General features: G+C 43.2%; 19 protein-coding genes and 3 pseudogenes. 14 read left to right on the plus strand and 8 right to left on the minus strand.

Features of this window, described 5'->3' with window-relative positions; translation table 11 throughout:
- Positions 1-565: 565 nt before the first annotated feature.
- The 3 genes from LC605_RS09960 to LC605_RS09970 all read right to left on the minus strand — a co-directional run bounded on the left by LC605_RS09960 (position 566) and on the right by LC605_RS09970 (position 4,309).
- On the minus strand, positions 566-1,213 hold the full coding sequence (locus tag LC605_RS09960; RefSeq protein ID WP_229547394.1) for a hypothetical protein: 648 nt from the start codon (positions 1,211-1,213) through the stop codon (positions 566-568).
- Positions 1,188-2,702: a hypothetical protein gene (locus tag LC605_RS09965; protein WP_229547395.1), complete on the minus strand. Its 1,515-nt coding sequence runs from the start codon at positions 2,700-2,702 to the stop codon at positions 1,188-1,190. The genes LC605_RS09960 and LC605_RS09965 overlap by 26 nt, the downstream gene beginning before the upstream one ends.
- A gap of 1,379 nt (positions 2,703-4,081) precedes the next feature.
- Complete coding sequence (locus LC605_RS09970) at positions 4,082-4,309, minus strand: helix-turn-helix transcriptional regulator (RefSeq protein WP_229474436.1); 228 nt, start codon at positions 4,307-4,309, stop codon at positions 4,082-4,084.
- A 353-nt stretch (positions 4,310-4,662) separates the two neighbouring features.
- On the opposite strand from LC605_RS09970, the gene LC605_RS09975 reads away from it, so the two are divergent.
- The 11 genes from LC605_RS09975 to LC605_RS10020 all read left to right on the plus strand — a co-directional run bounded on the left by LC605_RS09975 (position 4,663) and on the right by LC605_RS10020 (position 11,662).
- Positions 4,663-5,595, plus strand: a complete 933-nt coding sequence (locus tag LC605_RS09975) for a ParM/StbA family protein (RefSeq protein WP_229547397.1) — start codon at positions 4,663-4,665, stop codon at positions 5,593-5,595.
- A gap of 1 nt (position 5,596) precedes the next feature.
- Complete coding sequence (locus LC605_RS09980) at positions 5,597-6,007, plus strand: hypothetical protein (protein WP_229547398.1); 411 nt, start codon at positions 5,597-5,599, stop codon at positions 6,005-6,007.
- Positions 6,004-6,165: a hypothetical protein gene (locus tag LC605_RS09985; RefSeq protein WP_229547399.1), complete on the plus strand. Its 162-nt coding sequence runs from the start codon at positions 6,004-6,006 to the stop codon at positions 6,163-6,165. The genes LC605_RS09980 and LC605_RS09985 overlap by 4 nt, the downstream gene beginning before the upstream one ends.
- On the plus strand, positions 6,165-6,431 hold the full coding sequence (locus LC605_RS09990) for a hypothetical protein (RefSeq protein ID WP_229547400.1): 267 nt from the start codon (positions 6,165-6,167) through the stop codon (positions 6,429-6,431). Before LC605_RS09985 ends, LC605_RS09990 begins: the two co-directional genes overlap by 1 nt.
- A 7-nt stretch (positions 6,432-6,438) precedes the next feature.
- A complete protein-coding gene (locus LC605_RS09995) occupies positions 6,439-6,618 on the plus strand; it encodes a hypothetical protein (RefSeq protein ID WP_229547401.1) in 180 nt (59 codons plus the stop codon).
- A 65-nt stretch (positions 6,619-6,683) separates the two neighbouring features.
- Positions 6,684-7,115 carry a hypothetical protein gene (locus tag LC605_RS10000; RefSeq protein ID WP_229547402.1) on the plus strand — a complete coding sequence of 144 codons (432 nt, stop codon included), beginning with the start codon at positions 6,684-6,686 and terminating at the stop codon, positions 7,113-7,115.
- On the plus strand, positions 7,112-7,237 hold the full coding sequence (locus LC605_RS32900; protein ID WP_267868490.1) for a hypothetical protein: 126 nt from the start codon (positions 7,112-7,114) through the stop codon (positions 7,235-7,237). The genes LC605_RS10000 and LC605_RS32900 overlap by 4 nt, the downstream gene beginning before the upstream one ends.
- Positions 7,234-7,839, plus strand: a complete 606-nt coding sequence (locus LC605_RS10005; RefSeq protein ID WP_229547403.1) for a hypothetical protein — start codon at positions 7,234-7,236, stop codon at positions 7,837-7,839. The genes LC605_RS32900 and LC605_RS10005 overlap by 4 nt, the downstream gene beginning before the upstream one ends.
- 197 nt (positions 7,840-8,036) lie before the next feature.
- Positions 8,037-8,603, plus strand: coding sequence for a hypothetical protein (locus tag LC605_RS10010; RefSeq protein ID WP_229547404.1), 567 nt, complete (start codon positions 8,037-8,039; stop codon positions 8,601-8,603).
- Positions 8,603-10,504, plus strand: coding sequence for an ATP-binding protein (locus LC605_RS10015; RefSeq protein ID WP_229547405.1), 1,902 nt, complete (start codon positions 8,603-8,605; stop codon positions 10,502-10,504). Before LC605_RS10010 ends, LC605_RS10015 begins: the two co-directional genes overlap by 1 nt.
- Before the next feature lie 267 nt (positions 10,505-10,771).
- On the plus strand, positions 10,772-11,662 hold the full coding sequence (locus LC605_RS10020) for a hypothetical protein (protein ID WP_229547406.1): 891 nt from the start codon (positions 10,772-10,774) through the stop codon (positions 11,660-11,662).
- 55 nt (positions 11,663-11,717) lie between these two features.
- Here the strand turns inward: LC605_RS10020 and LC605_RS10025 are convergent.
- A pseudogene (locus LC605_RS10025) lies at positions 11,718-12,533 on the minus strand (transposase); the annotation flags it as partial.
- A gap of 86 nt (positions 12,534-12,619) precedes the next feature.
- Between LC605_RS10025 and LC605_RS10030 the strand changes: the two are divergent.
- Positions 12,620-13,249 carry a ParA family protein gene (locus LC605_RS10030; RefSeq protein ID WP_229547407.1) on the plus strand — a complete coding sequence of 210 codons (630 nt, stop codon included), beginning with the start codon at positions 12,620-12,622 and terminating at the stop codon, positions 13,247-13,249.
- Positions 13,242-13,928, plus strand: coding sequence for a hypothetical protein (locus tag LC605_RS10035; protein ID WP_229547408.1), 687 nt, complete (start codon positions 13,242-13,244; stop codon positions 13,926-13,928). The genes LC605_RS10030 and LC605_RS10035 overlap by 8 nt, the downstream gene beginning before the upstream one ends.
- A 156-nt stretch (positions 13,929-14,084) precedes the next feature.
- On the opposite strand, the pseudogene LC605_RS10040 reads toward LC605_RS10035, so the two are convergent.
- The 3 genes and pseudogenes from LC605_RS10040 to LC605_RS34140 form a co-directional block, all read right to left on the minus strand.
- Positions 14,085-14,440 (minus strand): annotated as a pseudogene (locus tag LC605_RS10040) (Spx/MgsR family RNA polymerase-binding regulatory protein).
- 82 nt (positions 14,441-14,522) lie between these two features.
- Entirely contained in the window at positions 14,523-15,188 is a 666-nt protein-coding gene (locus LC605_RS10045) for a hypothetical protein (RefSeq protein WP_229547409.1), read from the minus strand.
- 279 nt (positions 15,189-15,467) lie between these two features.
- The gene (locus LC605_RS34140; protein WP_369010351.1) at positions 15,468-19,412 is read right to left on the minus strand and encodes a PKD domain-containing protein; all 3,945 of its coding nucleotides are present in this window, start codon (positions 19,410-19,412) and stop codon (positions 15,468-15,470) included.
- A 498-nt stretch (positions 19,413-19,910) separates the two neighbouring features.
- On the opposite strand from LC605_RS34140, the gene LC605_RS34145 reads away from it, so the two are divergent.
- The gene (locus LC605_RS34145; RefSeq protein WP_369010352.1) at positions 19,911-20,435 is read left to right on the plus strand and encodes a pentapeptide repeat-containing protein; all 525 of its coding nucleotides are present in this window, start codon (positions 19,911-19,913) and stop codon (positions 20,433-20,435) included.
- Positions 20,436-20,546: 111 nt separating this feature from the next.
- Here LC605_RS34145 and LC605_RS10050 read toward each other — a convergent pair.
- A pseudogene (locus tag LC605_RS10050) lies at positions 20,547-41,726 on the minus strand (putative Ig domain-containing protein); the annotation flags it as partial.
- Positions 41,727-42,014 lie beyond the last annotated feature (288 nt).

Consider the following 42,014-nt stretch of genomic DNA (forward strand, 5'->3'; position numbering starts at 1 on the left):
TATGAAAAACAAAAAAATATGTATTTCGAGACGCATAGCGCAAGAAATACGACATCCTTGCTAAATCCCCTGAATTTATTTATGGGGATTCCTCCTGCCTCCTGCCTTCTTCCTCCTGCCTCCTTAACTGCCCTTCAGTGAAATTTACTACGATTGGGGGTGATTTTGGCTGTTCAAATTTGAACTCCTTTGGTATCGATCGCGTTGCTGGTTGAGTCATGCTTTACAAACGCTAAAATGCTTGCTATATATACATTTTAGCAGCTTTTGACTCTGGTGTTTTCAGAGTTTGTGAGAAATCCGGGTTTAGCGCATGGGGGAAACCCCCATGAGCAAGTGGCATGGATTTAGGGGGATCTAAAACGTTTTGCTACCGACCAGAGGACTTTTAAAACATCCTCTTAGAGAAAAAAAACACCGCAAAAAACTTGCTTTGTATCTCCCGGCATAGTACGTTTGTTCTAAATATCCGGGTTCTGATTTCCCCACTTACTTGTGGGGTTTTTATTGAGTTTTTGCAGCTAAGTCAATCATTTTTAATCAAAAGCCTGCGCGATCGCAAATTCTATAGTCTGTAGTCATGTCTGCTTTGTTTCAAACGCTCTGCCATCTCTAGGGCAGAGGGGTTACTTGCCAACCATTCCTGCGCTTCCTGTTGTAAAATCAGCGATGGCGATTCTAGCATTAGCAGACGTGTGGCCACCTTTTCTAGTTTGATTCGCTCCTGGGGCAGGAAGGATAAGTTTTCTATAGTGCAGTATAATTTCAGCCAATGACGTGCTTGAGCAGTTGCCTGAAATCTCAGTCTGATTGCCTGACGGTAATCTTCTGGGCTAAAGGTTTGCTGTTCAGGAGGATCATCTGCTTCTACAGGAATGGGTAGTGAATCTACACCAACTACATTCGGGTATGTAGTAGTTGGTATAGAAACTGGTACAGAGGGTTCGGGTTCTGAGGTATATTCACCCTGTAAAGTGTTCGATAAGGTGCTATCAACATCACTATGAGCAGTGGTTGCTACGTCTGAAATACCTAAGCCAGTAATTGTTGACTCATTTGATAAGTTTTGCTTATTGTCATCAAACGATTCGCTTCGGAAAGGCTGGTATAGGTTTTGCTTATGATTGCTAAAATTTGAAATTTCTGAAGAATTAGAACTGGGAGAAGATTCAAGAATTTGATTAAGTTCAGCTTCTTGCGTTGCTGGTGGCAACGCAAGAAGCTGAACTCAAGTACAAAACCTTCATATGTGGGGGGGGTGTGTAAATTTCTGCTGTTTGTGACTGTATTCCTTGTTTTGTCTGGGTTTCAGACTGCAATTCTTCTAACCACGGGTCTGGTATTTGGGGGTATTTTTCAGGGGATAAAATCGCTGTGTTGCTGTCTATAAGCTCATTTACAGGCTGTTTTGATGCGTTTTTTTCTTGGTGGTCGGGATGCCATAGGGGTAGATATATTGGTTTGTGCAGGGTTGTCTGACTTACTCCTTTGCCATACTGGGCAATGGAAGCTGCGATTATTGCTAGAGCGCGATCGCTTGTCCTTAGAGGAAATGTTCGAGTTTGTTCTAACTGTGCGACAATCGAGCGTATGCGCTCTATTGTCTCTTGCTGACGTTGTTCGTTAGGGTGTAGGTTGATGATTTTATTTTCATCTACTCTGCCAAATTGTTCTTTATAACTGTTTACCCGTTGCGGTGTGCCTGGGTACGGGGTGTAAAATCCTTCACAGCACCTTGCCCATTCTTTGGCTCGTTGTTCGATTTCGTGTTGGTGGCGACACCAGTTTACGTACCCAGGAGACTGGCAGGCTGTGATCACTATATAATCTACTAGTGTCTGTCCGCTTAATTGGCGAAAGACTATGCCGTAACACGCTATGTCTTTGAGCAGTTCGTTGGTCTGTCCGTATTTTGTCCATCCTTCAGAGATGCGTTGTTCTAGGTCTTGCTTCCATTGCTCGGCTGCACTGCGCTGACGGTAGGGGAATTTTATAACTTTTTTGCTGTTGGCTCGGACTAGTGCTTGGGCTAATGCTTCGTAGTCTTGCCCTTTTGCTGACCAGTCGGCGGCGTTGAGGAAGTCTTCGATGTCGTCTGACCACGGTTCTAGGCAATCATCGAGTACATAGGAGCCTGTCTGTAAGGGTAAGCGATGGGCGTTAAAGTTACTGGGGCTGCCTTTGCTGTACACTTTACAGTTGGGGAATATTTCTAGTTCTCCTCCTTTGATTTTGAAGCCTGCTGCTTCTAGGGTCTGCTGGATGGCACAGGCTAGGGTGTAGGAATGTTGTTTTTCTTCTAGAAAATAATATATATGCAGTCCGCCACTATCGCTTGATTGTATAGGTATTGGTCTGCATAAGCCGATTTCTTCTAGGCTGGCTAGTAGCTGCCGGTATTTTATTTGGCTGTTTGATGGGTGTAGCTGACTACCTCTGTCTAGGTCTATTAGTAGGTAGTTGGTTTGTTTGGTAAACCGCAGTCCTATTAAGACATCGGGGTTTAAGTATTGTTGCCACAGGTTACGCGGCTGTAAGGGGTAGCGGGTTTCTGTTTGCCACTGTGGGCGTTCACCACTTTTTGGGGTGGGGGCATAGATGAATCCCCAGCCGTGATGGAAGTATTCTAGAAACCTTTGTCCTAGTGGGTCTAATGGATCTAGGGTAGGTTGTGCTGCTGTGTTTACTTTGGCTTTTGCCATTTTTCTCTCTCCGATGATGATGATTGGTTCATCGGAGCTACCCACACTTTTTAGGTTTGGGGTGTATCTTTTTTGGTCTGGGGTCTTGGGCGTGGGGTGTAGTGGAGAATCTTTCCCTACGCCAAACACTCAATACCCTAAGCCCTTCTTGCTTCTTACACCCTACCCCCTCCTGACGGGGCATTCATTAGCGGTGCTTATATCAAATGTCACCAACGGCTACAAACAAAAATTTTCCAATTTGCTCAAAAATTAATTTTCTTGTGAAAATGGCTGTAATTCTTAGTCTGAAGCTCTCATAGTTAGTTTTAGAGGGTTGATGCCACCTGATTTAAGTTGCACTAATTTTGCCTTTATGACCCAGACATTGCTACATTGAAATTGCTTTAAAATTTATTGACGGTTAGTCGTTAACCGCTAAACGTATGTCTGGCGTGTGGGCAGCTAGCCGATTTCTTTTTTTTACCTACTTGACACAACTTGACCAGCGACTGGCGTAATGCTTGGCGCTAGCTTGTGGGTAGTAAAGAAAGCGAAAATCAGCCCTCTGTATTATTTCTTCAAGAAAAAAAAGTACAGTTTTTGATTGAAAAAATCTATTATTCACGACGTTATCCTCTTCTGCGAGGCATCTAGCCGTCAAATCATCCCTCAATTATTTCTGGCTCAATAGCTTTTGCCAATACTCCGCTTGAATTCAGAGTGGGGATAAATTGTAGCGGTAGATGCTTTTTTTACTATTTGTCCAAAAAAAAGCATAAAGTGTCCCGCCTGTGTGCTAGTATTGGCAACAGACAGATACAGGTAACATAACAGCTAGGTTACGAGTGGTGAGTCCTCGTTTGTCTGGAACAATTTGGTGTTTTGACCTACCACAGTCTTTATGGCACCGAAACCGTTCTACAACGACTCACATCTATTTTGACTATTTGAATATTCTGTTTTTGTCGTTACTACCTCCCTTGTAAAGACTAATTGCAGTTTTACGTGCAGACTTACTCTCGCTAGAGTAGCATGAAAAGCGGCTTGATCGTATAAAAACAGATTTGTCTGTCTGGTCTTGTAGGCTTAAACAATTACATACAAACAAACAGCGATCGCTCCTTGGTTGGAGTGGTCGCTTTTTTCAATCGCCCTCCTGAAATGTTAAGTAATTTTAAGGATATCTCACTCATGCTGCAATCAACCCATTTCTTGTATATCCGCTTAATAGTCAGCGATCGCTTCTCACTAAGCCACATCTTTAACCCAGTTAATTCCTTCTCCACACCAATGAATTAGCAACCAACGATTAGAATCCTTGTCTAACACAGGTAAGACACGGAAATTAAACACTTCTCTACTTGGTGGTTGCCCATCATCATGGTTTGGTGTTTCGGTTACACTTTGTAATCTTCTTGTTCCCATTGAATTTCAAAAATATCAGCGATACTTTTTAGCTCAAAGTATCGACACAATTGTGTCAAGGTTTTTTCATCAATTCTACTAACCTGGTTACGATAAAGTTTTCCGATTGTGCCTGGAGCTAACCCTGTAGCTTCTGCTAGTGCTAATTGGCTAATCTGCTTGTCTTCCATTAAATTTTTAAGTTTACAAATCAACTTCATACACCTAATTCTCTTAAGTACCAATATATCAACTAGTTGATTAGTTGCATAGACTATAAGCTGACAATTATTTTACAGCTCTAATTGATAAGTAAGTTAAATAATAATTTAACTTGTCTACTAGTCAACTAGCTGCTATCGTTTAGTTAATAGACGTTTGACGAACAATTTATAACCGAACGACAATAACTAGGACTTAATAAGTATTCATGTGGTAATACACCTCTGTAGAGGTGAATAGCACTTTAACAGATTCAAAGCCACGAAAGTAAGATTTAGTATCGCAACCACATAGTAGCAAAGGTTAGCAACAGCCAAAAACGGCTGCTACTAGCTTTATTAGGAGATTGCAAGTGATCAATATTTACTGTGCAGATATCGGAAACTACAGCAGCATCACTGCCCTCAAAGGTGAAAAACCTCGCGTCATCCGTTCAGTCTTCCAAGATGTGACTTACACCAGTGCTAGAGATTTGGATACTGATAATTCCCCCTCTGTCAAACTTGATGATAAGGTTTTAGTCCTCGGAGACCGCGCTACTAAGCAGAAAAATTCACAAACCGCAGCAGAAAGGGGTAAAGACCTGCCAGAATTCTTTAAACCGTTCACCTTGGCTGGATTGCGGCAGGATTTTGATGGTATTGTCCGGTTTCTCGTCCCAGAACATTCTCAATGGCACGAAGACACAATCAGACGGACTCTAGTTGCAGAGCATCAAATTAACGTCAACGGTACAAACTACAGACACCGAATCAAAAACGTTGAATTTTTCCTTGAGACAGATGTTGCTGTAATTAATGCTTACAGAAACGGCAAGCTTGACATGGATGGCGACACACTCGCTATTGACATCGGTGGCGGCACAACAAATTATGTTGTTATCACCCCATCCTCGGAAATTCTAACCCGTCGTTCAATTCCCAAAGTGGGCGGTGTCTCTCTGGCTAACGACATAATCAATAGTGATTTGATGCAGAGTTACGCCAAGCGCGATAACGTTGCTTTTAAAGTGGCAAAGATGATGGACGCGATCGCTGATGGCTCTCTCACCTACGGACGCAAATATGACTTTAGCTCAGTCTTTCCAGGGTTGTTAGAAAACTGGTTCAACAACCTGATGGACAGCATCTCTACAGCTGCTAATGACTATCTTGCAGACGTTACCAACGTGATGCTGATTGGTGGATGTGCAAATTTAGTCCGTCAAAAGCTGAGTGCCAAGCAAGGCTTTTACATTCCTGCCAATCCACAACTGTCAAACATTCAAGCATTGTTGGCTATGTAAAATGCAAGTACGTTTAGCGGCTCAAGTCGCCAGCAAAGTTGAAGGAGTCCGTCTTTCACTCAACTATTCCAAACTGAGTGACACTGTAAATCTGCTATTGGACGCAATCAAACATCAATGGTCTCTCAAGCTTTCGTATCTGCCCCAAACTGGGACAATTAACCCCAAAGTCAGACTAGATGAACGTCATCAAGCCTGGGTGTCTCAATATGCAATCTCAAGGGGAATTAGCGTCACATCTGCCACAAATCTCTTGATTAGTGAATATCTAGCAGGCAATACGATGAATGTTTTGCCTCAGATTCAAAAAATTGAAACAGAAAATCTTGCATTAACTCCACAAATATCTCCACAAGAACAAACGACCGAAAAACTGAAAGGTCAGCTATTAGTTAGGAGTCTTAAGTTATGAATCAGACCCGTGTAGTCTTGGACGATAAGCACATACCTAAAGCCAAGGAAATCATTGAGCAAACAGGAATTAATACATATTCACAATTATTTACCATCCTGTTGGTGAACTACGGTGACATTCTTGTTCGTTCGTTAAGAGGTGGGAGCGAAAACTAATGCAAAATCTTTCTCGCATCTATGACTCAACATTTCTGACTCAATCGGGCGTTTATCAAATAGATAGAACTTTGTACCGATATCTAGAAAAAACAGGCACAGTCAAAGCACCACAGTATATCTTCCGTCCTCTTTCTGGAGAGAAGAAGAAGGCGGATATCAAGCTGAATCATAAAGCTTTAACTACTCGTTGTTATGCCGTAGAAGGCTTATCTACAAGCAGTTCTGTAGTCAATCAACAATCACAGCAATTGTCCTTATTTTGAGGTGAATATGAGTCGGCAATCATTACCCCAATTGATTGTACAAGCCCAACAATTGCTCACACAAATTGATCAACATCCACAATACAAAACTTTGCAATTTGATTGTGATGTCACTTTGGGTGATGTAAATCAGTTTTTCAATACTTTGCAATCGGAATGTCAAATTAAAGGCGATCGCACCCACTAACGCCAATCAGTAATGCGAATCGCCTGCCAACAGCATCAGGTATCAATATATAAGGATTTTACAAGATGAGCGACAACATCTTCTTTGCAGCCCTGAACGCGCTAACCCTGAATGGATGCGCCCCGGAACTGGCACACTCAGCCGCCTCCATTGTGGCTAATGATGATCCCTCGAAACCAGATTTAGGCAGAACCACTGAAGATCAGCAGATTATTCAAGAGACGCTGCCATATTTGCAGAATGAGACTTGGGACTCAACAGGAGCTTATGACAGCTATCAGACTATTGATGATACACCACATCCACTGGCTCACGGGCAGTTTTTAGCTAATTTAGGTGGGTTAGTCCCTGACAATCTGATTTTTGCACTGGCAGAAGGTGAGGATTACCCGTTTCAGGTAATGCAGGAATTGGGCATTGGCGAGGATGTGATTGAACGTGCTGAATCCATCCAATCCAGACTGGGTGAAATGAATTATTGGGGTGAAGAGGCATGAAAGCTTTGATTACATTGTTGATCCGAATCTTACCAGATGAGTTGGTAGAAGAAATCAATACTGTCAGTCTGAATGAGTTGGATAAACGAGGTTTAATTATTTGGGCAGAGGAGCAAACATGAGCAAAACAGTAAAACTCAAGCTGGATGCACCCGTCACATACGCTGCTTTACAGTCCCTAACGAACATCAGCCAAGAAACCATATTTCAAGCACTCGACGGCAACCAGACAGCCGCCGCAGAGGTGGCTGATTTCCGAATTAAACAAACTCAACGCGCCCAAAATGCCAAGGCGGTATTCGGTAACTTAAACCAAGGGTTGCAGGCAACTGAAGCTGTTATGGCAGAAGAAACCCAGTTTCTCACCGCCGCTCTTACTAGCATCAACAAAATGGCTGATGGTTGGTCAAAGGTCAGAGTCAGCGATGCCCGTTTGGGCTATGGTCTACAGGAAAAAGTTATTGCATCTGATAACCAGCTAGCCCAAGAACAGTTTCGGCATGGACGGACACTTAACCTGCTTGGTGAATCGCACCGTGCAACGCTCAGAGTCATTGAGATTGATGCAAACAAGGCACAATCTCAAGTGTGGCAGCAGGTAAAGGACAAACAGCAAGGACTTTCACCCGCAGACCGAGCCAAAGAAACACTAAAAGACATCCACAGACATGGTTCTAACGCTATGCGAGGAGTGAAAGGTTTCTTTAGACGGTTGATTGACTAACAAGTAAATTCCCAAGGGGGCACGGGGGCACGGGGGCAGAGGGGCGGACTCATTATAAGATTGCTCCTCCGCTCCCTTCCTTGCCTGGACTCCTCCGCTCCTCCGCCCCCCTGCTCCTCCGCTCCTCTGCTGCCAAGGGCGAAGAGATATCTTAACCGAATTCACCCCTGGGAATAACTCTTTACAAGGTTTGGCCAATGCTAACCAAAAATCAGAAAACGCCTATTTATTTTGATGCTGAGATTGTTGACGATTCGCCTACCTCCGTAGCTGGCGATGAATACGACAGTGAACAAGTCCAACAGGCGATCGCAGAAATTGACAGTTCTATCACTTTATTTCGTGGTATTGCCCAAGGTGCAGTTTTAGCAGGTTTTCAACTCACGTCAACGCAATCTCTGTATCTGGCTGGCAGTGTGGGACTGTTCCCCGCCGTTATTGCTGGCTTACCAGTGGGTGCTTCAGTAGCTGCTACCCTCTGCTACTTGCGCTTTGAAAATGGTCTGATTCCCAAAATTACCAACCGCCAAAAGTTGGCTATTGGTGTGACTCGCACCGCGATGCTGGCTGCTAGTTCTTGGAAGCTAACCGGGGATGCCCAACAGATGGACTTTGTAGCCCGTGGCAGTTTCCAAGTATTTACTCAGCAGGTGAGAGAGTTTGAAGGTATTCAGCAACCCAGTCAAAATCATTTTGGCTTCTTGCTGGGCTTTTCCGTATGTGCAGCTATTACATTGTACTTATTTTTCCGTAAAAAGAGATAATGAAAGATGTTAAACTAACAGAACTGTGGGAGCGCTCCTACAGCCTGCCACCGCGTTTAGGCTTGGCTGTCAAACTGTCTGTGGCAAGTGCTTTAGTTTGTGCCATTGCTGCCCATATCGGCGACGGTATTGCTAAAAAAGACATCTGTTTCTACCCAAAATCAGCCAGAATCCACGATGCGCCCATACTCGCTGGTGAGGGCAATCCAGAAGAACTATTGCTGGGTAAAAAGTATTGTAGGTACGAACAGCGATCGCAAATCCCAGAACCATATTTGAAGGCTAATCAGTACCGCACCAGCAACCCAAACTTTAATCCTTGGGCATTCCTCCAGCATGAAAGCTTGTACGTGTTCCGCGAACTCCCAGCCGACAACCCATTTAAGATTCATTTGGGTATTGCAGCGATCGCGTTCGGGGGGATAGGGTTATGGGCAACCAGTAAGGCACAGGATTATCTAGCACATATCAGACCTCATTACCGAGCTACCAAACAGTTTGAAGGTATTAGAGCATCAAAAAGTGTAAAACTTGGTGAGCAACTGTTAAACCTGTCTGGTAACGAACTGCTGAAATACTTGCGTGGCATCAAAATTGCAGAAGCCAGACAGCAGTTTATAGCCAGCATTACCCCACAACAGCAGACAGCCCTACTCATGGCTATGTCGGCTGATGATTATTACGAATTTGGTCACTTGTTAGATGGGGGGCAGAGCTTTGAGAAATTTGAGCCACAGCAACAGCCAGCCGGACAATTACCACATGGCACACCCGGAACTGTGCAAGAACAAGTACAACAGTCAACATTTGCACCTCAACCAGTGTCAACAGGCGATTATCTTCACCCATCAGAGACTGAAGCACTAACAACATTGCAAACCATAGCCCGTTCTGATGGTTCTACTGCCTTAGTTGCTGCCCCAGGCTCAGGGAAATCCGTTACCCTTGATTACCTGATTCAAAGGATTCTGGATGATGACAACAGTGCTGATATTTGGGTAATCAGTGCGAAAAATGATAGCTTTTGCGGTTTACGGGACAAAGGTCGAGTAATTGTCTTTGATCAGGAGCAACCAGAATCAGCTAAACGCACAATTGAGCGCTTTTACGACTCCTACAAACAACGTAAGCAGTTACCTGAACATAAGCGGGAATCATTACCACCGCTAATTCTGATTTTGGATGATTGGTTAGTTATCGCTGACCAACTCAGTAAAGCTTACTCCGACTGGAACTATGGAGGTAAATTACTAGATGTCTTACTGATTGGCAGAGAATTTAACACCAAATTTTTTGCTTCTCTTCAGTCTTTTAATTTGGCTGCATTGGGTATTGAAAAAATGGATTCTCAAACTCGTCTCTGCCTAAATTTACTGTTGTTAGGTAACAGGTACATCAAAAATGGTAGAGAACAAGAATCTTATGGGGTGCTGGAGTTGATTTTAAATAGAGGTGACATTATCCCTGGCAAGCAAGAAAGGGAAGAGATTAAATCTAGATACCTTCAGATCAAACCCATATCCTATAAAAATTTACGTCCCATATTGATTGCTTCTCTGGGTGGTTTTGTTGTGGCACTGATGCCTAAATTATCGAAACAGTCTAATTTTATTGCTGATGAAAAAACTTATCTGGATAGAGTTTTCGACTTGGAATTTGATTTGAGTGAGAGCAGTCAACAATCAAAACACCAACAGCAATTAAGTGAAGTAGCCAACAAGGTTTTAGAATACTTCAAAAATGTAAAAAATAAAGTCCCAAAGACATTACGTGATTTAAAGAAAGCTGACAGACTCACCAGTTACTCAGAACAAGAATTAATTGCTGGTTTAAAGGAATTAATTCAAACCGAGAAGCTCAACACTGGTGAAAACAATACTTATTTCTTACCTGATTGGTAAACTATCTGCCGTAGTGCCATAAATTTTAGAGACTGCACCCAAGTGGTTTATTGTTCTTGTACGGCACACGCTAAAATCACGGCAAGCCTCATGCTAAAAGCATCTTAGCCTACGGCATAGTTACGGCACATTGGAAACTTACGGCAGATATTCAGCATTAATTAGTTTTAGATAAAAACTCATATTCATACATATTTTTCTCTGTGGCTATTACTATATTTAATCACTAACAATGCTCAATTAACTTCATGAAATGAGGCATGAAATATGACAGGTTTTATCAAATTCCGCCAAAATAACTTTTCTGCAATTGAAAGCCTAGCTCAAAATTTAAAATCCACACTTCAAGAACTAGCAAGACTGGAAAAAGATAACAAATATTTATTTGTACAAGCTGAAGCGACAATGGTTTACAGTCTTGTCAAAAATGCTGCTAGCTCAATCAATCATTTAGTCCGGATAAATTTAGATAATGAAAAAGCTATTGCAGTAATAAAAACTGTAGCTAATTATCTACATACTGCCTATATTATAGTCTGCAAATATACTGGTTATATTGCACACAAACTAGAACAGCTATTGCATGAAGCATTTAATCTGTTACCTTCAGGTATGACATTACAGCCTGAACTTTTTGCACCCAATGAAATCAATCCTGTTAGAGAAAACAAAACTCCCATTCTTGATGTTATTGCCAAATGGTTCAAAGATAATGCTCAACGCTGGGCTTTTCAACAGCAACAAAAGTTAGATAAACAGTATTTCGATTACATCAACAACGGTAAACAAAAGCCTCCGGTTGCAGTGCAGCTATGTCTTGATTTAGAAAGTGTTACTCCTGCCCCGCCTGTTGATTCACCTGAAGTTATTGCTCAAAAACTCGCTGCTTATGGTTATGTGGAATTGGAAGTCGAGAGTGAAACTACACTCGAAATCTCTTGGAGTAGAGGAGATCGCCTAAAAAGCGGTGGGTGTTCTGGGACGATCGCCGACGTTAAGGGTAATAAAGCCAAAATAGATTGGGACAACGGATATTCAGAAGTCTATAGCTTCGAGCAAATACAACGTTACGGCTATAAAAAGCTAGAATCGCCCCGAATTATGAGTTTGACTATCGAAAATATCAAAAATTTAACTCTACAACATTTGAGCAGGTAATGTCTATCTCCTCTCATAACTTTATTTTAGAAGCTCTTTTCTATGCAGCTTCATATTAAATTGGTATTAATTGTTGCCCAAACTCAGAAATTGAGCCTGTAATACTAGCCTGTCTCAACAACTGCTTGAGCCTGTCAAGCTCATAAATTTTTTTCAGTTGCTCAATCAATTCAGGGGGAACGTTATTAAATCGAGCTTCTAGAACTTCAGCTATAGACTCCTGTAGAGTCTGCGCTCTGCCTATGCGTTCTATGCTTGTCATGTATGTCATTTGTTGTTCAGCCTCAAAACGATCCAATTCGGCTTTAAAATTTAAGTCTAACTCCGGTGGTAGAGTCATTAATCGATCTAGCAACCGGAATAGTTGAAGGATTTTGTCCCTACTATAGCCTACCTCATACATTCGTTTAATCAGGCTCAACTTCCACTGCAAACGAAGAGTTAAATCTTGAGTTGTCGCTTGTGTCCGCAGGTGCGCCATCACCAGTACAGCAAAAGGACTATCACTTTGTTCTAATTCTGACCAACGAGATTCATAGTCCAGTAGCTTGACAATGGGAAACTGAAGACTCAAACGACATCCCCAACGTCCATAACTATATTCTTGCGGTCGCCAATTGGCTTGATTATCCCCCAGAATTGCCAAGCTAACAACTTCCTGGTTATAACGGTCAAAAATTCTGTAATGGTACGAAAACATCCGTTTAGTGAAGTTGGTATCTACTTGACTTTGAATTTCCAGATGAATCAGCAACCAAGTTTCCTTTCCATCTTTTAGCCAAACTTTGATTAGCTTATCGACAAATTGCTTACCAACTTCAGATTCTCTCATTAACTGCTGAAGTTCTTGGTCAAGAAAATCATAGCCTCGCGTCCAACTCTGTAAGTTCGTAGATTTTCACTTAAAAACTTACAGAGTTACGAACAAACAAAGTTACAAAGCTACGGAGTTAGGATGTGCATATTATTGCTGTTGTGAACGGAAAGGGGGGGTCAGCTAAGACGACAACTAGCGTCAATTTAGCAGCCATCCTTGCTGAGAAATCAAAAGTATTGTTGGTGGATGCAGATCCTCAAGGTTCTGCTACTTGGTGGGCAGAGCGCAATGAGCGAGATTTTGAATTATCTAAGGAAACAGATACGAATGAGTTGTTAAAACTTAAAAAAGTAAAAGGGTTTGATTTTATTATTGTGGACACTCCTCCGGCACTCCACTTTGAGGCACTGAAAATTACTATCGATGCGGCTGATTTTGTTTTGCTGCCATCTCCCCCAGCTCCAATGGATCTTCAGGCACTGATTGAAACTGTACAGGCTACAATCATGCCAGCAAATGTTAAGTTTCGAGTTTTATTAACTCGTGTTGATCCTCGTAGTTTGGGTAAGGCACTTGATGCTCAACAAGCACTCATGCAAGGAGGTATTCCTGCATTTAACGGTTTTGTCAGGGCTTATGCTGTTCATGAACAAGCGGCTCTTGATGGCATACCAATTACTCAAGTTCGCGGAAAAATAGCTCGTGAAGCTGAAGGGGATTATCGGCGTATTGCTGATGAGCTTTTGAGAGAGGTAAATACTCATGGCTAAAGCACGTCGTCGTTTATCTGATCTTGTCCACGAAGAAACGCAAAAAATCAGAGAACCAAACTTACAGACTTGGGAAGTTCCAAAGTCTGTAGGTTTATCAGAAAATCCCAGTGAAGCAGAAGTTCAAGTTGCAGACTTACAGACTTTGGAAGCTACAAACTCTGTAACGTTATCTGAATCCGAACCTTTAAGCAAAACAGAACAACAGGCTGACAATGTTACAGACTTACAGACTTTGGAAGCTACAAACTCTGAAAGTTTACTAGAAACTCCGAGTGAAGTAGAAGACAAAGTTACAGAACAACAGGCTTACAATGTTACAGACTTACAGACTAATAAATATTCAGAGTCTGTTTCTTCTACGCAAATTGCTATTGAGCGGGAGGGTGAAGAAGTCAACAAAACTACAAAGTTACAAGATTTGCAAGATACAGACTTACAGAGTACCGAACTTCCTAAGTACTTAAAATTGGAGCGCAAGGAAGCACGATTGAGACAGGATCAGATTGACGCACTTACCGATCTCACCCGGAAATTAAACAGAACAAAACAAGTTAAAGGTGGTGAGAGACTTACAGACAATACTTTGATCCGTGTTGCAATAGATTTACTGCTGAGTAAAGCTTCGGAGCTTCAAGGTACTACAGAAGATGAGTTACGAAGCTCATTAACTCTGTAAGTTTCAAACTACGAAACTTACAGAGTTGATTATTAATTTGTCTTGCCTGATGTGTGATCATCGCTGTCGATTCTCACTCCATTTGATCAGTTTGATTTCGACAAATAAAGGTTATGTCGATCTAGGGGGGATGACTTGGGGGTGGGGGTTTGGAGATTAAAGTCCTAATTTTTCTAGAATGACTTTTTCATCTTTGAAGCCTACTAGCACAGATGTTCCATCCTTGACGAAAAGCGGACGTTTGAGGAGCATTGCATCTTTAGCGAATGCCTCGATCGACTGTTCGTCACTCCAAATCTTCTTTTCTTCACCCCTTCATCTCGGTAGGATTGGCCAGAGGTATTCCGCATGGGAGCAGAACCTAAAGATTTCACCCAGTTTTGGATCTGGTCACGGGTGGGCGGAGTTTCCTTGGTGTTGATGAATTCATAGTCAATGCTGTGGTTTTGCAGCCAGTTAAAAGCTTTTTTACAAGTGCCGCAGTTGGGAATGCCGTAGACTTGAAGGGACATAAAAAGTTAATCAACAATTTCCATGACATCTATATATATACACATTGTTAGTGTAAGTTCTTGCGATCGCCTACGGTGGGCTTCACTTGATCGGGTAGTATAATCCATCGTCACCAAAACGCCAACCACGAGAAGCGGGGTCTCTATGGCGGCTCCATGACTCAAACTCGGATGGACTTTTGCTTTCTCTCTCTCTGGAAAGGCTTAATTCATCAACACCCAATCTTCGAGCTAGATTTTCCCCAGTCAAAGACTGAATTTCTACTGATCTACCATGAAACTGATGAGATGATGAAAATTGCCTTCTGCCTGTATTTCCCTGGTGTCGAAGCTGCCCTAGTGCATTGTTAAGTTGGGCAAGGTTCTTGGCGACGGTTTCTAACTTTTCTTCCAAGTTACTTAGCTGTTGTGCTTGTTGTTGCGTGGATGTTGATTCTATACTTTGTTCTATACTCTGGGTGAGATGCCCCAAAACAGTTTCTATTTGCTGTAAGCGGTTCTCTATACTGCTTTCTATACTCGAAGTATTGTTTACTTGATTTGCTTCCAGTGCCGAGAGTCGGTTAATGATCTGATGTAGAACATCTTCTATACCGTTTTCAACAACTTCCGTCTCTCCTAGTATATGATGCAGACCCTGCGTTACCAACTCCGTTGCTGATATCTTGCGTTTTTTTGCTTCGGCTCTGAGTAATTCAACTAAAGGCTTGGGAAGTTTAAAATTTACTGATTCCCGTTCTATAGCCATTCAAACACCCACACTTCAGCAAGACCCATCTTTAGCTAGCTTACTGCGTACTGAAGAACAACTCAAAAAGTATTTTTACTTAAAATAAGTAAAAATACTGAAGCTATAAACAAGTTGCTGCATTTCAACTGGTTTGTTGAAGGCAGGTGGCACTGACAACTCTGTTGAAACAGCACCAACTGCCCCAAGTTAATATTTATCTGAGTAATTAGTATATAGCGCTTCTGGAATGGAAGCAATACACGCAGTTCAAGAGTGAGAGCAGATCCGATCTCTAAGCTATTTCCCTTGATTTTTGGGTACACTTACTTTTGTAGTTGCTACCGTGACATTACCAGCACTATCAGTAGCACTATAAGTCAGGGTATAAATACGACCATTGCCATTGCCCGAACGTTCTGCCCGTAGGAAAATCTGTCCATCTGAGCGAATTTCAATATCACCAGCAGTATCGCCATCACCCAAACCATTGTCGGGTTCGTTACTGGTTATCGATACTAATTTGACAGTGGGGTTAGCATCAAAGTCATCGCTCACATTGACTTGGACTTTGACTTGCACCATTTTGTGATTAGGTGGCCATAATTGGCCAGGTACAGTAGCAACAGTCAGTGTGGGTGAAGAATCATCATCCATAATTGTGCCTATTGCTTGAGCATCGGCGATATTGGCATTGATGGCTTGAGAAAGGTTCACAAAGAAATTCTCGTGAAGTTCGTCTAAGCGATCGCCTATAACTTGTACTGATACTGTTTTGGTAGTTTCTCCAGGGGTGAAGGTAAGAATACCGCTTGTTGCTGTATAGTCGCTTCCAGCTATTGCTGTACCGTTTGCTGTGTCATATTTGACACTGATTGCTTTTTGGGAAGCAGTATTCAGGCTCACGGTAAAGTTAAGTATTTGCGTACCGTTATGTCCTTCGGTGATGGTTGTGTCGCCAATGGTTATACTCGGTGGTGCATCGTTGTCAACAATTGTACCCAGAGCTATTTGATTAACAATTGTAGCATTAGTCGCATCGCTCAAATTGACGAAGAAGCTTTCATCAAATTCATCAATTGTGTCCCCTAGCACTTGTACCGTAATGGTTTTAGTTGTTTCACCTTTTTCAAAGTTAATTATACCGTTGGTAGCAGTGTAGTCATCAAGAGCGATCGCTGTCCCATCTGCTGTAGAGTATTTGACGGAGATGGGTTTACCGCTAGGTGCAGAAAGGTTAACAGTGTAGGTGATGCTTGTTGTACCGTTGTCTGTTTCGGTGATGGTTCTGTCACCTATGGTGATACTTGGAGAAGCGTCATCGTCCAAGATTGTAGCAGAGACTTTGTTATTAACAATTGTAGCGTTAATTACCGAGGTGAAATTGAGGAAGAAGGTTTCATCAAATTCATCTTTTGTATCGCCGAGAACTTGAACGGTAATAGTCTTGCTGATTTCGCCTGTTTCAAAGGTAATTGTACCGTTAGTAGTGGTGTAGTCGCTACTGGAGGTGGCTGTACCATCTGTAGTAGAGTAGTTAGCGGTAACAATACGCAGACTAGCTTGGTTTAGACTGGCAGTAAAGACTGCATACTTGTTACCGTTATCCCCTTCAACGATGGATATATCGCTAACTGACATTGTGGGCGGTTTCTTCACGCTCAAGGTCAATGTATCATTGGAGATTGCGCCGTCAGAGTCTTGAATCTTCAGGCTAACGATGTATTGACCATCCTGCGCGTATGTATGAGATGGGTTGAGAACCCCTGCAATTGATGCACCATCACCGAAATCCCAAGTAATATTGTGAGTATCTAGAATACCTGGGTCGGTGAATTTACCATCGAAGATAACGGGTTCATTGGTGTACATGATTTGGTCTACACCCGCATCAACTGTCGCGGCGACGTTATTGACTTTTGTAATTAGTGTTTGGGTAGTGGTAGCTCCATCAGTGTCGCCGACAGTCAAGGTGACGGTATAATTTCCATTATCTTTGAAGATGTGGCTGACATCAAATCCTTGTACGGGGCTAGAACCATCGCCAAAGTCCCAGGTGTAGGTGAGAGTATCCTTTCCTGCATCGGTAGCTGCGGCGGTGAAGTAGGCTGGTGTGCCTTCTGCTACTTCTGTTGTGCCTGTGAGTTGGGTAATTATGGGGGCGACGTTGTTGACGGTGACTGTGAGAGTGTCGATTGTTGATGCGCCTGCATTATCGCGTACTGTCAAAGTGACACTGTAAGTACCGTTTTGGGTATAAGTATGAGTCGGGTTGACAATACCTGTGGCGGTGTTACCGTCGCCGAAGTTCCACTCGATTGTATGGGTATCTAAGATGCCAGGGTCAGTAAAGCTACCATTGAAGGTGATGGTTTGTCCTTCGTTGGCGATGGAGTCTGTACCTGCGCTCACTGTGGGAGCAACGTTATTAACTTTAACATTAAGGGTTTGAATTGTGACTGCACCATCAGAGTCGCGTACTGTCAGGCTGACTGTGTAATCATCGTTATCCGCAAAGATGTGGCTGACAGATTGACCAACTAGTGGCCCAGTTCCATCGCCAAAGTCCCAGTTGTAGGTTAGATTATCGAAACCTTGGTCGGTTGCGATGGCATTAAAGTTAGCGATCGCGCCTTCATTAATTGTAATATCGCTGTTGATAGTATTAATTACAGGAGCGACATTGTTCACTGTGACAGTTAATGTATCGTTACTTACACTACCATCAAAATCGGTAATGGTAAGTTTAGCGGTATAAGTACCATTGTTGGCGTAAATGTGGGTGGGGGTGAGTGTACCGTTTATGGTATTTCCGTCACCGAAGTCCCAAGTGTAAGTGTGGGTGTCAAGAATACCTGGGTCTGTGTAAGTACCGTTGAAGGTGACTGTTTGACCTTCATTGGCAGTGAAGTCCGTACCAGCACGGACTGTGGGAGCTACATTGTTGACTGTGATGCTCAGGGTTTGGAAACTGGAGACACGAAGGCTATCCATCACGGTGAGGGTAGCGATGTACGTACCGTTGTCGGCGTAGGTGTGGGTAGCGTTTTGACCTTCTACTAATTGTGAATTGTCGCCGAAGTTCCAGAGGTAGGTAAGTTGATCACCTGGGTCAACTGCTGTGGCGCTAAAGTTGGCTGTTGTGCCTTCGGTGGTGGTTGTGTCGCCTGTAATTACCGTAATGACTGGGGCAATATTGTTGACTGTGATGTTGACGGTGGCGGTGTTGGATGTTAAACCGTCTGTGTCGGTGATGGTGTAGGTGAAGGTGTCTGTGCCGACAAAGGTGGGGTTGGGGGTATACGTAACTGTACCATCTCCTTTGATGGCGATCGCACCGTTGCTAGGATTGGTTTGGATGGTTAAGGTTGTGGGGTTGATGCTGCTGTCTGCGTCCGTATCATTACGGAGAATGTTGATTGTAACTGGTTGGGTTTGGTTGGTGGTGGCGCGATCGTTGTTGGCGACTGGGGCGATGAAGTCGTTGTCTAGGAGGATTACGTTGTCGAGGACGACTTTGGCATCTTTTGCACCGAAGCCAAGGAGGTCGAAGTAGAGGGTGGCGGTGGTTCCTGCTTGAATACCTGTGAGGTCTACTTTGAAGGTGAGGGGTTGGTTGAGGGTGAGGGTGCTGTTGGGGGTGGTGTTGACTAAGGTGACTTTGTTGCTGGTGTAGTATGTACCGTCGTTTTGGATGTTGAGTAGGGAGTCGGTTTGGGTGAGTCCGGTGACTGTGTTGATTAAGGATTGTTTGGTGTTGGGGTTGAGTAATGCTACCTCAAATGCATCACCTGGGGCTGTGGGAGTGTTTGCTCCCAAGGTGGTGTTTTTCAGGGTGAATTGCAGGTATTTGGCGTGTGAGGGGATGATAAAAGTTTGGGTGAAGTTGCTGTTAAAGGGGGAGTCTTCTGTGAGGACTGCGGCAGAATTGAGGATGGTGGCTGCACCGCGCGTTGTCCAGCCGTATTCGGGTTTGGTGGTGTCGGTTTCGGTGAAGTTGCCGTTGGTGATGTCTGCTAGGAGTATTGCTGTTAGGGGTGCTGGGCTTGTTCTGGTAATTGGGGTAATGGGTTGAGTATATGTGGGCTGGTAGTTTGTTGGGGTAACGGGGAGGAAGAATGGTTGGGGTGATGGGTTGGTTGGGCGTTGCGGTACTGAGGTGTTTATACCACGGATAGCGTTAATTATTTGTTGGTTAAGTAGGGATGGCAGTTTACGTACACCCGGTGCTAAGGTGTTGTTCATTAAATCGTAGGGGTGTACTGCTGCGTCGAGATGGCTCTCATCGGGGGACAGGTTGGCTGTGAAGTCTTTGCCAAGGAAGACTTTTTTGCCGTTAAGTGTTTTTACGTTGCTGTCGAATCCGGGGTTGCCGTTGATTATACCTAATAAGTGTCCGGTTTCATGGAGGATGGTGGTGAGGAGGTCGTATTTGCCGGATGCGTCGCCTGTGGTGGCGCGGTATGCTGTGTCGGTGAGGGTTTGGGCGAATTCGCTGTGATCAAGGGGGGTGGGATCGATGAACCAGTCGATTCCGTTAGCGTCGTGGTCGATGAGGATTGTGCCACCGTTGGGGCGACCGAAGGAGTCGAATTGGGTGATTTGGGCTTCGGCTAGTTGTCCAGTGGGGAGGTCGGTGATTTGAAGGTTGATGTTGAAAGTGGGCGTTTCTGAGTTGAGTAAATCTCCCCAAATATTATCAACACTATATTTAAGATTGGAAAAGAAATTGGAGGTTAATTCATGGCTTGGGAAATAACTGCTGAGGAGTTGTTGGCTCGGTATGCTGATGGAGAGCGCGATTTTCGAGGGATTGAGTTGATCCAATCCGAGGGTGTTCCCCTCGACAGTTCGATTGACCTCGAAGGCGCTATTTTGAGAGATATCAACTTGCGCGGAGCCTATTTGAGACAAGCCGATCTGTGTCGAGCTGATTTGACTGGAGCCGATTTGTTTGGTGTTTCCTTGGAAAGCGCTTGGTTGAAACGCGCTATTGTCAGGGATGCGAATTTGTATTCCGCCAACTTGCGTTGGTGTGACTTGACTGAAGCCGATTTGAGAGGAACCAACTTGGCTCAGATGAATGCTACTAGTGCTCTCTTCTGTGGAGCCAACATCAGTGGTTTCGAGTTCGCTATTCTGATTAAAACTAACTTCAGAGATGCTTACATCGCTCCAAACATTATTTGGAGTTATGGGAATTTTGTTTACGATACTACTATGCCCGATGGCACTATCAAAAGCGGTCCCTTTTTCGGAGAGTTTTAGTTCATCTTCAGTTGCAGCTATGAGTGACGCAGGTTTAATGACATTTAGTTTTGTCAAAATATCATTAACATCTCGATTCTCAATTGTTTCCTGAATTTCTGTGGGGATATTGGATAAGAAATTATATCCAGTTATACTCTCAAGCTCTTTAACATTAAATAGCCCATACTCATTTTGATTACTGATGAGTGAAAAATTTGTTTTCCAATCATTATCTGGATCTTGACCAACTTGTAAAGGATTACCATTATTATCATAATATTTAGACTTTGAACCGTCGGCATTAAATTCTGGTCCATTATAAGTAGCCAGAGTATTTGGTAGTCTAATTCCAAAGGCAAGGGTATCTTTAGTCACATCTGAAATACCCTGTCCAGGTTTATCCATTACTAGCACTACTTTCCAAAGGCTTTCGGGAACACTTACTTTTGAACTTATAGTTTTAGTAGTTGCTCCATCTCTTCCTGCAATGATGTAGAATTCTTTATTGTAAATGTTAACTAAATCGGTTAAATCTTTTTCCAAAGCCGTCCATCGATCATTAGGCTTCCTAAGGGGCTGAGGAATAATATCACTCATCAAGTAAGTTGCTACATAATCCTGCTCATTGCGACTACGATGGGAAGCAGTAGTCATATGACCTCTTTGATAACTGCTACTGTCAGGAACATCATTTTTTTGAATTTGAGTAGCAAAAGGCAAGCGAGGATCTGACCCAAAATCACTTCCATTCTCAGCACCAAGCCAAGATTTATTTAATTGATAACTAACCCAATTTGGAGTCTTTAAATCATTATTGTATGACAGAGAATACTGAGGTCTTTCAATCAGATAGCTATTAGAGAAGCTACTAGGAGGATCTGTGGGGATATAGGGGTTGTAGCTGGTAGTAAATTTAGGAGTGTCTATGTCTTTTCTTGCTTCTTCTCCATTTAAAGCTGGATTGCCAAATAAAAGGTGTTGACTCTTGAAGAAAACATTATCTAGGTAAATTGTTTTTCCTCCGCTGACCTCAAACTTGAGTGTTGCCACCTTGCCACGAAATTCATTAGGAATATCAACCTGAAAAGTCTGAAATCCTTCTTTTGCAAAACTAATTCTGTTAGATTGTCCCTCTCCGTTTCTAGCACCTAGATCGCCTTTATATTGCCGTAAATCAACAGCAGGATATCCGTCGTCAGTATAATCTACGTCATTATTATTTCTTTTCTGGTCTTTTCTAAGTAATCCTTGAAAAGCAGAACTTTGTAGTTCATAGTCATCAAGAAAAACTCTGACAACACTATTTTGAGGATCTGTAGCAGATTCGGGCACTGGCACATGCAAATCAAACCGCAACACACCCCAATCAGGAACTACAAAGCGGTTATGTGTAATACTTTGTCCAGATTTCAACTCCAAAGTATAGTTATCTGGATAATTAGCTGGATTAGATAAATTAACAATTTGAGACCAAAGCTTCAGATTAGCTTGGGAAGCATCATTAGCCCCATTATATAAAGACCAACCAGCAACACTTTGTTGCTCCCCAGCATTAAAAGCTACTGCATCAAAATTGCCATTAAACAGCGTAGGAACAGCAAAATCCCCTCGCATCCTAGCATCGTAAGTGTTGTCTTCGCTTACCAAGCTACGCTTATCTTTCAAGTAGCCATTGAAATCGGTAATGCTTTCTATAGATTGCTTATTACCACCGATATTATAAGGGCGTAATTCATCACCACCGCCGAGAGTAGAGTAAAACCAACCAGTACCAATACCTTCCCAAGGAGCTTTTTGCTCTCCAGTCTCAAAGTTAGCATCAGTGTGGTCAGGGGTGTACCAAGCTAGTTTCTGCTCTCCTGAAGCTGCCAACAAATCCCCAAGGCGACGGTAGACATCATCTCCCGTCTTTGATGGAAGTTTAGTTTCATTGAGATTAGCAGTTCCGGCATACCATGTTAAAGCATTTCTATGAGAACCTCCTTTACTTAAGTCTTGATCAAACCCAGCCATATTCCCCAAATCTACATTCCAATCAGCCCCGTCAAGCGAACGTCCATTAAGCGAATCTTTTTGACCATTTTGCTGGTAGTAATTATCAGCATAAGTGACGTTTTCCCACACCTTTACATAGGGGTCAAGGATATTTTTGAAAGTCCCATCTGGGTAATTGCTATCAAAGTCGTAAGCATCTACCGTTGTCATTTGCAGATCGCGATTTTCCTTGCTCAGACCGCCTGCATTTGGGAAGAAAGTCCCTAAGCGTTGGATAATCTCACTATTGACTACCGCACCTTGTCCAAAGCCAACAAAGTGTAGAGGTGACTCTAAAATAGCTCCGTATTTTTCATCTCCTACTGAATTATGATATTGCTGATCTAACTGCACCAGTGAAGCAAAGAATGTATCTGCCGCAGCCTCAGCAAAACCAGCATTATACAATTTGCTTTGGTCAGCAACTGCGTGTATCCAGTCAGCCACTATTACTAAAGACTTGCCTAGCTGGGGTGATTTACTACCTGCAATTGGCTTCCAAGTACCAGCTTCCTTGTTATATTCCAAGACTGCACCTTCATCGCCAGCAATGTGTTTAGCCATTGCTGCCAATTGGTCATCAACCTTATACTGCGAAACAGGTTCTATTCCACGAGTTAAAATAGTCACGCTGCTAAATATGCCATCATTATTTGCAGCTGGTAATGGAGTTTCAAATTTACCATTTTCAACAACGTATTTTTTTCCTTTATCAGTAACCGCTTCGACAGCCCAGTAGTAATTTTGTCCAGATGTCAAAATCAGATTATCTGGAAGAATAAATTCATCGTTGCTGCCAATTTTACTTCCACCGTTCCAAGTCCAAACTCCTTCTTCACTTGAAGATGCTACAACACTCTTAGTCCACTTGGCAGTCAGGATTCGGTTAGGGTTGTAGTCATTTATGAGTTTGGGATCATTGGCTGCTTTTGGTATATCCTTTAACTCTGTCCACCTGTCCTTCGGCAACAATCCTTGACCTGTAGGAAATACACTCACATAGAGATTAACTTCTTTAACTTCTTCTTCTTTTGTCGGGTTGTAACATATATTTAATACATCGTCTGTTATCCCTGCAAAATTCCATTGGAATGTAGGTGTAAGTGTCTCTTCGTTAATAACCTGGATAGGTTGAATTAAGTTCAGCAAAGGTCTTGTTGAGGCGATTCCTAACCCAAAGGAAGCACCAATACCAAGAGCGCTAGCGCCGCTACCTGAGCCAAAATTAGCAGCAATACCAACGGCTGAGTTCAGTTCTTCAAGTGGCTTATCACTTAACTGCTGAGACGATTTTTCCTTGATGGTTTTAATAATTTCCTGGACATCATAAACGAAGGTACCATTAACACCTGGGTTAGTTGCGTATAGGTATCGGTTATCACTAGTAATCGCTAAGTCTTGCGTAAGCCCCATTGGAATCGGTCGAGTAGCGGCAATTAATTGAGGGTTATCGCCTAATGGGTCTTTGATAATACCAATATTACTACCAGCTTTTAGCCCATCAATACTCTCAATTCCACTGCCAAATAAACGGCCATTACGACCTGCAACAAAAGCATACTCCTCACTGTTGCCAGGATCGCGGATCATCGTCACAGCTACTGCTTCGTTGACATCAAAATAATCATAAATACTACCTAGATTTAAGGGAGCATACTTTGTAGTAGCTGTAAATTGGTTGGGGTCATCTTTGGTAATTGTCAAAACCCCATATCCTTCAGCATCTTTCAACCGATTGGTGAAAATCATTTGATCAGCGTCAGGAGTACCAGAAATGCCTTCCACTCCTGCATCTGTTTCAATTACACCAATTTGCTGATGCCATTTATTAGAATTTACTTGCACTCCATTGCTGGGTTTGTCATTGAAGTCAACACTGATAACTGAAATTGCACCTTTACCGGGTTTAGAACTATTAGCACTAGTTACAAACAAGAGAGTACCATCGCTATTCATTGCCATCTGGCGTATGCCGTTAAGTGCATCCTTAACAGGAATGGTACTAATGTGCTTGTTATAATTTGGTGACAAAGAGTCAATATCTAGAACAAAAATTTGCCCTTTGTTACGGTCAGCTACATAAGCAAACTTATTACTTGGGTGGATAATAATATCAGCGGGTGCAGCCCCAGCAGCATTTTGTAGATGAATAGAGTTAATACCTTCTTTTAAAGGATCTACATCCAACGACCGCATCCCAACTACATCTATGACTGCAATTTCACCAGATCCCATTAGAGGTACATAAGCAAGAGAGGCATCATTGGTAGTAGCGACATATCTTGGCATATCTCGCTGATCAGGAGTGCCGATAGGAATACTTGCTAATAAAAGATTCTCAACACCTGCTTGTGTAACTATTTCTTTGGGATTTAGAGCATTAATTAATTTCACAGTATCGCTTAATGCATTGACTGTAACAGCGGTTTCAATACAAAGGGGAACAGGAACTTTAACTCGCTCACTTTCTTCCTCTACTGGTGTTCTTATTTGCGAGGGTATCTGCCGCACAATTGTGAAGCTCACGTCATTGTTGTAGGGTACAAAATCAGGAAGACGGAATTTTAATTCTTCTTTTCCTTCAGCTTCCGGGTCTAATATAGTGATGTTGTCTTGCTCAAAAGTTTGAAGACCAAATTTCAAATCAACTGTCAGGTTTTCGGGTTTGTTTCCAAAGTTATGACCCGTTATATGCAAGAATGCCCCTTGCTCATCAAAGTCCAATGCGATGTTTTCAACTACTGGTGTGATATCTGTCACTACTGAAGGCGGCGGAACTTGAATTATGGCACTAGGAGTTACTTTTGATGTAATTTGGTTGAGATTAAGTTGGACTCCTGTTAAAGTTTTATAAGGTAATCCTACGGAAGGAATTGTTACTACTGTTACTTGAGGTTGGTCTGTTGTTTCTAATAAAGTTACTCCCGCCACAAAACCAATTATACCTAGACTGGTAAGACTTGTAGGCCCAAGGTAAGAATTTTTAGAAAATATTGGACTTCTTGCTGCTGCGAATCCTGAAGCTACTCCAGCCACAATTAAAGCACCACCAATAATCGTTAGTCCAATTCCTAATTGAAGTCGTACTGTAGAATACTCAAACTTAGGAATAGCGATGCTATAAGTACCCGACTGATAGGCACCATTCCACGGCGGTGATTGGGTACGAATCATACCATCAGCACCTACTACTCCAGATTCTTCCATAAACCAGATTGGCTGATTGATTCCAGTTTCATCTGGTAATTCCCCTTGGCGCATGAAGAATACTTCAGTTCCAACAGCCAAACCTACTGGTGCTGGAATTGCCAATTGTACAGGCAAGTCAAGTGAATTATTTCCCACATCCAACTTAAACGCCCCTGCAAAGGAGAATTTATCTTCTGGAATTGGTAGCGCCAGTTCATTTTTACTTAACTGCTTGATGCTAACAGTTGCATTATCCTTTAATGCACCAGGAGCTACCATTACCATTGACCCATCAATTGCTTGCACTGCACCACCATCTTTACCCAGCACTGCTGAATTCAAATGTGGAATTTCCACTCGCACAGGCAGCACATACTCTGTTGCACCAGAAATGACAGTAACATTCGCTACTCCTTCATCTAAAGCAGTAATTAGACCATCCGAAGATACCTGCAATAAATTGGGATTATTGACAAAATAACGAGTGCCAGAAGTTGCTGTCCTCAAATCTGGCGAATCAATTACCTCATTGATACCAACAAGAATTTGACGTTTCACGCCTTCCACCAGCGTCACAGCTTGAGGGTACACATTTAGTCCGTTAGTTTCAGCCAGTGCCAGATTAAACTCAGTTTGATTTTTAGGCGCACCCAGTTCACCTACCCGCAGTGCAGTCACAGCAGTAATGCCATTACGCGACGCACTCAGCACCGACACCCCATCACTGAACCCCGTCACCTTACCCGCAGACACCGCCGCCACGGTAGAATTATCCGACGCCAACTGCAAGTATGAATAAGGTAGAATCACATCTTGTTGGTCAGCAAAATCCCCAACCACCATCAACTCAGTACTTCCACCCACATCCAACCGCAAACCACGCCGTGCAAAATCAAGATTAACCAACGCCGCATTACTGACATTCACCGTCACCTTAGCTGGTGTAGAACTACTAAACCCATCATCCGCAACAACATCAAAACTCGCCGTTCCCGAATAACCAGCAGTCGGTGTAAAGAAAGCAGAATGACCATCAGGCGTAAACGTTACCGCCCCATTCACCGGATTAATAATCCGGTAGAAAATTGCATCCCCTTCCGCGTCAGTAGCTAATTTATCCAGTGCAACACTAGTTGATAAATCAGTATGTGTCAGCACAGAAGTAGAAGTGACAACAGGCGCACGATTGGCGGTAAACCCATAATTACTGCCGAGAATCTGCACATCAGTAGCATTGATGACACCATCTCTATTGAAGTCATAAGTAGTATTGTAAACCCCAGAAGCGATCGCCAGCCCCAGTAATTGACTATCAACGCCATCAACCAACCCATCGTGGTTAACATCACCAGCTATGAAGAGAGAGAGGGAGTGAGTGGGGGAAGTATTAGAGAGTGAGATTAAATTTAAGCCAGCACGATTAACTCCAAATAGTGCGTAACTACCGCTAGCATCAAGGTGTGTGGCAACAGGAGTCAAACCAAGGAGTGTAGGTAACGTCATATTACCTTGTAACTCAACACCCAGCAGCACAGTACCAGTAGCAGTAGATCGTAATTCGGAATCTCTGAGACTAAAAGTATAGCGATCGCCCACACTACCATTAATCGTCTTACTTTGAAATTGCGCCGCACTACCCAAATCAGCCAACACAGGTGATACTTGCGGTGTCGCCGAGTAGGTAATTGCTTCCCCTCCTGTAAGAGGTGTTCCCGTTACTAAAGTGAGGAGAGGAGTGAGGGAGTGAGGGAGTGAGGGAGTGAGGGAGTAGCCGTAACGACTGGATTGACCAGAAGCAAGATTCCGGGCTGATACCAAATTACCTAGAGCATCATAGCTATAAACCACCAAACTACCATCTGGTGCAGTAATCTGGGTTAACCTTCCGGCGGCATCCTTGACAAAACGCACCGTTTCCCCAGTGTCACTGGTAATACCACTATCGCTGTAGATTAACCGTGTCCCATTAACCCCAACCTGCTCAGTAACACCACCAGCAGCACTCAAGTGATAAACAGTACCATTTGCCGAAGAGAGCGTGTAATCAGCACCATCAAATTCCCCACTACCAGGATTATAAGCATGACCCGTCTTCAAGTCATAGAACCGATTACCAGCCAAAGTCAGTTTCGCCGAAGCTGAAGAAAGGGTATAATTCACCCCGGAATCTGCCACCCAACTAGGCGTGTAATAAGTAAGACCAGGAATAGTGTGTTTCTGCGGTGCAAACGTAAACCCAACCCTTTCACCAGTAGGAGTAGTTAAGTAAAGCCTTGTGCCAACACGGAATGGCTCATAAACACCTAATGATTCTCGTCCTGTCAACGGTACATTAGTTTGAATGTTGGTTTCTTTAGAAGCCAACTGCCAACCGTTACCAAAACTGCCAACTTCATCAGCGTTGAGAGAACTGTAGGTGCGTATGAGGTTGAGGGTGTAGGGTGTGGGGTGTGGGGTGTAGGGAGAAGAAAAAGTTATAGATAAATCAGTTTCAGTTCTGGTATATGCGCTTGGTTTAGTGGTAGTATTAACCTCGACTAGTGCTTGAGTCTCGGAAGAGCGATCGCTAATATCAGTCGCCCGTAATCGCAACTGGTAGAAACCATTTTCTAGTTTACCTGGGTCAAATTGAGTGATCGCCCCCTCGCTTACCGTACCATTACCACTAGCCAGTGTTTTGTATACATCTTCACCAAAATCAGCGATTTCTAGTACCCAGCTATCAAGATTGCGATCGCTAACACTGCCAATAATATTAGTAACACCAGTCAATTTAGCACCATCCAACCCAGGTGCAAATGCAACTACTGGTGCAGCCAAATCTTGCTGGTCGCGCACCTTAACCACAGTACTATTATGACCAACGCGACCGTCTGCATCAGTTGCGGTAACATCGACAACCAAGCGACCAGGAGTAGTTGGGGTAATCTCAATAGAGCCTTGACTATCAATAGTTACAGGTCTACCATCTACGGTGGCAGTTAAATTGGTAATTGCAGCGAAACTAGAAGCGAGAGTTTGCACTATCACCTTTTGTCCGGGAACAGCCGGGAAACTTGGTGTTAAATCAAAGCTAACTATTGGTACACTCGCTGCAACAGCCACCCGCACAAGGGAAGTCTGCGTTACTGTCTTCTCCCCATCACTAACCGCATAAGTTACACCATAATCACCCACTTGTCCGGGATTGGGTGTCCAAGTAAACCGTCCCGTCACCGCATCAAGTAATGCACCCAGAGGTAAATCAACGGCACTATAGGTAAGATTTGTACCATTATCTGGGTCAGTCCCAGCAACTGTAAATTGCAGTGTTTCACCCAACGCCACAGCATGGGGTGATACAGATATTACCGGACTGCGGTTGACGTTAGCAACCCGGAGAGTAACATCGCGGACATCGCTAGCACCTTGAGCATCAGTTGCCGCAAATCTTAATATATATTCACCCGCTTGTTCATAATTGGGCTTCCAAGTAAACTGACCTGTGCGTGGGTCAAAGGTAGCACTCCTTGGCAAAGGTGAAACAGCCGAGTAAATTAATGAATCGTTATCAATATCTCCCGCCGCCAAGGTAAACTGGACAAGGTTGTTTTCAAGTCCAGTTTGAATAGGCAACGGTGCTAGTACAGGAGCAATATTTGTATTATTTACCAGAATTGCAAAGCTTTGAGAACTGCTCTTATTACCATCACTTGCAGTCAGGGTAATGTTATTATAAGTTCCTGCCTGTCCTAAATTGGGTGTCCAAGTGAGTATTCCTTGTGCGACATCAAGTACCGCGCCTGGGGGCAGATTAGATGCAGAATAAGTAAGGGTATCGCCATCAGCATCACTGCCTGATAATACTAGATTCAGCGTTTGTCCTTCTGCTATAGTTTGATTAGCGATCGCTCTTAGTATCGGTGCAGTGTTAGCAGTGCGAACAACTAAATTAAAAACTTGCTGACTGGTAAGAACCTCTGTTGAATTACCATTACCGCTATCTTGAACCCCAATGGTGACAGGATATGTGCCAGTATCAGCAAGTGTTGGTGTCCAACTGAATAATGCTTCCCCATAAATTGCAGTGGGTGTAAGGGTGGCACTAGGAGGCAGACTACTCAGATTAAAGTTTAAATTATCTTGATTGCGGTCTGACGCTTTAACAAGAAATTTCAGAGTCTCACCAACAACTGCAACTTTGTTTCCAATGAAGGGCAATTTCGGTGCATCATTGGGTGCATTCACTGAAACAACAAAGGTATATTCATCTTGTTGCACAGCTAAGACACCACCGCCATTTCCGTTATCCCTTGCGACCAGAGTAAAGGAATAATTGCCACCATCACTAACTCCAGGAGTTAGGCGCAATGTAGCTGTACCATCGCCATTATCAGTAAATTTGACAAAATCAGGGATATTATATCCTGTAGATTCGGCTTTGAGTTGCAACACCAATGGGTCATGATCAGCATCACTCACCCTTAGTACCAACTCCCGTGTTTCACCCCGGTTGAGGGTAACATTTGTAAATTCTGCAATCGCCGGCGCACGGTTGGTATTGAAGACAGTGATTGGTACTATTAGGGAGGTTTCCTTAGTTGCTCCCGTACCATTACCGTCATCGGTGGCAGTAAAGGTGACATTGTATGTCCCAGCGTTGGCATATCCTGGTGTCCAAGCAAACATTGCTGTGATTGGGTCAAAAGTAGCACCAGTGGGTAAACCAGAGACCGTATAAGTAACAGATGGGTCACTACCTTCATTGATGGTAAGTTGACCATCAGCATTACGGTCTTGAGGTACAAAGCCTGGATTATCTGGGTCTAAAGCAAAAGCACGGAAGCGAACTGATTGTCCTTCTTGAATTTGCCAAGTACCTAAATTATCAAATACAGGTGCGGCGTTGGCGTTGAGGACTGTAATTTTGGTAGTTTGTGTAGTAATTGATTCGCCATCACTGACATTGAAGGGAATTTCAAACTCTCCTGCTTGGAAGTAGGCTGGTGTCCATTCAAACAATCCCGTGCGCGAATCGAGGGTGGAACCACCGGGGAGGAGGGGGCTGGAGTAGAGGAGTGAGGGAGTGAGGGAGGGGGAGAGTGAGGGAGGGGAGGAAGAACTAGGAGATGTTATGTCTGCGTCGGTTGCTTGGAGTTGGATGCGGATTTTTTCACCTTCGCGCACGATTGTGTTAGCGGGACGGATGAGAGTGGGTGCTTGATTGGTGGGTGCAATCAGGATGGTTGCAGTTTGCGTTACTCTTTCTATACCATCGCTGACAGTAAACTGCACGTTTTCGTAAGTGCCAGCCGCTTCATAACCGAGAGTCCAAGTAAGTATTCCTGTAGCTGAGTCGAAAATCGCACCATTGGGTAAATTATCTGCCCAATATCTTAACTGATTGCGGTCAGTGTCTGTTGCAGAAAGCTTAATTTGTAGCGATTTTCCTTCTGCACCTTTGATGGTAATGGGAGTACCGTTTGCGGATGAATTACCAGAAACTGTGCCGTTAGCAGATGAACCACCAGAAACTGTGCCATTAGCAGATGAACCACCAGAAACTGTTCCGTTAGCAGATGAACCACCTGAAACTGTACCGTTAGCAGATGAAACGATAATTCCACCACTAACAACGGGAGTATTAAATACTGGTTTATGATTCCCGCCGACCACATTTAAGGTAAAGGATTGTGTGGTGTGAGCGCCGCGCAGGTCGTATACTTGTAATGTGACATCAGTACTTACCAGACTTTGCTGTGTTGGCGACCAAGTAATTAAACCAGTATTTTGGTCAACACTCATCCCTATTGGTGCATCATACAACAGATATCCCAGTACAGCACCATCTGGATCATTAGCAGCCACTTGGTAATTATATGATTGACCAGAATAAGCTGTCAATACTGGGGCAGAAGTAATAATCGGTGCTTGATTGGGGTAAGGAAGTGCATATATACCTGGGGTAAACTCAACCCGCAGTGCCGAAGGGTTGTAAACTGTAATCGTATGTGCAGTAGTAGATTGACCAGCTTTCAGGACACCTTGAGGTAAATTATCCTGCAAATCCACCATATATGCACCGGATGCATTGCGGGTTGCACCAGTTGGCACACCTGTAAAAGACTGTGCTGGGTCAAGCAACAGCATTACTGGTAGCAGTAAATCAGAACTTGCCTTACTGGTGAGAATAACATCATAGGAAATCGTTTGATGCTGCCTATCGGAACGGGGATTGGTAAACTTCAAGTCTACCAGGGCTGAGAAATCTGAAATTGCGGTAAACTGCTCTTTATACCCATCAGTTAGTTCTGCCCCAGCAGTACTCTTCAGATTTGGAGAAACCCGCAATTCATAATGGTCGGGAGTCAGGGTGTTGAAATCAAGCAGTACAGTCCGAGTTTTGGCATCGTAACGGACTGACTGTGGAGTAATTGTACCACTGGCGCTAACAACTTCAAAATTGGCTGGGTTGAGGACAGAGGTAGTGTCATTGGCTGACCCTGCAAACATATCTTGGTCAAAGGTGACACTAATTGTACCTTGGGGTAGAGCTACAATCGCATTCGGTGCCGGATTAGTCGCTGCCACCTTGGGTGCAATCACCGGGTTGAATATATCTATTTGATGGGACTGGGAAAGTAAAACGCGACCATCATCTGTAGTTGTGATATTTTCACCCCGGCTACCACCAGACGCTACTTTCACGTGTTGCAAGGTTGCTAAATCAACCATGATTAAGGTACCATTGTTGTTGGAAACAAACAACAATCCTGCCAAGCGACTACCAGCTTTACCAAAAGCGATAGAATCTACAGGAGAATCAAATTCAAGTATCTTTTCTGGCTGACCTAAATCGTTAAAGCGGACAATATCGCCGCGTTGTGGCCAAGTTGTTGCCCAGAGTTTACCGTCAGCGTTAAATGCTAAACTATCTACACGCAAATCGCTGTAATGAGTAAAAGTTTCGCTGATGGGATTGAAGATTTCAATTCCCTTGCCGGAAGAAACGTAGATTAATCCCGTACCTGCTTGAATTGCTAAAGCTTGGGTAATACTATCTCCGTACTGCTTGACAATATTACCCGTTTGAGAATCAAGTTGTAATAAGGGGCCGCCACCCGTAGTTGCCCAGAGGCTACCATTGCTATCAGTCGCTAGGTCAAAAATGGGATACTGCAAAGTGGTAAGCGGGGAACTGGCTGCACCACCTGTTGGGGAGAAGTTGTATAGAGAACCCCGATTGGCACCACCACTAGCCAGTACTGAACCATCTTTAAGAACAGCGATCGCTAACGGTGCTATATTGGCATGACTATTGGGAATACCTGTAGCAAAGGAAGAAGCAATGAAGGGACGTAAAACACTACTAAATTCAGATGGGTGAGTTGTGGGTGTGGCAGATGGAATGCCTTGTTTTGCTTCTAAAAATAGTTGATTTGTTGATGGTTGCGGTTGGGGTAGAGGAGGCGTACCCAATTCCGGTTGAGTCGTTTTCTCAACCGTGGGTAGAGTCCCCAAGTTAACCGCAGAACCATCGTTGGGGGCGCTAATTCCTAATGATGGCTGTTCTTTATTACCAGCATTGTCGGTAGCCAGTGCCAAGAATTCATAAGTGTGTCCGCTACGACCAACATAAACACCACTGGTTTCGGTGGTTCGCTGCTGCCAAATTTTGAAATCGTTGCCATCTTCAGCGACATAAACAGTTACGTGCTTAATTCCAGAACCAGCTGCATCATCAGTTGCTGTCCACTTCACCAAATAATCAGAACCACCTGCAACTAATGGTGTAGCATTGAGTATAGTTGTTGGGGCAGTACCATCAATAATGTTGGTGACTTCTGCCGTGTCTAGGGGGGCAGCAGTATTGTAAATTACTCTGGCAGCGCTAGTAATTTCGGTTCCAGTGGCACTGCCAATTTTAGGTAGAATGGTATAGCTGACAAAAGCACTGCCAACACCGTTGGCTTTATTGGGTGGCAATAACCCAATATCCCGGTTTTGCACCACTTCCCCAGTATTGGGGTCAATTGCTTGGATTAACCAAGTAGCAGTGTTAGAAACTACATCTAAACCAGCGCTTACCCGTAAAATAAAGCCTTTGCTGCTGGTAAAATCAAAATCTCCAGAAAAAGTGCCACGTCCTGTAGGAATATGAATCTGAATATCGCCCAGGCGCAGAGAACCTAATTGGAAGCTACGGGGGTTGAGGTCATCATCAAGTTTGGTAACAATCCGCACTTCCCCCACATTGCTATCAGCAGCAGCGGCGTTTTCAAAGCGAATTGTGTAGGGGAGTGCTGTACCCGCAGGGATGATATTTTCCATCCCATAGCCCAAGGGGCCAGTTAGGGTAGCAAGATTGCTTACAGTTCCAGCACTGTTGAAGAAGCTACCAAAGCTGGGAGGTGGGACAGCAACACCTTGGGGTAATTCAACCCTTGCATCCCCAAAAGGAACGTAGACGTTGAAAGATTGGGCGTGGGTTTTTTGCGATAGACCTAAATCGTATTGTTTGAGGTCAACAGCCGATTCTTGTCCTCTTAAACTGGGATTATTACCATACCATTTGCGGACTTGTTCAAAGAAGTTGACTAAATTGTTACTAGAGATAATTTGATGACCCGCAGGACCCAGCAATAAACCAGTGGCGAGTGTCGCCATCAAGCTAATTACTTGGGGATTTTCTCGAATTGGCGGTGCTTGGTTTTCGGGACGCAATAATCCAGCTTGTTCTAAAGCTGCTAAATATGCGTTTGTCCAAGTGTTAACATTTGCCGCCAGCACCGTTAGTGAAACCGAAGCTGTTGGATCTAATAGGATAGCATTTCGCAGCCGCAGTGCTGAAGCAGTTTGTTGTTGGACAAATTCTGCACGAGTCATCGCTGTTGCTGTCGCTAAAATATGGAAACGGAAAGCAATATCCTCATCTAGAACATCGTCTAAGCCTTTGGGGTCTAGAATAAGTTCGTCTTGGAGTCCTGGATAAGTTCTCACGTTAAATGTCCGACCAACAAATCCGGCGTTGGGCAGGTCGAGGACATATCCTGGTGCTAAGATTTCGCCATTGGTGTTGACATCGGAAGTTAAGCTGGCCCAAGGGACATCTTGCAAAACGCCTTCTGGATTGCCGCGCAAATTTGAGCTAAACTCTGTATAGGGAAGATTAAAGACTTCTGCGTTTGTTCCGAGTTGGGGGGTGCCAAACGAAAAATGTACATAGGGGGTGTCGATATTGGTCAAACTTTGGACTGATACCCCGTAAGTTGCTGTGTCTCCAGGTGCGAGGATGCTTGGCCCACCCAAACCGATGGTAACATCTTGTTCAATTGCCCGTTCAACTAAGTAGCGGTAGGGAACAATTGCCACTCGACTATCTGGGTTGATGACTTTAACATCGTAAAGACCGTGGGGTGCGTCGGTGAGGTCGAAGATGGCAGTAATTTTCGTACTGTCAATCACTTGGTATCTGACTGGGTTGTATTCAGCAATGCCAGGACGTACCAGTTTCACAATTGCCCCTGGTTGGAACTGTGCGCCTATAATATTGGTGGTTACGTAGCGGCTATCTCCACCTCGGTCGGTAACGACATCAGTAATTTCAAAGGGTAGGACATCTGCTAACAGAGACAAGGGCGTGTTATTGTTGGGTTGAGCATAACCCCGCACCAAAACGTAGTAAGTTCCAGTTTTAGTGGTGGGAATTATGACTGATTGATTTGGCCCTAGTACTCCTGTGTACGCAGCATCATATACAATAGTTGTGGGGGAATGCCCGAAGCGGATGAACACTTCGTTGGCAGCAAGGGTTGCAGCCGAGTTGGCGTTGACGCGCAGGGTTTGACCAGCTTGGAGGTGAATTTCAAATAGCCTCTCCTGTCCCGTACTGAGGGTTGTTTCTTTCGCTACACCTAACTGTAACTGTTCAACGGTAACATTCAGGGGGTCAGCAGAAGTTGTGCGGTTGTTTGCTTCGTTCTCAGCTTCGTAAACTTGATTGAAGATATCGGATCTAACAATGATACGATATTGACCGGGAATTGCTGGTGGTAGATTTGCTGTCAGGGTTGAGGTGTAGTCAGCATTTTTTGCTAAGTTACCACTATGGGTTACTCGCCCAATCAAAGGGTCATTGATATCCCAAACTGCATCTGTGGATAAGTAAACTGCATCACTCCACTCTCCGCTAGCCGGATTGTCGCCGTAGTTGGTGACTTTCCAACTAATTTGTACCTGTTCACCCGATTTAGCCGAACTCGGAATCGTAATTTCGTCTACTTGTAAATCGGCTGGCGGTGGTAGTTCTAGCACCAAGGGTTGAGTACTGGCTTTGGCGTTATTACCCTCATTATTACCTTCAAATACCATACCACGAGGGCTAGACTGGGGCGCATCTGTAATTACAAAGACGTAGTAAGAACCGACAAAATCAGTGGGCAGTTGTAAAGTTTTGTTAACTGTATAGTTGCCGCCAGCACTTAAGGAGCCAGTATGTTCTACATATCCCAGATAGCGATCGCTCTTTCCATCTAAAAATTCATCTCTTGATAAGTAAATTAAATCATTCCAGCGATTTTGTCTAGTGGGTGTATCACCAGTCCCTTCATTTTTTACGGTGTACTTCAGATTAAAACTTTGTCCAGTAGTGGCACGTTCTGGGATAATAACTGAAGAAACAAGTAAATCTGCTGGTGGTTGCAAGGTAACTTTCATTGGTGTGGCAGTAATATTGTTACCTTCATCCTGAAACTCAGGTACGCGAGCTAATGTCTGGCTAACGCTTTCATAGGTGAGTCTATTGTACCCTTTACTAATGTTTGAGTCCGTGAATACTAGTAAATAGAAATTTCCATCAATGCCATCTGGGAGAGTAAATTCACTATTGCCGATGTAGGATTGACCCTGCTTTAAGCTACCACGACGAGTAAACTCTCCAAGGAACGTATCATTGAAGTCTAAAGACTCGTCGCGCGATAGGTAAACGCGGTCTGACCAGGAAGTTTCTCTGGTATCGCGGGAACCTGTGTTGCTGACTGTCCAGTTGACTCTTATTGTTTGACCGGAAGTGGGTGATGTTTCAGGGACTACTAAATTGGTAACTTCTAAATCTGCTTCAAAGTAGGTGACGGGGAGGAGGGCGCTATTTAGATTATTTGTGGTGTCTTCAAATACGCGATACTCAAAGCTGCCACGCAGTGAGTTGTTATCACCACTTGTGGGAATTCCACCTCGGAAGCGTTCGGTATTTCTATCGTAGCTGTAATCTGTACTAACATAGATATAGTACTCGCCATCAATTCCCGCAGGCAGGGTAATATCTTGGGTTTGGGTGTAACTATCACCACTAAGTAATGACTGTTGGGGACTATAGGGGACAAATCCGACTTTAGTTGCCCGTTCGGGAATAAAGGTGGAGTCGGGAGAAACCCAAATTTCATCATACCAGTAGCGTGTTCCACTCCACAGATCGCTGCCGATGTTCTTCACTGTCCACTCAACGGTGGTACGTTCTCCAGAGAAGTTTTGCGGCAGAGTTTTTACATTTGTCACAATTAAGTCGGCTGCACTGCTGGTGACAAGAGTGTTGGCATTCAGCAGGTTGTTGTTGGTATAAGGCCCTTCCCAAACGCCACCGTTAGAGTTAGTCTGAACAATAATGTAGCTACCGCTAGCACCTGGAGACAGCACAGTATCCAATTTTCCAGTGTAGCTAGAATTGACTCCCAAGTTGCCGTCATGCCCGACACTACCCAAGAACCATTGTTTGGCTCCCGGTGCGTTGAGTGTGGGACTATCAGATAGGTAAACGTTGTCAACCCAATTACTTGCTGCTACGCCATTAGCACCAAGGTTAGTTACTGTCCAATCAACGCTAAATGGTTGTCCGCCGACTGCTTGAGTTGTGGGTGTGACTGAAGTTACTACCAAATCTGGTGGCGGTGTCAGCAGGATGGTAATTGGTCTTGCTTTGTAGTTGTTATTATCCAGTTCTGTGGGGTCGTCTGGATTCGTATTAATATCAAGGGTGTCTTCTAAAACGATGTTATATGCATCCGACCAAGCCGTAATATACCACTCGCCGGTGACTTGACTTGGTATGGTAACATCAATTTCTGCTTCATATTTCTCATCAACTTTCAAGAAACCGTTGTGTCCGACACTGGTCAACAGAATATCTTCTGCACCTCCTTCTCTATTGGCTGGGGATGGTCGGTTTTTGTCGCGGGTTAACCAAATGGTGTCTGTCCAGCTATCCCGGTCGGTTTCGCCAATTCCCAGATTTGTGACGGTGTACCGCACCTTAATTTTAGAACCTTCAAATGCGAGTGTGGGAGCAATCACATTACTTGTAACTAGGTCAGCCGGTGGGAGTGAATTTATATTTAATTTGACTGCTTTTGTATTGTTAGATTCTCGCGGATATTCGTCTAAAAGTCCATTCGCATCTGCTTGGACAATCAGGTAGGCTTCGCCCCGGAAGTATTTGGGAATTATCAGGGTATTAGCCTGGGTGCGGTAACTTTCAAGAGATGCTAAGGCCGCACCGTTGCTAAAACTGCCCAAGGATAAGTCGTCGTAACTAATTTTGTCATCTAGGGACAAATAAACTCGGTCTTGCCAATTGGGCGTATTTGTGCTAATTGTACCTTCATTGGTGACGATGAATTCTAGGGAGATTGTACCACCTGCATTCACGGTAGTGGGTGCAATAATTTCTTTGACTTGCAAGTCAGGGCGAGGAGTTAAGCTCACTAAGAGATTATTGGGATTTGTACTGCTGGTGTTGTTATTAGTAACACCGTTCTCGTACAGAGAGTTGGTGGTGTTAGTCTTGACTACAACTTCATACAGACCTTGCACGGTCGATGGGAGGACAAACTGTTCAGAGCGGGTGTAGTTTTTACCTGCTTGTAAACCGTTACTATAGGTAAAGCTGCCCAAGGAGATTAATTGTTCTCCATCACCCACCTGTTTGAGGAATATTTGGTCTGTCCAAGAACCAACTGCATCACCTATGCCGGAGTTGTCTACTGTCCAAGATACGTCAATTTTGTTACCAGACTGGGCTGCTGTGGGAGATGTTACCTTGCTTACTACTAGGTCGGGAGGAGGAGTGAAATTTACTTGAACTGCGTTCGAGGTGCGGCTGTTGTTATCAGTGTAAATAAACTCAAATGGCCCACCTGTAGTTACAACTAGGTAGTAATTACCTGAAAGTCCGTTGGGCAGGGTAACATCTACAGAGGGGTTGTAAGTTCCACCCACGGCTAATGCGCCTACGTGTTCAAAGGTACCTAAATCTGCAATAATATTTTTGCCTTCGGGGTCGCTGGATAATGAAACACGGTCTGTCCAAGAACTGGTGTTGGTTATTCCAATACCTGAGTTGGCAACTTTCCACGATACTTGCAAAAGCTGACCGCTACTAGCAGTTGCTTTAGCTTGGACTTCTGAAAGGAGCAAGTCTGCGTAGGGTGTGCGGACGACATCAAAGTTATTATTTGCAGTGTTGGTATTATTTGTCTCTAAGCTGTTCTCAAATACTTGAGAAGTGGCATCTGTTTGCACAAATAGATTATACCGTCCTTGGAAACCGGGAGAGAGGCGTAGTTTTTCCGAACGGGTGTAATTTTCACCAACGTTCAAAAACCCATTGTGGGTGAAGTTAGCTAGTATAATGTCGTCTGAGTTACCAATTCTACGGTCGAGGGAGGCAATAATTCGGTCAACCCATGTGCTGGTTTTTCCAATACCATTGCCCAGGTTGGTTACTGTCCAACCAACGGTTACACTTGCTGGGTCGCCGATGGTTAAGGCTGGTGCGATGATGTTGGTGACGCTTAAGTCTGCGTAGGGTGCTAGTTCGATTTCTAGTTGTTGAAAGACGATGTTTTGTTCTGCATTTTCTGTATTGTTAAGTTCATTAATACTGTTGTTAGCATCGGTGATTACATATAGGTACTTTGTACCGTTAATATTTATAGGTAATTTAATGTTTAAGTTTTCAATGTAGCTTGTTTTTGCTACTAGTCCGGCTGTATGTGTTACTTCTTTGATAAAATCGTTGTTATTGGGAGTAAATCTTTCTGGGGGTGCATCTGATAGGTAAATGCGGTCAATCCAACTACCTGGTGTATCGTCTGCACCTGCATTCTTTACGTCCCATTCTAATGATATTAGATCCCCTGATGTTGCTCTTAATATTGTTCCGCTAGTTATGGGGATATTATTAAGTTTGGTAATAGTTGGTACTAGGTCAATTTCTTTGACATTAAGGATGTTAATGTTGAAATTTTCCTCGTCAGTTAAACCGCCTAGATCCTGAGTGATAACAGTAATGATATGATTAGTGTTTTGCTCAAAGTCTAATAAAGCGCTATTGGCAACTATTAATCGATTATTTGTAATAGCAAAACGCCCGTCAGCGTTATTAAGTAATGTGTAAGTATGGCTATCATTTCTATCTGTGTCTATTGTGGTGAATGTTGCAATTACTGTACCATTTGGGCTATGTTCGTTAATGCTGTTATAGCTTAACTGAATTGCTGTTGGTGCTTCATTGACATTCTTGATGGCAATGGTGAATGTTTTTTCAAAACTTAAGTTACCTGCATCTGTGGCTTTGACTCTAACTGTTTGGCTAGTATTATCTTCAAAGTCTAATAGACTACTATTAGCAACTTGTAATTCATTACCAACTATTTTAAATCTACCATTAGCATCATTGACTAATTCGTAGACGTAAGATTCAAATTCGTCTAAGTCAAGGGTATTGAAAGTTCCAATTAGAGAATTATTAGAGGTGTTTTCATCAATTTGAGTATTGCTAAGTTGAATATTAAATGGAGCTTCATTAACGTTATTAATCCTAATTTCAAAAGTTTTATCTAGACTTAATCCTCCTTGGTCTACTGATTGAATGATAATGTTATATTTTCTTTGGTTTTCAAAATCTAATAATCCTCCATTCGCAACTTTTAGTTGGTTCCCATCTAAGAAAAAGCGACCACTTGCACTATCTAATAGTTTATAGGTATGAGTTTCGTCCAAATCTGGGTCAATGGTACTTAATGTGCCAATTAGTGTTCCGTTTAAACTATTTTCATCAATTTTATTATTGCTTAATTGAACTTCTGTCGGGGGATTATTGTTGATATTTAGAAATTGGATAGCTTGGGAAAAGACGTTATTATTTTCATTTGATTCTAATTGGTAATATTTTTCATCAGTAATAAATAGTAGGTATTGGTTGCCTGTAGCTGTTTTTGGTAAGGTAATTGTTTGAGCGAGGGTATACTTAGTATTAACTGCCAGTAGCGTTTGTTTTGATATACGGCTAATGAAAGTATCTGTAACATCGAAAATGTTATCTACAGACAGATAAATTGCATCATACCAATTTGTTGCATCTGTTATGTCTTTGCCTTGGTTTTCTACTGTCCAACTGACACCTATGTTAGAACCAGATTTTATGGTTGTTTTTACATCTACACCTGTTATCTTTAAATCAGGTAACTGATTATCCTCAATATAGGTAGTGTTGGAAGTGTCAAAGGTTCCGACATTTTGTTGAATAGTTCCTGCTGCTTTGATGAATTTACCACCGTTAAATTTCAGTCTACCTTGACGCAGGTCAACTGTACCTGTGTTATTGAATGTGGAATTCTCAAAAATGGTTGTTCCGGTCGTATTTGATTTGATTAAAGTACCGCTATTGTTCAAGGTGACGTAGTACAGACGAGCATCATTTTTAATCTCAAATATGCCTTGGTTATTAATTACCTCATCAGCACTTCTGTCATCAGCTTCAATATAATATCTATCACTATTCCAGCTAACAGTACCTTGGTTGTTCAGAGTAATTTTATTTCTTAAATATTTATAATTGCCACCATCGTTGATATTCAGAGTTGCTTCAGCAGCAATATTAACTATTCCTGGGCCACTAATTACCCCTGTATACCATTGATTATTTTGTCCTTTAAGTGTGACTGTTCCTGTTGTGTTTAATGCTCCACTGTTGAGGATGAAGTCATTCTTAATAATTACCGTTCCTGTGGTGTTTAATGTTCCACCACTTATGACTAAGTTTGCCAAATTCACTGTTGACTGGTTAAAGTTAACATTACTCCCAGTAACCAAAATTGTTCCTGTATCAGTAAAGCTGGTATCAGAGGTAAAAGTATACTGATTACTCCACTCAGCAGTGGTATTAGCAGCTAGTTTGAAAGTTCCACCATTACTGCTACCACTACCTCTAAAGTTCAGTCTACCTTGACGCAGGTCAACTGTACCTGTGTTATTGAATGTGGAATTCTCAAAAATGGTTGTTCCGGTCGTATTTGATTTGATTAAAGTACCGCTATTGTTCAAGGTGACGTAGTACAGACG

The sequence above is a fragment of the Nostoc sp. CHAB 5836 genome (assembly GCF_020829445.1).
Lineage (GTDB): Bacteria > Cyanobacteriota > Cyanobacteriia > Cyanobacteriales > Nostocaceae > Nostoc.

Coding starts and splice junctions, on each gene's coding strand:
- LC605_RS10000 (WP_229547402.1), top strand. CDS start 6,684: ATGAGCGACAACATCTTCTTTGCAGCCCTGAACGCGCTAACCCTGAAT.
- LC605_RS32900 (WP_267868490.1), top strand. CDS start 7,112: ATGAAAGCTTTGATTACATTGTTGATCCGAATCTTACCAGATGAGTTG.
- LC605_RS10020 (WP_229547406.1), top strand. CDS start 10,772: ATGACAGGTTTTATCAAATTCCGCCAAAATAACTTTTCTGCAATTGAA.
- LC605_RS09970 (WP_229474436.1), bottom strand. CDS start 4,309: ATGAAGTTGATTTGTAAACTTAAAAATTTAATGGAAGACAAGCAGATT.
- LC605_RS10010 (WP_229547404.1), top strand. CDS start 8,037: ATGCTAACCAAAAATCAGAAAACGCCTATTTATTTTGATGCTGAGATT.
- LC605_RS09990 (WP_229547400.1), top strand. CDS start 6,165: ATGCAAAATCTTTCTCGCATCTATGACTCAACATTTCTGACTCAATCG.
- LC605_RS10045 (WP_229547409.1), bottom strand. CDS start 15,188: ATGGCTATAGAACGGGAATCAGTAAATTTTAAACTTCCCAAGCCTTTA.
- LC605_RS09980 (WP_229547398.1), top strand. CDS start 5,597: ATGCAAGTACGTTTAGCGGCTCAAGTCGCCAGCAAAGTTGAAGGAGTC.
- LC605_RS09995 (WP_229547401.1), top strand. CDS start 6,439: ATGAGTCGGCAATCATTACCCCAATTGATTGTACAAGCCCAACAATTG.
- LC605_RS09965 (WP_229547395.1), bottom strand. CDS start 2,702: ATGGCAAAAGCCAAAGTAAACACAGCAGCACAACCTACCCTAGATCCA.
- LC605_RS10015 (WP_229547405.1), top strand. CDS start 8,603: ATGAAAGATGTTAAACTAACAGAACTGTGGGAGCGCTCCTACAGCCTG.
- LC605_RS10035 (WP_229547408.1), top strand. CDS start 13,242: ATGGCTAAAGCACGTCGTCGTTTATCTGATCTTGTCCACGAAGAAACG.
- LC605_RS34145 (WP_369010352.1), top strand. CDS start 19,911: ATGGCTTGGGAAATAACTGCTGAGGAGTTGTTGGCTCGGTATGCTGAT.
- LC605_RS10005 (WP_229547403.1), top strand. CDS start 7,234: ATGAGCAAAACAGTAAAACTCAAGCTGGATGCACCCGTCACATACGCT.
- LC605_RS09985 (WP_229547399.1), top strand. CDS start 6,004: ATGAATCAGACCCGTGTAGTCTTGGACGATAAGCACATACCTAAAGCC.
- LC605_RS34140 (WP_369010351.1), bottom strand. CDS start 19,412: ATGAACAACACCTTAGCACCGGGTGTACGTAAACTGCCATCCCTACTT.